Source organism: Xanthomonas sp. GW (genome assembly GCF_014236815.1).
Classification (GTDB): Bacteria; Pseudomonadota; Gammaproteobacteria; order Xanthomonadales; family Xanthomonadaceae; genus Xanthomonas_A.
On the sequence record NZ_CP051189.1, the window covers coordinates 4829274 to 4885662 of the forward strand.

Here is a 56389-nt window from a genome sequence, read left to right on the forward strand (position 1 = left end):
CGCGGCCGCGCTTCTATCCGCGCGTGGCCGACGTACCGCAGGCCTTTCCCGGCGACTTCGTGCCGGATCCGCCGTCGCGCTGAACCCTGCACCAGCGCGCAAAACGAAAAACGGGCCGCATCGCGGCCCGTTTCTACGTCAGAGCGCAGCGCGCGCCTCAGTCGCGGTATTCCTTGCCCAGGCCGTCCTGGAACGTGCGGACCTCTTTTTCGGCGCGGTCGCGATCCCAGCCGTAGCGTTCCTGCAGCTTGCCCGACAGGTATTGCGCGTTGCCGCTGGCCACGTCGAAATCGTCGTCGGTCAGGTCGCCCCACTGGGCCTTGATCTTGCCCTTGAGCTGGGTCCACTTGCCGGAAATGATGTCTTTGTTCATAGCCTCGCTCTCGTTGGATGTCCGCGGCGATTGAACCGCGTGCGCAGCATTGCGCCAGGGCCGTTGCCGATCGATCAATGCACCGTCAACGACACATGAGGGCGCTGAAGCGTTTACCACCAACACCCATCGCGATGGCGAAAAGCGCGCAAAAAAAACGGGCCGGCAAGCCGACCCGTCTTTCGTCACCGAGCGCTGGGCTCAGTTCTTGGCGGCGTCTTCGACCTTCTCGCCGGCGCTCTTCACGTCCTTGCCGGCACCGGCAACCGTGTTGCAGCCCGACAGCAGGCCCACCGAAAACATCGCCAGCAGCATCCACGCAAAAGTACGCTTCATAGGTCTTACTCCTTCTTGGTCATGGGAACGCGACATATGTGCCGCGCTGGGTTACGCATTGGCTAATCGGTCGACGCCAAGTCACTGCGGACGATCGATCAGCACTTGCCGTCGCTGCAATCGTCGGCCTTGGTTTCCACCTTATCGCCGGCCTTCTGCATATCCTTGCCAGCACCGGCCATGGTGTTGCAGCCAGTCAGCATGCCTGCACAGAACAGGGTCAGCATCATCAAGGTGAGCAGTCGCTTCATTGTGGATTCCTCGCAGTGGATCGGGTCTGGGGCGGCGGCGATAGCCGTTGCCGAGCTACCGTCTGGCGGTGAATCTGACTTCACGACTGTGGATTTCACGTGAATGAAGCGTGGCAATATTCAGTTTCGTATCGAAAACCGCCTCAGTCGCGCATCAGCGTGGACTTGCCGAACAGGCTCTCGACCAGGTCCACCGCCAGTTCGGCGGTCAGATTGCGATGGTCCAGCACCGGATTGAGTTCGACGATGTCCAGCGAGCCCATGCGCCCGCTGTCGGCGATCATCTCCATCACTAGCTGCGCTTCGCGGTAGTTCGGCCCGCCGGGCACGGTGGTGCCGACGCCGGGAGCGATGCTGGGATCGAGGAAATCCACGTCGAAGCTGACGTGCAGGTGGGTGTCGGCGTCCAGACCGTCCAGCGCCGCCTCCATGGTCCGCTTCATGCCCATCTCGTCGATGTAGCGCATGTCGTACACGTCGATACGGTGCTGCTTGATCAGCCGCTTCTCGTCCGGATCCACCGAGCGGATGCCGATCTGGCGGACCTGCTCCGGGCGCAGCGCCGGCGCGGTGCCGCCCAGTTCGGTCAGCGCCTGCGGCCCCAGCCCGCACAGGCAGGCCACCGGCATGCCGTGCACATTGCCCGACGGCGTCACCTCGCTGGTATTGAAGTCCGAATGCGCATCCAGCCACAGCACCCGCAGCTTGCGCCCCTGCTCGCGGCAATACCGCGCCACCGCAGTGATCGAGCCGATGCCCAGGCAATGATCGCCGCCGAGCATGATCGGCATGCGCCCGGCACGCAGTTCGGCGTAGCTGGCCTCCATCAGCGCGCGGTTCCAGGCCACCACTTCGTCAAGGTGACGATAGCCGGCGACCGGGGATTGCCACGGATTGCGCGGGCCGTCGAGGTTGCCCAGGTCGCGCACCTCGATGCCGCGATTGGCCAGCGCCTCGTGCAGGCCGGCGATGCGCAGCGCCTCCGGCCCCATGCGCGCACCGCGGTGTCCGGCACCGATGTCGGTGGGAACGCCGATCAGGGACACCGGCAGAAAAGAGGAATTCATGCGGACACGCTCCAGCGAAAAATGTGCGCCAGTCTAGCGAGCCGCTTGCAGCGCGACCCGCCGCGGCGCAGCAGGCGAGCGCCTGCGCTGTGCGCTGGTTGCCGGAAACATACGGGAAGTGCCGAGGCGCGCCTGCACGTGCATGCAGGCAACCGGCATGCGGTTGGCGCAGCGTGGCGCTGGCCTGTGCGATGCAATACGAAAAAGTGGTGCCGCTTGTCCGAATCGAACGGACGACCTACTGATTACAAATCAGTTGCTCTACCGACTGAGCTAAAGCGGCACGAGGACTGCACTACCCGCGCTGCGGGCCGTCGCAGTCTACCTGCTGGCAGGCCGCTGTGGCATATCGCGGCGGCGGCGCTGGACCGCGATCCGCGCCGGCCGCACGCGACCGACGCCGTCGCAGCGCGGCATTCTAGCGCAGCGTGGCGCAGTCCAGCGCACGCTGCCGCTGCGCACCGAGTTGCCGGCGCAGCGCCGTGGCCTGCGCTGCGGAGTCGGTGCGCAGGTCCAGCCACCAGCGCGACTGACCGCTGCCGCCGCTGGGAATCAGATCGACGTTGAAGCCGGCCTTGGCCAGTTCGGCCTTGCGGCGTTCGGCACCTTCGCGGCTGCGGTACTGGCCCAGGGCGATGGCATTGCCGGCGTCGCCCTCGCGGATCGGGTAATAGTCGCGGATGCCCGCCGCGACGATGCGATCGACCGCGGCCTTGACCCCGTCCTCGCCGCCGATGGTCGGCAGCAGCACGCGGAAGCTGGTGGCGTCGCCGTCGCCGACCTCGCGCAGGCGCGGGCGCGGCGCGGCGGTGCGGAGCGCGGCGGCGGCGGTCTCGGCCGCGGCGCGGTCCGGATACGGGCCCAGGCTCAGGCACACCGGGGCGGCGACAGCAGGCTCGGCAGCAGCGGCCGCTGCAACGCTGGGTGCCTTGGGCGGTGGTGACGCGGCGGCGGCGACGGCTGGCGCTGCGGTTGCCGGCACTTCGGTGGTCGCAGGTGCGTCCGCGGCGGGAGCGCTGGCGGCCGGCGCGGTTGCGGCGTGGACGGCAGGGGTCGGTGCCGAAGCCGCCGGTGCCGCAGACGCGGCCTGCGGCACGGCCGTGGACGCCGGCACCAGTTGCAACGTCGCCACCCCAGCCGGCAGCGCCGGCATCGGTGCCGGCGCCGGGGTCTGCGGCTGCGTCGCCCACCACAGCGCGACGCCAAGATTTAGGATGGTCAGGACGACGAGCAGGGCGCGGACGAGCATGCGCGGATTCTACCCGGCGGACCCGGCCGCGGCGTGCGCCTGCGCCCACAGCGCCAGCCCGTCCAGCACCAGCGACGGCCGCTGCTGGGCCGCCGGCAACGCGTGCAGCAACGGCGGGGCGCCGCCGCCGTGCAGCAGCAGCCGCGGCCGCCGCGCCAGCAGTGCCTCGCCCCGCTGCAGGCTGCGTTCGATCAGCGCCAGCGCCGCACCGTCGCAACCGGAGGCCAGCGCATCGGCGGTCTCGGCGGCGAACTCGTGATAGTCGCCGCCCTCGGCCGGCAGTTGCGCCGCACGCTGCTGCAGCGCCTGGCGCATCGTGGTCGGCGACGGTGCGATGCGCCCGCCGTGATGCAGGCCGTCGCGATCGAGCAGGTCCAGGGTCAGCGCGGTGCCGACGCCGACCACCAACACATCACCGTCGCCGTGCGCGGCGAGCAGCGCCAGGAAGCGGTCCACACCGAACTTGTGCGGCTGCGCGTATGCGATGCGCACGCCGGCGCAGACCGCCTCGGTGCGCGCCACCCGCACCTGCGCGAAGCGAGTGCGCAAGGCATCCAGCACGGTGGCGGTCAGTGCCGGCGCGGCGACGCTGGCGACATAGGCGGTGTCGCCGCGCGGCAGCGCCGCCACCGCTGCCGCGTCCATCGCTTCGGCACCGTGCGGCCAGGCCTGCACCGCAGCGGCGCGGCCACGTTCCAGCGCGGCGAACTTGAAACGCGAATTGCCCAGGTCGAACAACCAGTCGCTCATGCCGGCCTCACGCTGACTTCGCCCGCATGCAGCGGGCGCTCGCCATCGGCGAAGGCGACCCGCAGCGCGCCGTCCTCGGCCAGGCCCAGCGCCACACCCTCGCGTGCGACGCCGCCCTCGTCGATGCGGATCGCGCGCCCGGCGAGCAGGTCCAGCGCGGCGTAGCGCGGCAGGAACGGCGCCAGGCCCTGCGCGTCGAACAGCGCCAACGCCGGCAGCAGATGCGACAGCACCGTGGCGGCGATCGCGTTGCGCGAGACGTCGGTGTCGGCGCCGGCCAGCGTGGCCAGGTCGGTCCACGGCTGGCCGATGCTCGCGGCGCTGGCCGCGGGCATGCGCACGTTGAGTCCCAGGCCGATCACCGCGCGCGCCGGCCCGGCGAACTCGCCGCCGCCTTCGACCAGCAGGCCGCCGAGCTTGTGCCCGTCGGCGAGCAGGTCGTTCGGCCATTTCAGCCCGACCGTGGCGAAGCCGGCCGCGCGCAGCGCCTCGGCCACGGCGACGCCGGCGGCCAGGCTCAGCCCGCCCAGCCGCCCCAGCCCGCCGTCGAAGCCGCGCGCCACCGACAGGTACAGATGCGCCGCTAGCGGCGAGGCCCAGACCCGGCCGCGGCGGCCGCGGCCGCCAGTCTGGCGCTCAGCCAGCAGCACCTCGCTGCCGCGCGCCGGCGCCGGCCGCGCCAGCAGGGTGCTGTTGCTGGAGGTCAGGCTCCAGGCGATCTCCAGCCCGGCCAGCTCGTCGCGCGCGGCCGGCGCCAGCGCGGCGCGGATACGCTCGGCCTCGAGCAATTCCAGCGGCCGTGCCAGCCCGTAGCCCTCGCCGGCGCGGCCGTCGATCTCCACCCCGGCCGCGCGCAGGCCCTGGATGCGCTTCCACACCGCAGCCCGGGTCAGCCCGAACGACCGCGCCAGGGCGTCGCCGGAAAGGCGGCCCTGGCTGAGCCGGGCCAGTAGTTCGCGCTCGTCCACGCCGTTTCCATCGCCTCGTTTCAATCCACACGCCCCTGAAGACGTGACTCGGAACGGAAAAGTATGCGGGAAGCGCCGGCCCCGCGCCCAGCGCCGGCCTGCACGGGGTGAAAACCGCGTTAGAATCGGGATTCACCGCCGTTCGCCCTGGATGCCGACGATGCGCCGCTCCCTGCCGTGCCTGATCCTGCTGTTGCTCCCGCTGGCCGCCGTCCACGCGTCCGAAGCGCTGGTGAGCAAGCAGCGCAACGACTGCGTCTACGCCGACAGCACCGACGCGGACGCCGTCCAGGCACGCCCGGCCTCGACGGCGCGCCCGCCCGCCGCGGCGGCCAAGCCGGCGGCACCGAGCGGCGGCGGCAGCGACAGCGACCTGGTGCCGCGCCTGCGCATGCCCAAGTGGCACAGCTTCCTGCCGGGGATGTTCCGCTGATCCCACGCTGGTTGCGCTGGCTGCTGCCGGCGCCTGTTGCGATCGACGATGCGACCTGGCACCTGGTCCGGCAGCGCTGCGCGTGGGTGGCGGCACTGGATGCGCAGCGCGAGCACACATTGCGCGCGCTGGCCACGCACTTCCTGCAGCGCAAGACCATTTCGCCGCTGGACGGGCTGACCCTGGATGCGGCGCAGCGCACCGTGCTGGCCGCGTTGTGCTGCCTGCCGTTGCTGGAGTTCGGTGCCGAGGGCCTGCGCGGCTGGTCGCAAGTGCTGGTGTATCCGGACGCGTTCCGCGTGCAGCGCAGCCATGTCGATGCGGCCGGCGTGCTGCACGAGTGGGAAGACGAGCTGATCGGCGAATCCTGGGACAGCGGCCCGCTGATCCTGTCCTGGGCCGATGTGCAGGCGGACCTGGACGACCCGCATGCCGGCTACTGCGTGGCGGTGCACGAAATGGCGCACAAGCTCGACGTGCTCGACGGCGCACTGGACGGCACGCCGCCGCTGCCGCGCGACTGGCAGCGGCGCTGGGCCGCGGATTTCCAGCGCAGCTACGACGCGTTCTGCAAGCGCGTGGACCGCGGCCGCAGCAGCGAGATCGATGCCTATGCTGCAGAAGCACCGGAAGAATTCTTCGCGGTGGTCAGCGAATACCACTTCTCCGCGCCGGAGCGGCTGCAGCGCGAGATGCCGGACGTGGCTGCGCATCTGACACGGTTCTATGGTCGCTCCCCGTTCGCTGGCGCGTAGGCGCTCGGCGTGAGAGGCGAGCAGGCGGCGATCACGGCATGACGGATGTCTTGCTGCAGGCGCAATTTCAACCGCAATAAATGCAGCGATGATTCCCTGGCTTCGGATGCTGTCGGGACTAAAGTCCCTCCCACAGTGCACCCAGCCGACTGGCCGCAAGTCCCTTGTAGGAGCGGCTTCAGCCGCGACACACGACGTCGGGAACTGCACCGGCTTCGGACACTGTCTGTCGGGGCTGAAGCCCCTCCTACAGGGCACCCAGCCATCTCGTCGCAAGTCCTGTGGGAGCGACTTCAGTCGCTACGAGCGGAGCGGTAGACCTTAATGGAGGCGGAGACAGTCGGGGCTGAAGTCCCTTCTCATGCATCCAGAGTTGGCTGGCCGCAAATCCCTTGTAGGAGCGGCTTCAGCCGCGACAAGCGGAGTCGGAAGCTGCACCGGCTGCGGAAACAGTCTGTCGGGGCTGAAGCCCCTCCTACAGTGCACCCAGCCAGCGTGCCGCAAGCCCCTTGTGGGAGCGACTTCAGTCGCGACGGGCGGAGTGACAGACCTGCGACAATCGGTCGGCGCCAAAAACCCCCACCCACACGGCACCCAGCCGGCGCGCCTCCGCTGTGCAGCAATGCCACAGCGCGCACCTCACACCAGCTGCAGATCCCGCGCATGCGCCTGCGGGAACACTTTCTGCAATTGCGCCGGCGACAGGCCCCACATACGGCTCAGCAGGCCGGCAAATAGGTCGCGGTAGTTGGTCAGCACCGGGTAGTCGCGATCCTGGAACAGCTTGTCCTTGCTCACCGCGACCTGCTCGCCGGCGATGCGGCCGCCGTTGACCGCGCCGCCCATCACCCAGTACGTGGTGCCGTGGCCGTGGTCGGTGCCCTTGTCGCCGTTCTCGCGGAAGGTGCGGCCGAACTCGGACAGCACCACCACCACGGTGTTGCGCCATTCCGGGCCCAGCGCCTCGGCATAGGCGGCCAGGCCTTCGGACAGGTTGCCGAGATTGGTCGCCAGCGGGCCGTCGGTGCTGCCCTGGTTGACGTGCGTGTCCCAGCCGCCGACATCGACGAAGCCGAGCCGGTAGCGCTCGCGCATCAGCGTGGCGATGCGCCGGGTCTCGTCGGCGAAGGTGCGCGCGCTGGCGGCGCCGCGGTTGGCCTGCTGCATTTCGTCCTGCAGCGCCTGCGACACCTGCTGGCGCAGCGCCAGGCCCTCGTGCGCGGCGCTGGCCAGCGGCGTGCCCTGGTACATCTGCGCCAGGATATCGGCCTGGCGCTGGTCGAAGGCCGGGGTGGGATTGCGCTTGAGCGACAGGTTGGGAATGTCGCCGCCGCCCTGGAAGCTCAACGGCAGCGAATCGGTGAAGGCGATCGCCGGGGTGCCGGTGGCCACCTGCGACAGCCGCGCCAGGAAACCGGAGCGGTAGTCGCTGCGTTGCCCGGCCGGCTGCCCGGCCTCGATGCTGTCCTGGGTTTCGAAATGGCTGCGCGACAGGTCGTCGGTGCCGGCGAACGGCACGAACGCCAACTGCTTGTCGTTCCACAGCGGCTGCAAGGTGTCGCGCAGCCGCGGGTTCAATCCCCACTGCGCGTCCAGCGCGATGGCGCTGTTGGGGTTGGCAGGATCCGGCCGTGCGATCGCCAGGGTCGGCCGCGATGCGTAGTAGAAATCGCTGGCGTAGGGAATCAGCAGGTTGTTGCTGTCGTAGCCGCCGCGCAGGAACACCACCAGCAAGCGTGGCGAGGGCGCCGGCGCGGCGAACAGGCGCCCGGCGAACGGCAGGCTGGCCGCCGCGGCGGCGGAGGCGAACAGGAAATGGCGACGGTGCATGCAGGACCTCCGTGATCGCCGGACGCGGCGACAGTCGCCGCGCCCAGCGCTATGAGCCGGGTCAGCGATAGTTGAAGTCGGGCGAGGACAGCAGGAACGCGTTCCACTCCTGCTGCGAGCGCGCCTGCGCCAGCGCCTGGCGGGTGGTCTCGCCAAGTTGCGGCTCGATCGCCTGGTAGTACAGCGGCGTGGTCAGCTGCGGAAACCCGCCGCGCTGTTGTCCGCCGCTGGTGAACAACTGGGTGTTGCCGCCGCCGATCGCGCGCGCGATCTCGAAGCGCTGCGCCATCTGCCCGGAACTGTTCCAGGCGCTGGACTGCAGCGGCCAGCCGTCGGGGGTGATGCGCCCATAGCTCGGCTCGCCCATCTGGCTCAGCCAGCCCAGCAGCGGCTGCGGATTGGCGATGGTCTGCCCGTCGTAGGCCAGACGCAGCGACGACACCAGGAAGCGGTACGGATCCTTGAACTTGTGCGGCGCGCCGGCGGCCATTTCCGGCGCGGTGAACAGCACCTGCAGCACTGCGGCGATATCGCCATCGCTGCGCTGGAAGGTGCGCGCCATCTTCTCCACCAGCGCCGGCGGCGGATCGTCGGCGACGAAATACTCGGCCAGGCGCCGCGACACGAAATGCGCGCACGCCGGCTGGCGCACGATCAGTTGCACCGCACGCTCGACCTCGTCGAAACCGCCGCCGGCGATGCGCTGGCCGAGCAGGGTCTTGTCGCCGGGCTGGTGCCGCGCCGGATTGAATTCGAACGCGCCGCGGCGCAGGTATTGCGCCTGCTGCGGCGGCGGCAGTTTCGGCGGCGCATCGCGGTTGGGCGGGGCGATGCCGACGCCGGTGAGGATCAGCGCCAGTTGCTGCACGTCGTGCTGGCTGTAGCCGCCGTCCACGCCCAGCGTGTGCAGTTCCATCAGTTCACGCGCGTAGTTCTCGTTGACCTTGCCCTTGGCGTTCTGCGCGTTGTCCAGATATTCGAGCATGGCCGGGCTTTGCAGCGTCGCCATCACCAGGTCGGAGAACTTGCCCAGCGCATGCGGGCGGATCGCGTTGTCGGTGTAGTCGGCGACGGTCCAGTGCAGGCGGCCCTTGTCGGCGAACACGCTGAAGTGGTTGAGCCAGAACCACACCATCTGCTCGCGCAGCTGGTCGCGCGAATACACCGCGCGCAGCAGCTGCGCCTGCCGCGCCTGCGCCAGCAGCGCATCAGCGCGCTGCTGCAAGGCCTTCTTCGCCGCGACCTTGGCCTCGCCGTCGGGCATCGCCTTGATGTACTGCTGGCGCGCATCCAGTTGCTTGAGCAGGTCCTGCACCGGCGTATGCAGCGCCTCGTAGCCATCCAGTTGCGTGCGTACCGCCGCAGGCAGGGCGGCGTCGCCGCTGGAGGCCTGCAACTGGTCGCGCAGGAAGCGCTTGCGCCCGTCGTGCTGCAGCTGCGCCACGCTGGCGCTGTCCAGGCCGGTGGTCATCGATTGCAGCCAGCGCGCATCGTCGCGCTCCAGCACCTTCTGGCTGCCGGCGATGGCGCCGACGGTGAACAGCACCAGCAGCAGCGACAGCAGCAGCCGCTGCGTGTTGCGCAACGCGCGGCGCCCATGCACGCGCAGACGCGATACGGGACGATGCCGGGGCTCGGGCATGCGGCGCTCCTTGGGACGGAAAAACCGGCTGTGACGACTCGCGCAGTATCCGCGCCTGCCTGGCGCAGGCGTTAAGCCGATGTCGGAAACCGCCGCGGCGTTTGCGCGGGATTCACCTGCAGCGCACGGTCCGGCTGCTAAGGGCTCGGCTGCTACAGCCCCGGCGGCATGGTCACCAGGAAGCGCGCGCCGCCCAGTTCCTCGGAACGGCTCACCTGCAGCTCACCGCGGTAACCCTTGACCAGGTCCTGCACGATCGCCAGGCCGATGCCGTGGCCATGCACGCGTTCGTCGCCGCGTACCCCGCGCTGCAGGATATGCGCCACTTCCTCCAGCGCGATGCCGGGGCCGTCGTCCTCCACCGAGATCACCAGGCCGGCGCGCCGGCTGCCGGCCGCCGGCGCCGGACGCACGCTCAGCAGCACCCGCCGCCGCGCCCACTTGAAGGCGTTTTCGAGCAGGTTGCCGAGCAGTTCCTGCAGGTCGCCGGGTTCGCCGTGGAAACGCGCGCTCGGCTCGATGTCGAACTCGCACAGCACGCCCTTGGCCGCGTACACCTTTTCCAGCCCGCGCACGATCTCTTCGGCGTTGGGTTCGATCGGCAGCGGCGCGGAGAACAGCTTGTGGCCGCTGGAAGCGGCGCGGCTGAGCTGGTAGGTCACCAGGTTGTTCATGCGCCGCAACTGCGCGTCCAGTTCCTCGCGCAGCTCCGGACCGTCGTTGCCGCTGTCGAGTTGGGTGCGCAATACCGCCAACGGCGTTTTCAGGCTATGCGCCAGGTCGGCCAGGGTGTTGCGCTGGCGGTCCAGGTTCTCGCGCTCGCTCTCGATGAAGGCGTTGATGCTGTCGGTCAGCGGTTCCAGCTCGCGCGGATGGCGGTCGCCCATGCGCACCGCTTCGCCGCGCTGCACCTTGGTCAGTTCGTTGATCACCCGCCGCAGCGGACGCAGGCTCCACTGCAGGATGAAGGCCTGCAGCAGCAGCAGGATCAGGCCGGCGCCGCCGAGGTTGAACCACACCCGGTGGCGGAACACCAACAACTGCGCGCCCAGCGCGCGGGTGTCCTCCATGATGTAGATGGTGACCGGGGTTTCCTTGTCGCGGCGCACGTAGGCCAGGCCGATGCCGTAGCGGTAGACCTCGCCTTCGCTGCCGTCGATCTGGGTCATCGGCCAGGGGCCGTCGAAGGTTTCCTGGCGCGGCTCGAGCATGCCGCCCTTGGGCGGCAACGGGCCCTCGCTGGACATCGAGATCCAGCGCTCGTTGGGCATCACGATCTGCGCGTAAAGGCCGCTGCCGGGCCGGTCGAAATGCGGGTCCGGCGGCGGCTTGTCGTTGTTGATGTACAGCGAGCCGTCGCGCGCCACGTCGACGTTGTTGGCGTAGGCGGTGGCGTAGCTCTTCAGGCGCTCGCGCAGGTTGCTCAGCGCGGTGTCGGCGAAGGCCTGGTCCAGCGCATAGCCGGCCGCGGCCAGGAACGCCACCAGGCTCAGGCTGGCGGCCAGCAACTGGCGCGCCTGCAACGAACGCGGGCGCCAGCGCTTGTACCACTTGGGCCGTGCCGCCACGCTGTCGCGTCCTTCGGTTGCTCGTCGCAGGCGCGTGGGATCAGCCTTCGGTACGCGGGATCGCGAACCGGTAGCCGCGACCGCGCACGGTCTCGATCGGCTTCAGCTCGCCGTCCGGATCCAGCTTCTTGCGCAGGCGGCCGATGAACACTTCCAGCACGTTGGAGTCGCGATCGAAGTCCTGCTGGTAGATGTGCTCGGTGAGGTCGGCCTTGGAGACCAGTTCGCCGGCATGCATCATCAGGTACTCGAGCACCTTGTATTCGTAGCTGGTCAGGTCGACGTTGCTGCCGCTGACGCTGACCGTCTGCGCGGCGAGATCCAATGCCACCGGCCCGCATTCCAGGGTCGGCTTGCTCCAGCCCGCGGCGCGGCGCAGCAGCGCGTTGACCCGCGCCAGCAACTCCTCGACGTGGAACGGCTTGACCAGATAGTCGTCGGCGCCCTGCTTCAGGCCCTCGACTTTGTCCTGCCAGCTGGAACGCGCGGTGAGGATCAGCACCGGGAACTTCTTGCCTTCGTCGCGCAGCGCCTTGATCAGCTCCATGCCCGACATCTTCGGCAAGCCGAGATCGATGATGCCCACGTCGAACGGCACTTCGCGGCCCATGTACAGGCCTTCCTCGCCGTCCTGCGCCGCATCCACCGCGAAGCCTTCGCGCTTCAGGCGAGCAGCCAGGGTCTCTCGCAGCGGAGCTTCGTCTTCGACCAGAAGGATACGCATGAACTCTCCCTAGTTACTTACAGATGGCCGGCGGCCGGGCAGTGTGTATGACAAGCTGAACCAGACTATCCGGGCTCAGGGGTTATCGCCGCGTGGTGGTTCCTGCGCATCGCTGGGACGCGGCACGCGCGGCGGCGCGGAGCGGCCAGGCTGCGGATCGTCCATGTAGCGCACGCGCCCGCGGCCATCCATGTACTTCACCCGGTTGATGTCGCGCCCGTCGAACGGCACGCGCTCGGCGCCGAGGATCTGTCCACCGGTGGACCGCTGCACCCGGCGCACCGCATCGGACAGTGAGCTGCCGTTGTAGTCGCGCGCCCGGGGCGCCTCGCGGGGCGGCGCCATCGGCGGCGCGCCTGGCGGACCAGGCGGACCCGGCTGCTGCGCCCAGCCATGACCAGCCGCCATGAGCGCGAGTGCGATCACGGCAACGGTGCGACGGCGGCGGAGAGTGGGCGAGATCACGAGGTGGCATCCTAACGGACTGATCGGAAACGTTCAAAAGTTGTGAAACCGGATGCCTGGCAGCAGCGCCGCGATTCCGCAAAATCGAGCCAAATTCTTGATTTTTCGGGGTGAATCCGATCTGAACTTTTCCGGCCGCGACCGTCTTCGTTCAGTGAAATGAACTTACTACACCGCACCGGCGGGCGCTTGCTGACGGCCCTTAGCCCCGCCTCGGCAAGGGTCTGCCGTCCCCACTGCGACGGGACTGGCTGCCGCAGGAAGCTGAACAAAGTAACTGAACGCGCATCCAAAAGGGAGCCGCAGCGTCTGTTGGGACGGCTTGCGTTGGGCCCCCAGGAGCGAAGCGCGGATGAATGGCGCCCCGTCCGAGAGTCGCTACGCTGCGACCTGCGGCGCCCCTGCGGTCATAAGCAAAGCCTGTTCCACTAGCGCCCAGTCCGCGCCCGGCCGGTGCGCGCCCTCGCTGAGCACCTGGCGGAACGCGCGGCCGCCGGGCTGGCCGTGGAACAGCCCGAGCAGGTGGCGGGCGATGTGCTTGAGCGCCACGCCATCGGCCAGACGCGCCTCGACATACGGCTGCAGCGCGCGCAGCAGCTCGGCGCGCGGCCTCGGCGTGGCGCCGGTCAGGGCCGCGTCCAGCCGGTGCAGCACGTAGGGATCGTGATAGGCCGCGCGGCCCAGCATCACCCCATCGACCGCGTCCAGCTGCGCGCGCGCCGTGTCCACGTCGGCCAGCCCGCCGTTGAGCACGATCTGCAACTGCGGGCGCTCGCGCTTGAGCCGGTGGGCCCAGTCGTAGCGCAGCGGCGGCACCTCGCGGTTTTCCTTCGGCGACAGGCCCTGCAGCCAGGCGTTGCGCGCATGCACCACGAACAGCCCGCAGCCGGCAGCGGCGACCTGGTCGACGAAAGCCAGGAACACCGCGTAGTCGTCGTCCTGGTCCACCCCCAGCCGGCACTTCACCGTGACCGGGATGTCCACCGCCTGCACCATCGCCGCCACGCACTCGGCGACCAGCGCCGGCTCGCGCATCAGGCAGGCGCCGAAGCGCCCGGCCTGGACCCGGTCGGACGGGCAGCCGCAATTGAGATTGATCTCGTCGTAGCCCCACTCCTGGCCGATCCGCGCCGCCTGCGCCAGCAGCGCCGGATCGCTGCCGCCGAGCTGCAGCGCCAGCGGATGCTCGACCGCATCGAAGCCCAGCAGCCGCGCGCGGTCGCCCAGCACCACCGCGTTGGCGTGCACCATCTCGGTATACAGCCGCGCCGACGGCGCCAGCAGCCGGTGGAACACGCGGCAATGGCGGTCGGTCCAATCCATCATCGGGGCCACGGACAGGCGCAGGGAGGCGGCGTAGCGCGCGGACAGGTCGGAGGTTGGAAGCGGAAGCGTCATCGGGCGCGGCGGTGCTGCGCTGTCGCCTGCTGGCGAAAGCGTCAGATCATTGGCTTTGGGATCAATAGCTTACACGTTCGCCATGAACGCTGCCGGCGAACGTCCGCAGTCCACTTGGCGCTTGACCCGCCGCCGCATCCGGCCTATCGTGCGCTCGCCGAAGGTATCCATCGCTTCATTCGGATGAAGGGATGGATTTAAACGGGAATCCGGTGAAGGCTGGCGCCGCAAGCGCCCGCCCATTCCGGAGCTGCCCCGCAGCGGTGAATGGAAACGACCTCCGTCAATGGCACTGGGCCGGCGCATGCCGGCCTGGGAAGCGACGGACAGTAGGTGCGCAGCCGGCATGGTGCGCTCGTCCATCAGCCCGAATACCGGCCCCGGCCGGAGGACTTGTGCGTCCTCCGATTCGACCTGGCGTCTCCGCGGGGAGGCGGCCGGAAGCCGTGCCGTGGCCCTGCGCCGCGCCGCGCTCTTCCGCCTGCCCGCGTGGCGCCGGTTCGCCCGCGGGGGCGAAGGTCGCTGGCGTGGCGGGCGTCCCGTGCGAACGGGCGGACGGCGCGCGGTTCCTTCGTTCCTCAATGCCTATGAACGCAATGAGGAAACGCAAATGACGATCGTGACCAACCTGGGCTTCCCGCGCATCGGTGCGCGGCGCGAGCTCAAGCGTGCGCTGGAAAGCTACTGGCGCCGCGAAACGGATGAGGCAAGCCTGCAAGACACGGCACGGCAGCTGCGCCAGCGGCATTGGCGGCTGCAGGTCGAGGCCGGGGTGGATCTGCCGCCCAGCAACGACTTCAGCCTGTACGACGCGATGCTCGACACCGCGTTCCTGTTCGATGCGATTCCGCAGCGCTACCGCGCGCTGGCCGATGCCGATCCGCTGGCCGGCTACTTCGCGATGGCGCGCGGCTCGCAGGAGAACGGCCTGGACCTGCACGCGCTGGAAATGACCAAGTGGTTCGACACCAACTACCACTACCTGGTGCCGGAGCTGGCGCGGCGCCAGCACTTCCGCCTGCGCGGCGACAAGCCGCTGGCCGAGTTCCTGGAAGCCAAGGCGCTGGGCATCACCACGCGGCCGGTGCTGATCGGGCCGGTGACCTTCCTGCTGCTGTCCAAGACCGTGGACGGCAGCGACCGCTGGGCGCTGCTGGACAGCCTGCTGCCGGCCTACGCCGAGCTGCTGGAGCAGCTCGACGCGGCCGGCGCCAACTGGGTGCAGATCGACGAGCCGGCACTGGTGCTGGACCTGGACGAGGCCGCGCGCGACGCCTATCGCCGCGCCTATGCGTTCCTGGCGCAGGCGCCGCGGCCGAAGCTGCTGCTGACCACGTATTTCGGCGAACTGGGCGACAACCTGGAACTGGCCGCGGCGCTGCCGGTGGACGGCCTGCATGTGGATCTGGTGCGCGGAGTGGCGCAGTTGGACGCGGTGCTGCAGGCGTTGCCGGCTGGGCGCGTGCTGTCGGCGGGGCTGGTCAACGGCCGCAACGTGTGGCGCACGCCGCTGGACACTGCGCTGACCCTGGCACGCTACGCCGCCGGGCATGTCGGCAGCGAGCGGCTGTGGTTGGCGCCGTCGTGCTCGCTGCTGCACGTGCCGGTGGATCTGGAGCAGGAAAAGGCGCTGGACCGCGAACTGCACGCATGGCTGGCCTTCGCCAAACAGAAGCTGCAGGAATTGCGCACGCTGGCCGATGCGTTGCACGAGCTGCCGCAGGCGCAGGCCGAGCTGGAGCAGGCGCGCGACGCGCTGGCGACGCGGCGTTCCTCCGCGCGCGTGCATCGCCCAGAAGTCGCACGCCGGGTGGCGGCGCTGAGCGAGGATGCCGGGCGCCGGCAGTCGCCGTATCCGCAGCGGCGCGAGGCGCAACAGGCGGCGCTGCGGCTGCCGGCCTACCCGACCACCACGATCGGCTCGTTCCCGCAGACCGCACAGGTGCGGCAGGCGCGCGCGCAGCACAAGGCCGGCAAGCTCGGCGATGCCGAGTACGACGCGTTCCTGGCGGCGGAGACCGAACGCTGCGTGCGCGCGCAGGAGCAACTCGGGCTGGACGTGCTGGTGCACGGCGAGTTCGAGCGCAACGACATGGTCGAATACTTCGGCGAACAGCTCGACGGTTTCGCCTTCACCAAGCATGGCTGGGTGCAGAGCTACGGCTCGCGCTGCGTGAAGCCGCCGATCATCTACGGCGACGTGCAGCGCCCGGCGCCGATGACGCTGCGCTGGACCCAGTACGCGCAGTCGCTGACCGATAAGCCGATGAAGGGCATGCTGACCGGGCCGGTGACGGTGCTGCAGTGGTCGTTCGTGCGCGACGACCAGGAACGCGCGCAGACATGCCGGCAGATCGCGCTGGCGCTGCGCGACGAGGTACGCGACCTGGAAGCGGCCGGCATCGGCGTGATCCAGATCGACGAGCCGGCGATCCGCGAAGGCCTGCCGCTGCGCCGCGCCGACTGGCAGGCGTACCTGGACTGGGCGGTGCAGTGCTTCCGCATCGCCGCGGCCGGGGTGCGCGACGCCACCCAGATCCATACCCACATGTGCTATTCGGAGTTCAACGACATCATCGAGGCGGTGGCGGCGATGGATGCGGACGTGATCTCGATCGAGACCTCGCGCTCGCGGATGGAACTGCTCGACGCGTTCGTGCGCTTCCGCTATCCGAACGCGATCGGCCCGGGCGTGTACGACATCCACTCGCCGCGCGTGCCCAGCACGCAGGAGATGGTGCAACTTTTGGACAAGGCGCGCGCGGTGCTGGATCCGCAGCAGCTGTGGGTCAATCCGGATTGCGGATTGAAGACGCGCGGCTGGCCGGAAACGCGCAGTGCGCTGGAAGCGATGGTGGCCGCGGCGCGGCAGCTGCGCGCGCAGCAGGCGCAAGCGGCGTAAGTAGGCGATGAGCCGACGATACCCGGCGTGCTGCACGCCGGGTATCGCAACGCCAGAATGCATGGCATGCGTGTTCGCGTGCATCGCCGCGCAGCGCCGGGTTCATGCGCCGACGCTGGAAACAGGCTGCCTTGCCCCGCTGCGATGCACGTCGCGGGCGACTGCGACGAATACCCGACATGCTGCAAAGCACCCCCAGCTACAGGCGATCGCGATTCACTCCGTCGTTGGCGCGGCGGCCGCTGGCACATGCGCCGACGCCGCAGCGGCAGCGCCGCCCGCGAACAACAGACTCAGTTGCTGCATGCGGCGATCGCGCCATATCTGCGCCGGCACCGGAACGCCTGCGCGCAATCCTGCCACCAAGGGCGGCACGTCCTGAGGGCCGCCGACCGGCCGGCCGTCGAGCTCCAGCAGCACGTCCATCGGCTTGATCCCGGCCTGCATGGCGACGCTGCCGTCGATCACCTCCACGATCCATGCGCCGCGCGCGGGAGGAAGTCCGGTTGCCAGCGCCACTTCCGCGGTGACCGGCGCGATGCGCACGCCGAGTGTTCTGGGCGCTGCTGCCGCAGCCGCAGTGGGCGCGATCGGCGTGGCAGACGCCGAAGTCGGTGTCGCCGCAGCCACTGCAGCTGCGCGGCCGCTCGGCATCCACGCCACTTCGGCGAACTTGGTGTTGAACCCGCCGAACAGCCTGCGATAGTCGCGACTGGCCTTGCTCGCTTCGGCCTGGGTGTCGTATGCGGTGCAGGTCGTGTCTTCCTCCGGCTGGCCGTGCGCGCGCACGGTCTGCTTGAATTCCTCGGCATACGCCGCGCTCTGCGCATAGACCGCCGTCGGATCGGCGCCGCTCGGCATGGCGAAGATCTGAGTGGCGACGGTGTGCGCCAGGTCGCTGCGATCGGGAATGTCGACCTGGGTCGCGTAGCAGTAGAAATAGCGCGTGATCTGCGCCGGCGGCTTGGCGGCGGCATCCCACGGCGGCGGCGTCCAGTCCACGTCGCGCCAGCTGCCCACCTTCATCAGGTACAGGCGCTTGCTCCATATCGCGCGTTGCTGCTCGCGCTGCGCCAACGCTTCCTCGCGCCCTGGGCCGAGCATGCAGTCCTTGGTCCCCGCCCCGCCGAGGCTGCCCACATGCTGCAGGAAATCACTGGCCAGCTCGTTGCTGCGCCGCAGCCAGCCGCTGGCGTCGTCTTGATAAGCAATCTCGACGACCGGCGAGGCCCAGACCTTGGCCGGCACCCCGCCGGTGTCGGTCACGCTGCAAAACGCGAACGCCGTGCGCGTCGGCGCAGGCGCTTGCGCGAGGGCCGCGACGGGCGCCAGCCCGGCGAAGAAAACGGAGAAAAGCACTGCATTGCGCAGCATCTGGATATCCCCCTGGCTACTCCAGTATTGCCATCGGCATCGCCATGCCGCCCCAGCGCAGACACTAGCCCATTCACGCGGCGGCTGCACTGGATCGCCGCGGCGCATGGCCACGCCGGTGCTGCAGCGCACCGTGGAACTGTCATCTGGGCGGGGTATAACGCAATCACGTCGCGGCGAGGGGGCGCTGCATCCGCTGCGCAGGCGTGCGATCGCGATCGCCGTACTGCCTGGCTTCGCACTGTTCAAGGAGAGAGCCGCCATGCCGACGCTACCGAAGTTGTCCCTGCTGTCCACGCTGCTGCTGTCGCCGTTGCTCGCGCATGCGGCCGATCTGGTTCCCAAACAGTTGGCCGGCCCTCCCGAGGAATTCGCGCAGATGCGCGCGCCGGCGCCGGCCGAGGCCGCGATCCTGTCCAAGAGCGCGTTGCTGCCGGTGGAATTCGCTTCCGCACGCAGCGGCGAGGCAGCGCAATGGCAGGCGACGCTGCCGGTAGAAAACGGCAAGTTGCGCTTCGTGCTGCTGTCCGGCACCCACGACTGGCAACCGCAGTTGCATGCGCCCGGCGCGGCGAACGCGCGCGCCAGCGCCGCCGCGATCGTGCCGAACGCGGTCGCCACCCGCCTGGGCAGCGGCGACACCGCGCTGCCGGCGCGCGAGTACCGCGTGGACAGGGCGGTCAACGGCAGCTGGACGCTGACCTTGCGCGCCGACGGCAGCGCCGCGCAACGCGGCTACCTGTTGATGGAAGGCGATGCGCGCACCCAGCTGGCCTCCTATCCCAGCGATCGCCGGCAGCTGCACAGCGGCCAGCGCATCGGCCTGACCGCGCTGCTCGGCGGCAGCGACAGCCACGGCGCCACCGCGCTCGCCAGCAATGCCGGACGCATCCGCGACGCGCAATTGCGCGTCACCGCGCCCGACGGCACGGTGACCCAGTGGCCGATGGCCGACGACGGCCGCCATGGCGACGGCGCCGCCGGCGACGGCATCTATGCCGGCGATTTCCCGGCGAAGGCGCCGGGCAGCTATCTCGCGCAGGTGGTGGTGCACGGCGAGGACGCGGCCGGCCAGGCCTTCGTGCGCACCAGCGAACACGTGCTGCCGGTGCTCGACACCAGCTTGCGCATCGCCGCCGACGCGGTGAGCGCCAGCGTACAGGACGGCACCCGCCTGGCGCTGCCGATCCCGGTCAGCGCCAGCGGCCAGGCGCCGGCGCATTACCGCGTGCTCGGCGAACTGTGGGGCACCGGTCGCGACGGCAGCGCGGTGCCGGTGGCCTGGCTCGGCGGCATGCTCGCGCCGCACAACGGACGCCTGCCGCTGAGCGTGGACGAACGCTGGATCGTGCGTGCCGGCGCGCGTGCGCCGTTCACGCTGCGCAACCTGCGCATCGAGGACCCGGACCATTTCGTGCCGCTGGCCACGCGCGACACGCTGGCGCTGACCCTGCCGGCACTGCGCCGCAGCAGCGTGGCGCGCGGCGGCGCGATCGACGCCAGCATGCGCATGGGCGAGCGCCCGGCGACGCTGCAGCGCGCGGCGACCGATGCGCAAGCGCAAGCGACCGGCTCGCGCCTGGTGCTGGTGCATGGCTATTGCTCCGGCGGGGTGTGGCCAGCGGCGCAGTTCAGCAACGCCTCGACCTTCCTGGACGCCAACCAGAACCGCAGCAACGACCAGTTCGCGCAACTGCTGGGACAGTTCGGCAGCCAATGGAATTCGTTCGGCACGGTAGCGCACAGCCAGGGCGGCATGGCCGCGCTGCACCTGTACAGCTACTACTGGAGCGGGCTGGACAATGCCAGCGGCGGGCGCGTCATGCAGTCGGTGGGCACGCCCTACCAGGGCACCAACCTGTCCGGCATCCTGGCCACGGTGGGCTCGTGGTTCGGCGTGGGCTGCGGCAGCAACAGCGACATGACCTACGACGGCGCCAAGGCGTGGCTGGCCGGCATCCCGACCTCGGCGCGGGCACTGGTCAACTACTACACCACCTCCTTCGCCAAGACCAACTGGTACACCAACGACTACTGCAACGCGGCCTCGGACCTGGTGCTGGACGATCCGGAAGACGGCGTGGTCGAGCAGGTCAACGCGCAACTGCCGGGCGGGGTCAACCGCGGCCACACCACCGGCCAGTGCCACACCACCGGCATGCGCGATCCGGCGCAATACCTGGACGCCAGCCGCAACGCGACGATGAACGCCAACGCGGCGCGTTGAAGGGCGGGGATTGGAGATTTGGGATTTGGGATTGGTAAAAGCGGCTGCACCGGGCCTGTAGGCTCGGTGCAGCGCCGAGGTCTCCATGCACCGATGCTGCGGCTGGTGCAATTTCGATTCGATGCCGCTTTTTGTAGGAGCGGCTTCAGCCGCGACAGGCATTATTCGAATTGCGAATCGTGAATTGGAACACGCGGAGCCAGCGTCGCGCTCACGCTCTTGATTTTGCCATTCCCGATTCCCGATTCTCCATTCCCGGCCTCACCGAAACACCACAGTGCGATGCCCGTTGAGCAGGATGCGGTGTTCGACATGGCGGCGCACCGCGCGGGCCAGGACTTGCGATTCGGTGTCGCTGCCCAGGCGCACTAGGTCGCGCGGAGTCATCGCGTGGTCCACCCGGGCCACGTCCTGTTCGATGATCGGGCCTTCGTCGAGATCGCCGGTGACGTAGTGCGCGGTGGCGCCGATGATCTTGACCCCACGCGCGTGCGCCTGGTGGTACGGCTGCGCGCCCTTGAAGCTGGGCAGGAAGCTGTGGTGGATGTTGATCGCACGCCCGGCCAGCGCGGCGCACAGCGTCGGCGACAGGATCTGCATGTAGCGCGCCAGCACCACCAGATCGATGCGCTCGCGCTCCACCAGCGCCAGCAACTGCGCTTCCTGTTCGGCGCGGTTGTCGGCACCGACCGGCAGATGGTGGAACGGCACGTCGTAGGAGCGCGCCAGTGCGGCGAAATCGTCGTGATTGGAGGCCACCGCGGCGATGTCCACGCGCAGCTGACGGCTGTGCGCGCGGAACAGCAGATCGTTGAGGCAATGGCCCTGCTTGCTGACCAGCACCAGCAGGCGCGCGCGGCGCCGCGCATCGTGCAGCTGCCAGTCCATCGCGTAGTCGGCGGCGAGCGGCGCCAGTTGCACCTTCACCGCCGCGACGATGCCGTCGGCGGGCACGTCGAAGTGCACGCGCAGGAAGAAGCGACCGCTCTCCTCGTCGCCGAACTGCTGCGCGTCGAGGATGTTGCAGCCGTGCTCGAACAGCAGGCCGCTGACGCGGTAGACGATGCCGGTACGGTCCGGGCAGGACAGGGTCAGGATGTAGTCGGGGCGCATCCGCGCAATGATAGGAGAATTCGGGACTCGGGATGGTGGGCTGCGGATGTTGCCAGGACATTGGCTGTGGGATGCCGCAGCGGCATTGCCGGACGTCTTACCGTCTGTAGGAGCGGCTTCAGCCGCGACGGGCTTTACCGATAGATCCTGTCGCGGCTGAAGCCGCTCCTACAGGGAGTTGCGGCAGGCCAGCGGGGTGCACTGTGGGAGGGACTTCAGTCCCGACGCTTTACCGCCAAGGAAAGTGCATCGCTTCGCCGGTCGCGGCTGAAACCGCCCCCACAGGGGACTTGCGGTGGGCCAGCGGGGTGCACTGTGGGAGGGACTTCAGTCCCGACGCTTTGCCGCGAAGGAAAATGCATCGCTTCGCTCGTCGCGGCTGAAGCCGTTCCTCCGAAGTGCGGCATCCGCATGCTGGCGGCAGGCGGCCTCGCCTGCGCGCCGGGCCGCGCTCACTCCGGACGCAGGCGCAGCGCCAGGCGCCGGTTGACCTTCTCCAGCCGCGCCAGCGAGTCTTCCACCGACATGCCCACCGCCTCGTGGGTGGTGATGTGCGCGCGCAGATGCGCCGGGTCGTCCAGGTCGCCGCGCACCAGGAACACGTTCTCGCCCTGCTCCACTTCGCCCAGCTCGCGGCTCAGCACCACGTGATCGACTTGGTCGAAGCCGTACTCCTTGGCCAGCGGCAGCAGCCGCGCCACCATGCGTTCGCTGATCGCGTCGGGCGCGCGGCCGCAGGCGGCATCCAGCGCGTGCACGCCTTCGCGGATCTGCGCGTACAGCAGATGGTCGGGATGCTCCGGATGCTCGGGACCGAGCACGGCCTCGCGCGCGACGGCGCGCGGCGGCTGGATGGGCGTCATGGCGCCGGGGTCGGACGAATTCGGGCTCATGGCATCCTCCTATGATGCGCTTGCAGGCCGCCGCACCTTAGCGGCAAGCACGCGGCCAGCTCAAGCGCGGCGACGCAGTCTGCACCAAACCGCGACAAGGCCGCCTGAAGATGGCGGCCGCGCGCCGCAGCAGCGAACGCTCAGGCCTGCCCGGCGCGGCGTGCGGCGACCTTGGCCAGCGCCGACCAGTCCAGCTCGCCGTCGCCGTGCGCGATCGCGTCGATGAACTGGTCGCGCAGCACCGCCGCCAGCGGCATCGGCACGTGCCGGGTCTCGCCGGCGTTCAAGGCCAGGCGCACGTCCTTCAGCCCCAGCGTGGTCTTGAAGCCGGCCGGGCTGTAGCGCTGCTCGGCGATCATGCCGCCGTAGTTCTGGTACGCCGGTGCGGCGAACAGGGTGTTGACCAGCATGCCCAGGAAATCGGCCGCGTCCACGCCATGCCCGCGCACCAGCGCCGAGGCTTCGGCCATGGTGCCGATGGCGCTGGCCAGGCACAGATTGGCGGCCAGCTTGACCGCATTGGCCTGCTCCGGCGCCGCGCCGAAATACCAGGTCTTGCGCCCGATCACGTCGAGCAGCGGCTGCACCCGCGCCAACGCCGCGGCGTCGCCGGCGGCGAGCAGGTTGAGCTGGCCGGCGGCGGCCACGTCGCTGCGCCCCAGCACCGGGATCGCCAGGTAGGCCACGCCGCGCTCGGCATGCAAGGCGCTGAGCTCGCGCGCCAGCGCCACCGAGATCGTGGCCATGTTGACGTGCACGCTGCCGGCCGGCAGCGCGTCGAGCGCGCCGCGCTCGAGCAGGGTTTCGCGCACTGCCGTGTCGTCGGCCAGCATCGAGAACAGCACCGGGCCGCGCACCGCGTCGGCCGGCTGCGCGGCCAGCTGCGCGCCGGCCTCGAGCAGCGGCTGCGCCGCGGCCGCGCTGCGGTTCCACACGGTCAACGCATGCCCGGCGCGCAACAGGTTGTGCGCGATGGGCTGGCCCATCGTGCCCAGGCCGAGAAATCCGATGCTCATCGCCAACTCCTTGCACAACTCGTGGTGGATGCCGCGACCTGCGCGGCGCAGCGCGCGCGCATCACGCGTCGAACAGGCCGCGCGCCGAACGCGGTTCGCAACGCAGGTATTGCGGCGACGGCTTCAGCTTCGCGCCCAGCGCGGCGGCGGCATGCCACGGCCAGCGCGGATCGTAGAGGATGCCGCGGGCCAGCGCGATCGCGTCGGCCTGGCCCTCGGCGAGGATCGCCTCGGCGTGCTGCGGCTCGGTGATCAGGCCGACCGCGATCACCGGCATGCGCACCGCGCGATGGATCGCCTCGGCCTGCGGCACCTGGTAGCCGGCCGCCAGCGGAATCTGCTGGCGGCGGTCGAGGCCGCCGCTGGACACGTGCAGGTAGTCGCAGCCCTGCGCCTGCAGCGCCTGTGCCAGCGCGACGCTCTGCGCCACGTCCCAGCCGCCCTCGACCCAGTCGGTGGCGGAAAGGCGCACGCCCACCGCGACCGACGCCGACACCGCCGCGCGCACCGCGGCATGCACGCGCAGCAGCAGGCGCATGCGGTTCTCCAGGCTGCCGCCGTAGGCGTCGTCGCGCTGGTTGCTCAGCGGCGACAGGAACTGGTGCAGCAGATAGCCGTGCGCGGCATGCAGTTCGATCAGCTCGAACCCCAGCCGTTCGGCGCGCTGCGCCGAGGCGACGAAGGCCGCGACGACGGCATCGATGCCGGCCAGGTCCAGCGCCTGCGGCGGCGTGCCGTGTTCGGCGAAGGCCAGCGCCGACGGCGCCACGGTCTGCCAGCCGTTCGGCTGCCCCGGCGCGATCGCGCCGCCGCCATCCCACGGCTTGTTCGTGGATGCCTTGCGCCCGGCATGCGCGAGCTGGATCCCCAGCGGCATCGGCGACCAGCGCCGCACCGAGGCCAGCACGCCGCGCAGCGCCGCTTCGGTGGCGTCGTCCCACAGGCCCAGGTCGGCGTAGCTGATGCGCCCGCGCGGCTCCACCGCGGTGGCTTCCAGGATCAGCAAGCCGGCGCCGGACTGCGCCAACTGGCCGAGGTGGATGGTGTGCCAGTCGCTGGCCTGGCCTTGCTCGGCCGAGTACTGGCACATCGGCGCGATGACGATGCGATTGGACAACGACAGCGGCCCCAGGGCGAGGGGCGAGAAGAGATGGCTCAAGGTGGCGTTCCGTGGGGACGCCCGCTGCACCGCGGGCAAGCTGCCATTGCACTCCTGCCGGCGCCGCCGATCAACCACTGCCGATGGATCAGTTCGTGCGCGGATTCGGAACGCGCCGCGCCGGAGCCGCCAGGGCGTGTCATCGATTCCCGAGCAGGTCGCGTTGGGTCTGTCAGGTCGCCAGCCGGTGCTGCGGGGCGCAGCGCCTGACTGGCGGTCAGGTCAAGCCGCGCGGTGCCGGCTGGCGGCCTGACAGGCCCAACCCGTAGGGCCACTGTTGCGCGTGCACACTGCCGTGCCAGCGCTGACGGGAACACGTATGCGCGGGGTGGCGCGAGCTGCTCGGGGATTGATGACACGCCCTAGGCGGCCGCACGCGGCAGCAGGAACGCCAGCGCCTGCGCGCAGGGCTGCGCCAGCTTCAGGCTCAGCAGGTCGTCGCCGCGGGTGCGGCCCAGGTTGACCGCGGCGATCGGCAATCCCGCCTTCGCCGCGGCCTGCACGAAGCGGAAGCCGGAATACACCATCAGCGACGACCCCAGCACCAGCATCGCATCGGCCTGCTGCAGGTGCGCGAAGGCGGCGGCCACGCGCTCGCGCGGCACGTTCTCGCCGAAGAACACCACGTCCGGCTTCAGCACGCCGCCGCATTGCGTGCAGGCCGGCACCGCGAAGGCAGCGAAGTCCACGTCCTCCAGGTCGGCGTCGCCGTCTGGCGCCTGCCCGGCCTGCAGCGTCGCCCAGTGCGGGTTGTGCTGCAGCAACTGTTGCTGGAAGTCCTCGCGCGGCAGGCGCCGCTCGCAGCCCATGCAGCGGACCACGTCCAGGCGCCCGTGCAGGTCGATCACCGCTGCGCTGCCGGCGGCCTGGTGCAGGCGGTCCACGTTCTGGGTCAGCAGCAGTTCGACCTGGCCGCGCGCTTCCAGCTGCGCCAGCGCCGCATGCGTAGCGTTGGGCCGGGCGTGGCCGAAGCGCGGCCAGCCGACCAGGCTGCGCGCCCAGTAGCGCTGCCGCGTGGCCAGCTCGCCCATGAACGCCTGGTAGGTGACCGGCTGCGCGCGCTTCCAGTCGCCGGCGGCATCGCGGTAGTCGGGAATGCCCGAATCGGTGCTGCAGCCGGCACCGGTCAGCACGAACAGGCGCCGGTGGCGCGCGACGAACGCCTGCAGCGCTGCGTCCGCGGCGGCCGCTGCAGGCATGGGCAGGGCGTGATCCGGCAATGTCTGGTGCATCGTGCGGTGTCCTTGGGCGGTTGCGTTGCTGCGGCGTGGACGTACGCTGCGCCAGCGACGCGATGGATTCAATCTTGGGCTCGCCGCGCGGCAACGCAAGCGTCCGTACGCCAGCGTGCCGGCTTCGCACTGCCGCATCTGCCGCATGAAGACGGCGCACGCGGCGCACGGCGCCGAATCCGCGTGCAGCCCCAGCACGCCGCGCATTGAAAGCGCTGCAGAAACTGGCTACTGTCGAACACCGGCAAGATGCATCGGCTGCGCGCAGCCTCGTTGCCGCACGATGCCTCCGGCAGGAATGCCGCCCATCCCGATTCCGCGTCGTGAGCAGATTTTCCGATCCGATAGGCCAGCCGATCGTCGCCACCGCCACCGCCCCGCTGCGGGTGGCGCTGCTGGAGGACGACGACGTGCTGCGCGACCGGGTCCTGCTGCCCGGGTTGCAGCGGCACGGTTTCGAGGTCACGCCGCTGCGCACTGCGCAGGCGCTGTGGGCGGCGCTGGATGACCACCGCTTCGACCTGATCGTGCTCGATATCGGCCTGCCGGACAGCGACGGCTTCACCCTGACCGAGCAGTTGCAGGCGCAGCGCCCGGGGCTGGGCATCGTCATCCTGAGCGGGCGCGGCGAGCAGCCGGATCTGGTGCGCGGCCTGACCCAGGGCGCGGACTCCTACCTGATCAAACCGGTGCAGATCGAGATCCTGGCCGCCACGTTGTTCAGCGTGGCGCGGCGCATGTCGCGTCCGCCGTCCTCGGCACCCAACGTGGCCGAGGAATGGCAGCTGCAGGACGATGGCTGGTGCCTGTTCTCGCCCGAGGGACAGGCGGTGGCGTTGACCGGCTCCGAGCGCAAGGTGGTGCAGAGCCTGTGGAGCGCGCGCGGACGGCTGGTCACCCGCGACGCGTTGATCGGCATGCTCGGCGGCAACCTCGGCCTGGAGGTCGACCCGCATCGCCTGGATGCGCTGCTGCACCGGCTACGGCTCAAGGTGCAGGAGCGTACCGGCGTCGCGCTGCCGCTGAAGGCGGTGCGTGGCGAGGGTTACCTGTTCATGCCGCAGGAACGCTGAGCGCCGCCAGCGGCAGGCGCAGCACGAAGCAGGTGCCCGCGCCCGGCGCGCTGCGCACCTCCAGGCTGCCTTGCGCCTCCTGCGCCATTTCGAAGGCGACCGCCAGCCCCAACCCGGTGCCTTGACCGGCCGGCTTGGTGGTGAAGAACGGCTCGAACGCCTGCCGCTGCACGTCCGCACTCATGCCCACGCCGGTATCGGCGATCTCGACGCGGGCGCAGGCGCCATCGCGGCGCAGGCAGATCGAGAAACTGCCGCCGTCGGGCATGGCATCGCGCGCATTGGCGGCGAAATTGAGCAAGGTCAGGTCGAGCCGGCTGCGGTCCAGGAACAGCGGCAGCGGTTCCGGCGCCACGTCCAGATGCAGGCGCACGGTCGGCCCGAACAGTTGCCGCAGCATCGGCTGGATGCCGTGCAGCGCCTCGCCGGCGTCGAAGCGCTCGGGTACGCTCACTTCGCGCCGGCTGAAGCTCAGCAGTTTGCGGCTGATCGCCACGCCGCGCTGCGCGGCCAGCGCCACGCCGTCCAGCGCGTCGGCCAGCGCCAGCGCATCGCGCGGCGGATCGAAATCCAGTTCGTGCACGCAGTGGCGCTGCTCGGCATAGCCGAGGATCGCGCTGAGGACATTGTTGAAGTCGTGCGACACGCCGCTGGCCAGTTGCCCGACCAGCTCGATCTTCTGCAGATGCAGCAAGCGCTGTTGCGCCTGCGCGCGCTCGCGCATCTCCACCCGCAGCCGCGCGGCGCTGCGCCGCGCACGCCACAGGCTCTCGCGCAACGCGGCCACGGTGCGATCGAGCACCAGGGTGATCATCAGGTAGCTCAGCGCCAGCGACGGCAGGTTCTGGAACGGGCTGCGCGTGCCGCGCGGATCGCGCCCCCACGGGCTCTCCATGCCCGCCCAGAAGATCAGCGTGATGCACAGGTACACCACCCACAGCGCGCGCCGCCCGATCACCAGGGCGGCCAGGGTCAACATCATCATCGGGAAGGGATCGAAGGCCTGCACCTGGTAACCGAAGGCCAGGTTGGCGGCCACCGCCGAACACAGCACCACGGCGATGAACGCGGCGGCGGCCTGTTGCAGCAGGCCGCGGCGGATCATCCACACCCCGGCCCAGGCGGCCACCGACATCGCCGCGTCGGTGCCTACGTCCACCGCCAGCTGGCCGGCGGTCATCTGGATCTGCGGCGCGGTCAGCAGGTGGTAGAGCTTGTTGAGCGGGATCTCGCAGCCGAGGAACAGGAACAGCACCTGCAGCGCAGGCGCGTTGCGGCGATCGACCGGATCGGCGATGGGGACACGCCGCAGCCATCTCCAATGCCGGCGCCACAGCCGGACCAGCAGATTTTGTGGCATGCGTCCCACCCAGACTCCCATGTCGGTGAGTCTACCGTGAGGTTGAGGTGAATTTACCGGCATTGAAGGCGGCCGGGGCTTACCGCCTTAATCGGGGCTAAACCCATTGCCGGGACCATCGTCCCAGCGCTTCCATGGAACCGCTCATGCCCGTTAAGCACACGCTCGTTCGCTCGCGCCGCACACGCCCTTCGTCCACTCTGTCGCACGCTCCTTACAGCCTGCTGACGGTCGCGTTGCTGCTGGCGGCGGCGCCGTTGGCCGCCAGCGCGGCCGATGCGCCCGCGGCCGTCACGCCTGCCGCCCAGCCAGCCACGACCACGGCAGCAGCGAACAGCGGCGATGCGCAGCCCGCCGACGACGCGGATCCCTCCGCGCCGGTGCAGCCCGGCAGCCAGAACACCACGGGTTACTTCATGGCCGAGGGCCTGAACGACGGCAGCGACTTCGCCACCGCCGCCGGCCTGCGCGCCGTGGCGATGGGCGCACGCGCCGACGCGTCCGGCGCCTTCGCCATCGCCATCGGCCACCACAGCGTGGCCTCCGACGCCGCCGCCATCGCGATGGGCGACGGTGCGGTGGCCAGCGGCACCTCGGCGATCGCGATCGGCGGCAGCTTCTTCGGCAGCACCTACGGCGATTCGGCCGGCGCGCTGAGCACCGGCTTCGGTGCGCTGGCGCTCGGCACCGCCGCCACCGCCAGCGCCGCCAACGCCAGCGCGCTGGGCTGGAACACCAGCGCCAGCGGCGCCAGCGCCACGGCGATCGGCGCCACGTCCGCGGCCACCGCCGACTACGCCACCGCCGCCGGCAGCTCCGCGGTTGCCGCGGCCGAACAGGCCAGCGCCTTCGGCTATGCCGCCAACGCCAGCGGCGTCGGCGCGATCGCCAACGGCGGCTACAGCGTGGCCTCGGGCTTCTTCGGGGTGGCCATGGGCTACGGCGCCATGGCCACCGGTGCCGGCGGCATCGCCATCGGCGACAGCTCCTCCTCGTCCGGCCAGCAGAGCGTGGCGATCGGCGCCAGCAACGCCGGCATCCCGACCCAGTCCAACGGCCTGGGCGCGGTGACCATCGGCGCCGGCAGCTGGGCGCTGTCCGACTACGGCACCGCGCTGGGCTTCGACAGCCATGCCGACGCGACCTACAGCCTGGCGCTGGGCGCCCAATCGGTGGCCACCAGCAACAATGCCGCCGCGATCGGCGCGCAGGCCTTCGCCGATGGCGAGGACGCCAGCGCCTTCGGCGCTATCGCCAGCGCCAACGCGGCCGGTGCGACCGCGCTCGGCAGCGGCGCCACCGCGCTGACCGCCGGCAGCGTCGCACTGGGCTACAACAGCGCCGCGACCGGCGCCAACAGCGTGGCGATCGGCGCCGGCGCGGTCGCCGACCGCGACAACACGGTGGCCTTCGGCAGCGATGGCGCGCTGCGCCAGCTGACCTATGTCGCCGCCGGTACCGCCGACACCGATGCGGTCAACGTGCTGCAGCTGCGCAGCATCGCCACCGCGCTCGGCGCGGGCAGCGTGGTCGGCAACGACGGCACGCTCAGCGGCAGCGCCTACCTGATCCAGGGCAAGACCTACGGCAGCGTCGGTACCGCGCTGTCGGCACTGGATGGTGCACTGTCGACGCTAGACTCCCGCGTCGGCAGCCTTGCCCAGAGCGGCGGCGGCGGCGGCGTGGCCATCGGCAGCGGCAGCAGCGGCGGACCCAGCGTCGGCGCCGGCACCAATGCCGTGGCGGTCGGCGCCGAGGCCACCGCCAACGGCCACAACGGCACCGCGATGGGCGCCAATGCCCTCGCCTACGGTCCCAACGACACCGCGCTGGGCGGCAACGCGCGGGTCAATGCCGACGGCAGCACCGCGGTCGGCGCCAACGCCAGCATCAGCGCCAACGCCACCAACGCGGTGGCGGTCGGCGAAAGCGCCACCGTCACCGCCGCCTCTGGCACCGCGTTGGGCCAGGGCGCTTCGGTTTCGGCCGACAACGCCGTGGCGCTGGGCCGCGGCTCCAGCGCCACCCGCGCCAATACGGTCTCGGTGGGCAGCGCCGGCAACGAGCGCCAGATCAGCAACGTGGCGGCCGGCAGCGCCGCCACCGATGCGGCCAATGTCGGCCAGATGCAGGCCGGCGACAGCGCCACGCTGCGCAGCGCCAATGCCTACACCGACAGCCGCATGGCCGGCTGGGACGACAACCTGACCAAGCTGCGCAGCGACACCGACCATCGCTTTCAGGACATGGACCGGCGCATCGACCGGATGGGCGCGGTCAGCGCGGCCTATGCCGGCATGGCAACGAACACCTCCGGCCTGGCCGGCGCCAATCGGGTCGGCGTCGGTGTCGGCTCGCAGGGCGGCGAGAACGCGTTGGCGGTGGGCTACCAGCGCGCGATCGGCAACCGCGCCAGCGTCTCGCTCGGCGGCGCCTTCTCCGGCAACGAGAAGAGCGTCTCCGCCGGTGCCGGCTTCAGTTGGTGATGCCACGCCTCGCCGCACTGCCGCCGCCTCCTTCCGACCTTCCGTAGAGATCCAGACATGACCGACATTTCCTCGTTTCCCCGCACCCTGCTGGCGCTGTCGCTGGGCGTGGCACTGGCCTCCAGCGCGCACGCGCAGTCAGTCCCGCGCTTCTCCGTTCTGGAGACCGCCGCGCCCGGCCAGTCCAAGCTCTACGACGGCCTGATCGTCACCTACCGCGACGGCAGCAGCGAGCGCCGCGATGCGAACGCCGCCGCCGTCAAGCTGAAGCAGATCATGGCCGCGCCGAGCGCCGCCAACATGTGGTCGAGCACCTACCGGCAGAGCGCGCCGGCGCTGAGCCGGGTGCGCCGGCTCGGGATCGGCGCCGATCTGGTCCGGCCCGACCGCCGCCTGAGCCAGTCGCAGCTGGAGACGCTGATGGTCAGCCTCAAGGCCGATCCGGCGGTGGCGCACGTGGAGCCGAACCTGCTGCTCAAGCCGGTGCGCAGCACCGCGCAGGCCAGCGCCACGGCCGTCGCCGCGCCCAACGATCCAGGCTACGTGGTGCAGTGGCACCTGCGCACGCCGGACGGCCACCTGGAAACGCTGGCGCCGGACACCACCGGCTACGCCAATCGCGGCGGCATCGACCTGCTGCCGGCCTGGCAGTACGGGACCGGCCAGGGCGTGGTGGTGGCGGTGATCGACACCGGCATCACCGCGCACCCGGATCTGGACACCTCGCTGGCCAGCGCCGGCTACGACTTCATCAGCGACGCGCTGGTGTCGGGCCGGGCCAGCAACGGGCGCGCGGCCGGCGGCTGGGACACCGGCGACTGGACCACCGACGACAAGTACCTGGCGGCCAACGGCGGCTGCGCGCAGCCGGGCGAGCAGAGCGACAGCAGTTGGCATGGCACCCACGTGGCGGGCACCATCGCCATGCGCACCAACAACGGCGTGGGCATGGTCGGCATCGCCCCGGACGCCAGGATCCTGCCGATCCGCGCGCTCGGCCACTGCGGCGGCACCACCGCCGACATCGCCGACGCCATCGTCTGGGCATCGGGCGGCCACATCGACGGCGTGCCGGACAATGCGAACCCGGCCGAGGTCATCAACATGAGCCTGGGCGGCGGCGGATCCTGCGAGCAGGATGCGGTCACCGCCAACGCCATCGCCAGCGCGATCGGGCGCGGCAGCGTGGTGGTGGTGGCCGCCGGCAACAGCAACGCCGACGCCGCAGGATTCAGCCCGGCCAGTTGCCCGGGCGTGATCAACGTGGCCGCCACCGGCATCACCGGCGGCCGTGCCTACTATTCCAACTACGGCAACAGCATCACCCTGTCGGCACCAGGCGGCGGCGTCTATCCCAACGATGCGGCCAGCGGCTCCGGCTCGGTCCGCACCGGCCTGATCTGGTCCACCCTCAACAACGGCACGCACGGCCCCGATCAATCGATCTATGCCGGCTATGCCGGTACTTCGATGGCGTCGCCGCACGTCGCCGGCGTGGTCGCGCTGGCGATCAGTGCCGCGCTCAACGCCAATCGCCCGGTGCCGTCGCCGACGCAGATGCGCGACATCCTGGCCCAGACCTCCAATCAGTTCCCGGTCAAGCCGGTGCTGCCACTGGGTGTCGGCATCCTCAACGCGGCCAAGGCCGTGGCGCGTGCCGCAGGCGCCGATGGCGGCGGCGAGGAAGGCAAGGCCATCAACGTCGACCGCGGCACGCTGGGCAAGCTGTCCGCCACGGCCGGCCAGGGCCAGTTGTACCGCCTGGACGTGCCGCTCAACGCGCGCAACCTGCAGATCCGCACACTGGGCGGCAGCGGCCAGCTCAAGCTCTACGTGCGTGCCACGCGCGCGCCCAGCGCGGACGGCAGCGATGCCGACTACACCTCGGTGCGCAACGGCACCACGCAGAACGTGCAGACGGCGCTGCCGGCGACCGGCAGCTACTTCATCCGCGCGCTCGGCGGCAACGGCGGCTATGCCAACGTGACCCTGTCGGTGAGCTACTCGGTGCAGTGACACCGATGAAGCCGGGAATGGGGAAACGGGAATCGGGAATCGAAAAGCACGGGCAATCGCCTTTGCTCTGTTCTACCGATTCCCTATTCCCCACTCCCCATTCCCCATCCGCTATTCGCCGCGCGGCGGATGCGGACCGAAGCGGCCATACGGACGGCTGTCGTCGGCGCCACGGCGCAAGACCTGCGCGGCCACCAGGGCGATGCCCAGCAACAACAGGCAGCAGCCTGCCAGCGCGTTCCAGCCGCCGTGCTGCCAGGCCGCGCCGCTGAGCGAACCGATCAGGCTGGCGCCGCTGTAATAGGCGAGCAGGTACAGCGACGCGGCATGGCCCTTGTTGCGCCCGCCGAGGCGGCCGACCCAGGCGCTGGCCGCCGAGTGCGCGATGAAGAAGCCGATGGTCAGCAGCACGATGCCGGCGATGACCACCGCCAGCACGTGCGCGATGGTCAGCGCCACGCCGAGCGCCGCCACCGCGATGCCGGCCAGCACCACCGGGCCGCGGCCGAAGCGGTCCGACGCGGCGCCGGCCACCGACGAAGACACGATGCCGAACACGTAGGCGCTGAAGATCATGCCGAGCTGACTCTGGCTGAGCCCGAATTCCGGCCCGCCCAGGCGGAAGCCGGCGTAGTTGTAGACGCTGACGAACACGCCCATCGCCAGGAACGGGATCGCGAACAGCCACGGCAGATAGCGGTCGCGTAGATGCCCGCCCCAGGCCTGCAGGTGGAAGCGCAGGTTGATGCCGCGGCGGCGCACGAAATGCCGCGAAGGTGGCAGCAGCAGCACGAAGCCGACCGCGGCCAGCAGGTCGATGGCCGAGACCGCCGCCAGCGCGGTGCGCCAGTCGAAATGATCGGTGAGCACGCTCATGCCGATGCGCCCGACCATGCCGCCGAATGCGTTGCCGGCCACGTACAGACCGGTGGCCGCGCCGAGCTTGGACGCCGGCACTTCCTCGGCCAGATACACCATCGCCACCGCCGGCACCCCGCCCAGGGCGACGCCGGACAGCGCGCGCACCACGACCAGCGCGCCCCAGTGAGGGAGACATGCAGCGACCAGATTGAGCACTGCCGCCAACGCGATCGACACGAACATCAGCCCGCGCCGGCCCAGATTCTCCGACACCGCGCCGGCGCAGAAGATCGCGATCGCCAGGCCGCCGGTGGCCAGCGACAGCGGCAGCGAACTGGTCGCCGCGTCGACTCCGAATTCGCGCGCGAACGCCGGCAGCAACGGCTGCACGCTGTACAGCAGCGAGAAGGTGGCGAAGCCGGCCAGGAACAGGGCAAGGCGGATGCGCAACAGCGGCGCATCGTCCACGGCCTGCAGCGGCGGGCATTGGCTGGAAGGGGTCACGGCGACACGGCAACGAACGAGGGCAGGGCAGTATTTGCCTGCGCCGATCCGGTGTCCAATATATGATCCAGGCATTCTCCATATCTTCTGGATATGACATGGAACTGCGCCACCTGCGCTATTTCCTGGCCGTGGCCGAGGCCGGCCACTTCACCCGCGCCGCGGCGCAGCTGGGCATCCAGCAGCCGCCGCTGAGCCAGCAGATCCGCGCGCTGGAACAGGAACTGGGCACGCCGCTGTTCGTGCGCACCCCGCGCGGCGCGGACCTCACCGAGGCCGGCCGCGCGTTCCGGGTCGAGGCCAAGCGCGTGCTCGCCGACCTGGCACGCGCCGGCGACGCCGCCCGCCGTGCCGCGCGCGGCGAGAGCGGCGTGCTGCGGCTGGGCTTCACCGCCTCGGCCGCGTTCAACCCGATCGTGCCGACGCTGGTGCGCAACTTCCGCCGTGCCTGGCCGGCGGTGGCGCTGGCGCTGGAGGAAACCAACACCGCCGGCCTGCTCGCCGCGCTGGTGCAAGGGCGCCTGGATGCGGCCTTCATCCGCTACAGCGTGGTCACGCCGCCCGAACTGCAGTTGCTGAAGTTTCCCGACGAGCCGATGAAGATCGCGGTGCCGGCCGCGCACCGCCTGGCCAAGCGCCGGCGCGCGCCGCTATCGGCGCTGGCCGGCGAACCGTTCATCCTGTTCCCGCGCAGCTTCGGCACCAGCCTGTACGACGAGATCCTCGAGGCCTGCCGCCAATCCGGCTTCGAATTGCAGATCAAGCAGGAAGCGCCGCAGATGTCGTCGATCGTGAACCTGGTCGCCGCCGAACTCGGCGTCTCGGTGGTGCCGGCCTCGACGACCCAGGTGCAGTTGCCCGGCGTGCGCTACTTGGACATCGAAGGCCGCGTCCCGATGGCGCGGCTGGCGCTGGCGGCGCTGCCGGCCACCGCGCAGGCGCTGCCGGTGGTACGCCATCTGTGGCAGCTGGCGCAGGGACATGCGGCGGGAAAGCGCGGGTAGCGGCGGATTCCGCTCCACCTGTAGGAGCGGCTTCAGCCGCGACAGGACCTGCGGGTAGGAATCTGTCGCGGCTGAAGCCGCTCCTACAGGGAAGCGTAGGCGCACTGCCTCATTGCGACACCACCTGCCATCCGGCCGCATCGCGCAACACCTGCCCGCCGCGCACGCCTTCGACGACCACCCGCACGCCCTGCGCGAACGGCAGCTGGCGCTGCTCCGGGAACCAGCGCCGCTGCGCATCGACCACGATCAACAGGCCTTCGTGATCGCCGAGCGGCGCGAACGCGTCGGATACCGGCACGAACGGCGGCAGTCCCATCCGCTCCTGCGCCGCTGCGGCGACCGCCGGCACCTGCGCAGTGGGCAATCCGATCTCGCTGATGCACAGCAGCTCGGCCGCGGAGAACGCGCCGTCGGCGATGGCGTGCGCCGGCAACGGCTTGCGCGCGATCAGTTCCAGTACCGCGCCATCGGGCCCGGCGAAATACACCGACTGCGATTGCCACGCCGCGTCGAGCGCGAAGCGCGATTCGCCCAACGGATCGCGCAGCAACGGCACGCACCGGGACAGCCATGCACAGGCGGCGTCGAAGCGGGCTGCGGGGATGTTGAACGCCAGATGCGCGCTGCCGACCGCAGCGTTGGCGGCCACCAGATCGAGCAGGCTCCAGCCGATGCGCACCTGCGTGGCCGCGACAGGGAGTTGCAGGACGTCGCGATAGAAGGCGGCGCTGGCCGCAGGATCGCTGGCGGGCAGGCTCAGGTGGGTGATGCGCATGGTGGCTCCTTGTGCGGGAGCCGCTATTGGACGACCTCAAGTGTAGTTGAGGTCAAGCACGGCGCGCAGCGTGCGGGATGTTCACGCGGACGTGCTCCTGTAGGAGCGGCTTCAGCCGCGACAGGACCTCCGGGTAGAACCTGTCGCGGCTGAAGCCGCTCCTACAGAGGCGAAGCGAGCGAGCGCGCTCAACCCAGGTGCGCGCGCACCGCTTCGTCGATCTTCGCCGGCGGCACGAAGCCCGGCACCCGCGCCACTTCCTCGCCCTGGCGGAACAGCATCAGCGTCGGCGTCTGGCGCAGGCCCTGCGCGCGGAAGAACTCCTCGCCCACGTCTTCCATCTTCACCTTCAGTAAGGTCACGCCCTGCGCGCTGTCGCCCTCGGCGAAGCGCTCCAGCGACTTGTCGAGCATGCGGCAGCCGGGGCAGTTGTCCTTGTTGAAATCGGCCAGCACGCGCGGATGCGCGGCGATGGCGTCGGCGAACTGTTCGGCGGTGGCGACGGTGATGGTGGTGAACATGGAGCGGGACCTTGTCTGATGTCGGAAGAAGCCCGGCGTGGGAAGTTGCGACGCCGGCGATGCCAGAAAAACGAATGGACGAAATGCAGCGTCAACCGCTGCCGTGCAGCGGCAACGCCATTGAGGCGAACCCGGACGCGCTGGCGGACGCGAATTCGGCAGCAGCCACCTCGGCCACAGGCGCGGCGCCGGCCGGCAGCGCGCGCGCGGTGCGCAGCGCCAGCACCTGCGCGCACCAGGCGTCGATCGCGGCGTTGTCGCGGTCGCCGTGCGGCATCTGCTCGATCTCCAGCAACGGGTAGGCGCTGCCGAAGAAACGCGCGATGCGCTTGACCGCGCCGCAGTAGTACTCCAGCCCCCACTGCGTCTCGCCGGTGCCGAACGCGGCGACCTCCACATCCTTGCCCGCCGCCTCGACCAGTTCGGAGATGTAGCGCTTCATCTCCGCCGGCGTGCGCCCGGCGTTGTCGCTCCAGCTGCCGAGCAGGTGCAGGTCGAAGTCCGCCGCGCGCGCGGCATCGCCGAGCGCGCCGTGCAGGGTCTGCAGGTCGGTATGGATCCAGGTCACCTGGTGCCCGGCCGCCTCGCACTGCGCATGCACGCGGCGGGCAACGTCGCGGGTGTTGCCGCTGAGCGAAGCGTAGGCGAGCAGGATATGCATGAGGCGGAGATTCGTGATTAGGGATTAGGGATTCGTAAAAGCTAGGTTCGACGGTGCTGTTGCGAATCCCGAATGCCCAATCCCAAATCCCGGCCCTTCAAAGATCGTCGAAGCCGTTGTCCGAGTTGGTCTTCTTGTAGCTGGCGTTGCGCATCTCGAAGAAGTCGGTCTTGGTCTCGGTGAAATTGTCCGCGTAGGCCTTGATCCACGGCATCACGTTGTCGCTGGCGTCGGTGTACAGCTTCTCGATGCCGAGCATGCCGGACATCTTGTTGGCGCGGTACTTCACGTACTGGATCATCTCGTCCACGTCGATGCCCTCGATGCCGTCCAGCACTTCGGCCGACCACTCGGTCTCCAGCCGGATCGCGTGCTCGAACGCCTGGTGCACGTAGTCGGTCAGCTCGTTGGTCTGCAGCTCGGCGTTCTCGCCGATGATGGCGCGGATCAGCTCGCTGATGAACTTGGTATGCGCCAGTTCGTCGCGGTTGATGAAGCTGATGATCTTGCCGGTGCCGGTCATGCGGTTCTGCCGCACCAGGTTGTAGAAATACGCGAATCCGGAATAGAAGTTGATGCCTTCCAGGATCGAGGACTGGATCAGCGAACGCAGCAGGGTCTCTGCGGTCTTGTCGCGCATGAAGTCGTCGTAGGCCTGCATGATCGGCTGGTTGCGCGCGATGATGGTCGGGTGCGTGCGCGCGATCTCGAACACGCGGTTCTGGTCGGCCAGCCCGGCGATGGAGGCCAGCACGTAGGAATAGCTCTCGTTGTGGATCACTTCCTGCTGGCCGATGATCGCCGCGTTGGCGTGCGCGGCCGGGTCGGTGATGTATTCGGCGACGTTGTAGATGAAGCGCGTCTGCGGCGAATCCAGCGTGGCCAGCAGGCCGATGATCGAGTCGTAGGCGTTCTTCTCGCGCGCCGACAGTTCGCCGTACTGCTTGGCGTCGCCCTTCATGTCCACCTCGTCGGGGATCCAGAAGTTGGTCGACAGCTCCTTGTACGCGCGATAGAACGACGGGTACGGGATGTCGTTCCAGTTGAGGATGCCGCTGGTGGTGCCGTTGATGATCCCGGTGGAACGGTTGGGATGCATCGGTTCGAGGATTTTGATGCGGTCGAGCGCGATGGCCATGGTCGGATTCGGTAGTGGGGTGAAGCGCGCCGGCAAGCGGCGCGGCGATGCGGGAGCGGCGCACGCGCGCATGGCGTTCCCAGGGGGAAGCCATGCGCGCGCAGGCGCCGCTACGCGGTGGCGATCAGCTCGAGCACCACTCGCATTCGCTGATGTCGATGTCGTTGGAGCGCACGTAGTAGGTGGTCTTCAGGCCTTCCTTCCACGCGGTCATGTGCAGGTCGAGCAGGGTGCTGGCGCGGATGGTGCTGGGCACGTAGAAGTTGAAGCTGATCGACTGGTCGACGTGGCGCTGGCGGCGCGCGTTCTGGCGCACGCTGGCGAACTGGTCGACCCGGTAGGCGCCCTTCTCGTAGTACGGATAGGTGTCCACGGTCAGGCCCGGGGCCACCACCGGACGGCGGAAGTCCTTCTTCTCTTCGTAGTAGAACGCGCTGTAGATCGGATCGATCGAGGCGGTGGAGCCGGCGATCTGCGCGGTGCTCATGTTCGGCGCCACCGCGATCATCCACGCGTTGCGCACACCGTTGATGCTGACCTGCGCTGCGAGCTCCTGCCACTCGGCGCTGTCGTAGCCGCGCTTGCTGAAGTACTCGCCGTTCTGCCAATCGCTACCCTTGAACACCTTGTACGCGCCCTTCTCCTTGGCCAGCGCCAGGCTCGCCTGGATGGTCAGGTAGTTGATGCGCTCGTACAGCTCGTCGCAGTAGTCCTCGGCCTGCCTGGAGTTCCACTCGATGCCCTTCTGCGCCAGCAGGTGGTGCCAGCCGAAGGTGCCCAGGCCGATCGCGCGGTACTTCTGGTTGGTGATCGTGGCCTGCGGTACCGGCAGGTCGTTGAGGTCGATGACGTTGTCGAGCATGCGCACCTGCACCCGGATCAGCCGCTCCAGCACGTCCGGCGACAGCAGGTCCGGCTGCGCGGTGACCGCGCGGCCCAGGTTCACCGAGGACAGGTTGCACACGACGAAGTCGCCGGCCTGCTTGGTGGTCACGATCTGGTCGCCGCTGATCATCTCCTGGATGACCCGGGTCGGGCTCATGTTCTGCAGGATCTCGGTGCACAGGTTGCTGGAATAGACCATGCCCTGGTGCTTGTTCGGGTTCATGCGATTGACTTCGTCGCGATAGAACATGAACGGGTTGCCGGTCTCCAGCTGGCTGACCATGATCCGCTTGAGCATGTCGATGGCCTTGACCACCTTGCGGCCGATGCGCTCGTCGGCGACCACTTCCTCGTACTTGGCGCGGAACGTGCCTTCGCCGCGCTTCTCGTCGAAGAAGTCCTGCAGGTACCAGCCCTTGACCTCCTTCACCTCGTGCGGGTCGAACAGGTACCACTCGCCGCGGCGCTCCACCGCTTCCATGAAGATGTCCGGCACGCACACCGCGGTGAACACGTCGTGCGCGCGCAGGCGCTGGTCGCCGTTGTTCAGGCGCAGGTCCAAGAACGCCTCGATGTCGCGGTGCCAGATGTCCAGGTACACGGCGATGGCGCCCTTGCGCTGGCCGAGCTGGTCCACCGACACGGCGGTGTTGTTGAGCTGCTTGATCCACGGCACCACGCCGCCGCTGGAATTCTTGACCCCGCGGATCGCCGAGCCGGACGAACGCACGTAGCCCAGGTAGGCGCCGACGCCGCCGCCGTGCTTGGACACGCGCGCCACGTCGGTGTTGGAGTCATAGATGCCCTGCAGGCTGTCGTCCACGGTGTCGATGAAGCAGCTCGACAGCTGCCCGCCGATCTTGCCGGCGTTGGCCAGCGTGGGCGTGGCTACGGTCATGAACAGGTTGGACAGCGCCCAGTAGGCCTCGCCGACCAGCTGCATGCGTCGCTCGCGTGGCTTTTCATCCTGCATCAGGTACAGCGCGATGGTCAGCCAGCGCTCCTGCGGCAGCTCGTAGACCTTGCGCGAGTTGTCGGTGGCCAGGTAGCGCGTGGCCAGCAGGTACAGGCCGTTGTAGGCGAACAGCTTGTCGCGCTCCGGGTCGATCATCTTGCCGGCTTCGGCGAGTTCGTCCTTGGAGTAGTTCTTGAGGATGTCGATCGAGTACACGCCGCGGTCGGCCAGGCTTTCCTGCAAGCCGACGTAGGAGCCGTACTTCTCGCCGGCATCGTAGAAGCGGTTCTTGCTGGCGCGCTTGTACAGGCGGTGCAGGTACAGGCGCGCGGCGAAGTACTCCCACTCCGGCGTGGCGATGTCCACGCGCGACTCGGCCTCGCGGATCAGGTAGTCGACCATCTCGTCGGCCGACAGGCTTTCCTTCTTCTCGACGAAGGCGAACGCCTTGCGCTCGTAGTCGGCCACGTCCAACTGCGGGAACTCGGCATGGATCCGGTCCAGGGTGCGCTGCAGGCGCGAACGGTCGAAGGCCATGCGGCGGTTGCCGCCGTCCTTGACGATCCAGGTCACGGCGCGCTGGTCGTTGCTCGGCTCGCTGGCGGCCGCATCGGGCTGCGCGGCAGCGGCGGAGGCGGCAGGCGTGGGATCGACATCGGCGGTGTCGAGGGGGGCTGCGGCCGGCAGGCTGTGGGTCTGGCTCATGAAGGTCTCCAAGCGTGGTGCACCTGGCTGCCCGACCCTCGCAGGCAACGCTCCGACCGGATCAGCAGGGTGGAGACGCGGTGTCGCAGAGACCGCGACGGCGCAGGCGCGAGCCTGCGGGCGGTCAACGCTTCACCGACCATCTCCCCCCGGAGATTCAACGGTCGGCGCCGCGCTGTGTGCATCGCGCGGCTGTCGGCAGGTCTTCGGGCTTATGGGCGACGGCCGATGGCCGGTTTCCTAGCCCGTCGCTTCCCAAGGCAGGGCGCCTCAGTGCGGGTGACGGGTTCGTTCCCAATTACCGCTGCGGGGCAGCGCCGGCCTGAGCGCTCGCGCGCCGCACCGGCTTCCCTTTTGATCCCGCAGCCTGGTGGCTGCTGGAACCGACCACCACAAGATAGTGGGGTCCCCGGGCGTCGTCAACGCTAAATGTAGTCATAAATTCGAAAAGCCAAGCGGGACAACCGTTTGCCGTGGCGACGCCGCAAATCCCCGCAGCGGGGCGCCGAATCGGGCCTGGAAACGGCTGGAGCGCCCATGCCGCAAGGGCCTCGGCGAGCCCGCCGGCGGCAGCCCGTGCATGGCGGTGCGCGCCGATCTGCGCCAACTGCGCGGAGCGCGGGTACCGCCACGCCGGGGGGCGGACGAACGGCAACCACGCGCGGCTCGCGCCCATGGAGCGCGAGCGGCGCCGGCCGCTGCGGGGGCTCGGATTACAGCCCCCGCGCCGGCTCAGCGCTCGCGCTGCCCGGCCTGCTGCTTGGCCTGCTGCACGGCCGCGCGCAGTTCGTCCGCCGACAGTTGGCCGTCGTGGTTGCGGTCCAGCGCGTCGAAACGCTTGGCGATGCGCGGCAGCGACGCGTCGGCTTCGCTGCGGCTGATCAGGCCATCGCCGTTGGCGTCGGCGGTCTCGAGCTTTTGCTGCAGTTTCTGCTTCTGTGCGGCGCTCGGCGCGGTCTGTGCGGCGGCGGTGCCGGCCAACAACAGGCTACACAGCAGCCCATGGGCAATGGCGGTCTTCATGGCGATTCTCGAATAAAGGATGGACGGAAAATGGCGACGTGGGCGATCGCGCCCGCGGTGGACTGGCCGCCGCGGGCGCGTGATCGCCATGCCCGGGGCAGCCGGCTACGGACGGCAGGCAACGACCTCGCCGGCGGCGTTGCTGCAGGTGCCGGTGTGGCTGACGCTGCCGTCGGCCAGCGTGGTCGAGCCCTGGTAGCTGCCGCCATTGGCGCCGGTAGCGCTGGTCTGGCGGCTGCCGGCGACGCTGCCATCGGCGCTCTTGGCGATGCTGCCGCTGCTGCTGGCGCTGCCGCCGTTGGCAGTGGTGAAGCTGGCGCTGCCCTGGCGGCCGGCGCTGCCGTCGGCGTTGCGGTAGAAGCTGCCCTGGCGCGTGGCGGAGCCGCCGTTGGCGCCGCTGGCGGTCGCGCCGCTGCTGCCCGCCGCGTTGCCCTGGCCATCGGCCTGCCATTGCCGCGCACGCGTGCGGCTGCCGTGGGCGCCGCTGGCGCTGGCGTTCACCGCGGCACTGCGGGCACCGTCCACGTGGCTGGCGGTGCGGGTACGGGTGCGTTCGCGCGCCTGCGCCTCGGGCGCCGCCAGGGCGGTCAGGCCGCCCATGGCCAGGGCGAGCAGCAGCAGCGAGTTGCGTAGCGAGAGGGTCATCGTCGTTCTCCGTGGAGCAGCGCGGGCGCTGCGGTGGAGACACGGTAGGCCGCGCGCAGGCGCAAGGTGTTGCGTTCTGGCCAGCGGATGTTTCCGCCGGCGGCGTCGGAAACATCCGCTTACACAATCCGGGCGGCGGGCGTTGCCCGGCGACCGTGGCGCAGCCGATAGTGGCGGTCATGAACGACGCCCCTGCCCGCCTGCTCCTGGTCGACGACGACGAACGTCTGCGCGAACTGCTGCGCCGCTATCTGGAAAGCCAGGACTTTTCGGTGAAGGCGGTGGCCGACGGCGCCCAGTTGCAGCAGGCGCTGGCGCGCGGCCACTACGACCTGGTGGTGCTGGACCTGATGCTGCCCGGCGAGAACGGCCTGGAGATCTGCCGGCGCCTGCGCGGCCAGGGCGACACCACGCCGATCGTGATGCTCACCGCCAAGGGCGACGAGATCGACCGCATCGTCGGCCTGGAGATCGGCGCCGACGACTACCTGCCCAAGCCGGTCAACCCGCGCGAGCTGCTGGCGCGGATCCGCGCGGTGCTGCGCCGCACCGGACCGGCCGGCGCCGGCGCGCCGCAGCCGGACGGCGGCGAGATCGGCTTCGGCCGCTTCCGCCTGCACCTGGGCCGGCGCGAACTCAGCCGCGACGGACAGCCGCTGAAGCTGACCACCGCCGAATTCGCGGTGCTGTCGGTACTGCTGCGGCATCCGCAGCAGCCGCTCAGCCGCGACCGCCTGATGAGCCTGGCGCATGGCCGCGAACACGACGCCTTCGCGCGCAGCATCGACGTCACCGTGGCGCGATTGCGCAAGCTGCTCGAAGACGACGCGCGCACGCCGCGGCTGATCCAGACCGTGTGGGGCATCGGCTACGTCTACGTGCCGCCGCAGGCCGCGCCATGAGCCGCATCCGCCGCACCGGCGATGGCTGGCCGCGCAGCCTGTTCGGGCAGCTGGCGCTGGTGATCGCGCTGGTGCTGGCCGGCGCCGGCCTGATGGCGCTGCTGCTCGGCCGCGAACTGGCGCTGCGTCCTGCCGCGCAACAGCTGCTGCGCACGCTGGACGGATTCGCCAATGTCGCCGAGGCGCTGCAGCGCTCGCCATCGGCCGCGGCGTTGGAGCCGGCCCTGCGCGAGGCCGGGCTGCAGGTCCGGCACGATCCGCCGCCGGCCGCCAAGCGCGCCGGCGTGCTGGCCGACGAAGTGCAACGGCGCGCCGCCGGTCAGCTCGGCCCGGGCCGCGAACTGCGCCGCGGCGAAGACGGTGCGATGTGGCTCAAGCTGGCCACGCCCGATCCGCTGTGGGTGGCGTTCTCCGGCGAACGCCGCGGCCATGGCGTGCGCCGCTTCTCGGTGGCGTTGCTGGCCGCCTGCGCGCTGCTGGTCTGGCTGGCCGCGGCGTATTTCGCACGGCGCCTGGTGCTGCCACTGCGGCAGCTGGCCCTGGCGGCGCCGCATATCGTGCGTGGCGACGGCGCCGTGCCGATCGCCGGCGGCGGCCCGCGCGAGGTGAACGACCTGGCGCACGCCCTGGCCGATGCCAGCGCCGACGTCCGCAACGCCGCAGCCGAGCGTAGCTTGCTGCTGGCTGGCATCTCGCACGACGTGCGCACGCCGCTGACCCGCCTGCAATACGCGCTCGCGTTGCTGCCGCAGGTGGAACCGGAGCTGCGCGACGGCATGGAGCGCGACATCGGCGAGATCGACGCGATCCTGGCGCAGTTCATCGCCTATGCCCGCGATGGCCGCGACGAGGCCAGCGCGCCGCTGGACCTGGCCGAACTGTGCCGGCATGCGCTGGGCGCGACGCGCGCGGCCTGGGAGGTCGAACTGCCGGAGCAGGCGCCGCTGTACGCCAAGCCGATGGCGCTGCAGCGCGCGCTCGGCAACCTGATCGGCAATGCCGAGCGCCACGGCGCCGCACCGTTCCAGTTGCGCCTGGCGCGGGACGGCGACGGCTGGCGCATCGAGGTGCGCGACCACGGGCCCGGGCTGGATCCGGCACTGGCCGCAAGCGCGCAGCAACCCTTCGTGCACGGCGGCCAAGGCGGCAGCGGATTGGGCCTGGCGATCGTAGAGCGCGTCGCCCGCCAGCACCACGGCGAACTGCGCCTGGACAATGTCGCCCCGCACGGGCTGCGCGCGACGCTGCGGGTGCGCGAGGCATGAGCGCCGGCGTAGTGGCGACGCCGGCCGCCATGCGTGCCGCATCAGCCGCTGCCGCGGCGTGCGCCGCGCGCGTCGCAATCGCATCGGTAACGTATCGCGCCACCCTCCCCGCCCACGCCTGCGCCCTCCAAGGACTCCGCCCATGACCTCGCTCGCCCGCATCTTGCTTGGTGTGACCCTGCTGTTGACCGCGCTGCACGCCGCAGCGCTGCATGCGCAGGATGGCCGCCTGCGCGAACGGCTTCGCGAGCGGCTGGCGCAGTCCGCTGCAGCGCCGCGCGCGCCACTGCCCGAGGGAGCGCGCATGCTGCGCGATGTCGCCTACGGCGCCGATCCAGCGCAACGTTTCGATGTCTACCTGCCCGCCAATGCCCGCAACGCGCCACTGATTGTGATGGTGCACGGCGGCGGCTGGGCGAACGGCGACAAGGACAACCCCGGCGTCGCCGCCAACAAGGTCGCGCACTGGTTGCCGCAGGGCTACGCGCTGGTCTCGGTGAACTACCGCCTGCTGCCGCAGGCCACGCCGCTGCAGCAGGCCGGCGATGTCGCCCTCGCGGTGGCCAAGGTGCAGGCGCTGGCCGCAGGCTGGGGCGCCGATGGCGCGAGGATGGTGTTGATGGGGCACTCGGCCGGCGCGCACCTGGTGGCGCTGCTGGACCTGTCGCCGACGTTGCTGGCGCAGGCCGGCGCGCACGCGCCGCTAGCCACCGTGGCCTTGGACAGCGCCGCGATGGACGTAGAACAGGTGATGCAGGCGCGGCACCTGCCGCTGTACGACCGCGCCTTCGGCAGCCAGCGCAGCGACTGGATCGCCGCCTCGCCGTATCACCAGATGGGCAGCGCCGCGCCGCCGCTGCTGGCGGTGTGTTCCAGCCGCCGCGCCGACGCCTGCGCGCAGGCCCGGCACCTGGCCGACAAGGCGACGGCGCGGCGGATTCGCGTCGAGGTGTTGCCGCAGGACCGCAGCCACGCCGAGATCAACCACGACCTGGGCCTGCCCTCGGCCTATACCGACGCGGTGGACGCGTTCCTGCGTTCGTTGCGCTGACTGCTTGCCGGCGCGGATCGCCTGCGCCTGGCCTCAGCCCGCCGGCCAGCGCTGCAACAACAGCGGCAAGGCCACCGCTGCGCTGTCGCGCCAGTGCAGGTCGGCGCGCGAGGACAGGCCGCTGGGCTCGGGATTGATTTCGACCACGTAGGCGCCGCGCTCCTTAGCGCGTAGCGGCAGCCCGGCCGCCGGATAGACCAGGCCGGAACTGCCGATCACCAGCACCAGGTCGGCCGCATCGGCAGCGCTCTCGGCACGCGCCCAGTCGGCGGCCGGCAGCGCCTCGCCGAACCACACCACACCTGGGCGCACGGCGCCGCCGCAGGCCGCGCACACCGGCGGCGACAGGCGCTGGGTCGGCGCCTGTACGTCGATCGGCGGCAGCAGGCCGTGCCAGGTCTGCCCGCAGTCGCCGCAGCGCAACGCCGACAGGCGCCCATGCACATGCGCGGCGACCTCGCTGCCGGCGCGCTGGTGCAGGTCGTCCACGTTCTGGGTCGCCAGGGTGGCGCTCTTCAGTCCGGCCAGGCGCACCAGCGCGTGGTGTCCGGCGTGCGGTTGCGCCTGGGCGACGATCGCCATGCGCCAGCGGTACCAACCCCAGACCAGCGCGGGGTCCGCGCGCCACGCCTCCTCGGTGGCCAGCTGCTGCGGATCGAAGCGCGCCCACAGGCTGTCGTCCTGTCCACGGAAGGTCGGCACGCCGCTCTCGGCGGACATGCCCGCGCCGGTGAGGACCAGCAGGCGGCGCGCGCCCTGGATGAAGGCGGCAACGGTATCGGCGTTGTAGGCGGAGCTGAGCATGGCGCACGTAAAGTGATGGTCTTCGCACTATTACATTGACCCAGTTCCATCTCAATCTGCAGCACAGCAATGCCGCCGTGGCTGTGCGTGCGGCAAAAGTCTCGTACGAAGGCGATGCGATCGCTGTCGCCAGACCGCCGGGCCACTGCCGTCGGCGCTGTCATCGTCATCGCGTGAGACGTTGCTGTTGCTCTGGCTGGTGCTCTGGCTGTTGCTGTTGCTTTTGCTTTGCTGTTGCTCTGGCTCTGGCTCTGGCTCTGGCTCTGGCTGTGGCTGTTGCTGTTGCTTTTGCTTTGCTGTTGCTCTGGCTCTGGCTCTGGCTGTGGCTGTGGCTGTGGCTTTTGACCTACCGGTTCCCTTCCGAAGCGGCGGCCATGGCGGGGAAAAACCCGAAGGGCGGCGCACAAGGATGTGCGCCGTTCGCGGCAGGGGCAGGATGCCCCTTCCGCGAATCCCCGTTATGGACGCGGACCCGGAGCGCGCAGCGCGGAGGGCGCTAGGCAGGGCGCGCTTTCTTTTGGTTACTTTTCTTTGCGCGAGCAAAGAAAAGTGACTCGCCGCAAGGCGAAAGCTTTGCCCTTGCCTTGGTTCTGGCATTGAGATTTTGAAGCTTTGGAGCTTGGAGCTTTGGAGCTTTGGAGCTTCAAGCTTTAAAGCTTGAAGCTTTGAAGCAAGAGCAACAGCTTCCGCTAGCGCGGGTCACTTTTCTTTGCTTGTGCAAAGAAAAGTAACCAAAAGAAAACACACCCCGCAGCGCGCCCTCCGCGCTACGCGCTCCGGGTCCGCAGCCCCAACGGGCATTTTTCGATGGCACATCCATGTGCCAACGAAAAACGTCGCGCATCCTGCGCGCCGCCCTTCGGGTATTCGCCCGCCGGGTCTGCCGCGCTGAGGGGACCCGGTAGATCAAAAGCAAAGCAAAGACGACAGCAAAAGCGGAAGCAGAAGCAACAACGGAGCTGGCAGCTACGGTCGGTGGGATGGCCAACGATCGCCGCGCGTTCAAAGCAGAGCGATCGCGCTCGCTCACATCCGGAATACCCCGAACCGGATCGTGGCCGGTCCGTTCAGCGCTGCCGGCAACCCAATTCCAGTAACCGCTACGTTTGCACCGGATCGATAGCGACGTCGTCGCAAAACCGCACGCTCGCGTAGTACGGATGACCCCGTTGTTCGAATTGTTCGCGGATCGGCGTCTTGAAGGTCGTCTCGTTCTCGGCAGACCAACTACCGCCCTTGCTCTCGATGGCGGCGTAGCGCATGCGCCGTCATGGCTCGGGCCACCGCCGTATCGCAGACAGCAAAAAACCCCGCCGCGCAGTCGCGCGACAGGGTCTTCGGACAAGCCGCATCGATCAGTCGAGGACGACCAGATTCACGTCGATGTTGCCGCGGGTCGCGTTGGAGTACGGGCAGACCTGGTGCGCCTTGTCGACCAGCGCCTGCAGCTCCTCGCGCGGCATGCCCGGCACCGCGATGCGCAGCTCCACCGCGATACCGAAGCCGCCCGGGATCTGGCCGATGCCGACGCTGCCTTCGATGCTGACCTCGCCCGGCAACTTCTGCTTGTCCTGCGCCGCGACCGCCTTCATCGCGCCGATGAAGCAGGCCGAATAGCCGGCTGCGAACAGCTGCTCCGGATTGGTGCCGTCGCCGCCGGCGCCGCCGAGCTCGCGCGGAGTGGACAGCTTCACGTCCAGCGCCTTGTCGGAGGACACGGCGCGGCCTTCACGGCCGCCGGTCGCGGTGGCGTGGGCGGTGTAGAGGATCTTTTCGGGTGAGGCCATGGTGGTTGCTCCTGGTGAGGCGCGTCGCGCCGGTTGATTGACAGCTATTTAATAGCACACTACTTAATTAACGAAACGTCATGCTCCGATGTCGGCTGCGTGGCGACGGCATCAGCCGCCGCCCAGGTTGCCGCGCAAGGTTTCCAGTTGCTGCTTGAGTTGGCGCAGGTCCTGCAGCGAGCACGCCGCCGCGCAGAACACCTGCTCGGGCACCGCGCCGGCCTTGTTGCGCAACGCGCGGCCGGCCGCGGTCAGGCGCACCACGACCTGGCGTTCGTCGTCGGCCGAGCGTTCGCGCGTGACCAGGCCGCTGGCCTGCAGGCGCTTCAGCAGCGGCGTCAGCGTGGCCGAATCCAGGAATAGGCGCTCGCCGATCGCTCCAACCGTGCGCGCATCCCCTTCCCACAGCACCAGCATCACCAGGTACTGCGGATAGGTCAGGTCCAGCGTCTTCAGCAGGCCGCGGTAGAGCTTGTGCATCGCCAGGTTGGCCGAGTACAGCGCGAAGCACAGCTGCTGATCCAGTTGCAGCGCCGCGTCGCGGCTGGGGATCTCGGCAGGGGTGCGCTTCTTCGGCATGGATGCAATTTACATAGCGCGCTATTTAATTGCAAGCACTTTTCCAAATCGAACCGGTCGGCATATACGCCATTTCGCTCGTTGCGGCCGTCGCGTCGGCCCAGACCGGAATACGGCGCCTGCCGGCCGCATTGCTCCGTTCGTCGCGGCTGAAGCCGCTCCTACAGTGCACCCAGTCAGCCAGCCGCAGTTTCTGTAGGAGCGGCTTCAGCCGCGACGAACGAAGCGACATGTGTTCCGTGTACACGACACTTCCGGGCCGATACTCCGCGGCAAAGCGCAATCCGACCTCGCCAGAGCATGTCGGCCCACACATCACCCTCAGGCGCGGTGTGCGGTAGCCAGGTACTCGGCGCTCTGCATCTCGATCAGGCGCGAGGCGGTGCGCTCGAACGCGCCGGCCAGGCGCTCGCCGCTGTACAGCTGCGGCGGCGGATCCTGCGCGGTGCAGACCAGGTTGACCTGGCGGTCGTACAGTTCGTCGATCAGGTTGACGAAACGCCGCGCCGCGTCTTCGTTCATGCGGTCGAAGTGCGGGATGCCGCCGAGCAGCACGGTGTTGAATTCGCGTGCGATCTCGATGTAGTCGGCCGGTCCGCGCGGGCCTTCGCACAGCGCGGCGAAATCGAACCAGGCGATGCTCTTGCCGCGGCCGCGCACCGGGATCTTGCGCGCCTCGATGACGATGTTGCCGCTGCGTGCGGCTTCATTCCCGCTGAGTTCGCCCCAGCGTCCGTCCAGCCACGCGTCTGACTGCGCGTCCAACGGCGCGCGGTACACCGGCGAGCGGGTCAGCGCACGCATGCGGTAGTCCTCGGTGCCTTCGGCGTACAGCTCCACGCAGTACTTCTGCAGCAGCGCGATCGCCGGCAGGAAGCTCTCGCGCTGCAGGCCGTTGAGGTACAGGTTCTGCGGCGCGGTGTTGGAGGTGGTGACCAAGGTCACGCCCTCGGCGAACAGGCGCTCCAGCAACCGCGCCAGCAACATCGCATCGCCGATGTCGGTGACGAAGAATTCGTCCAGCACCAGCACGCGCAATTGCGTGCGCCATTCCTGCGCGATCTTGGCCAGCGGATCGCTCTGCCCGGCGTGTTCGCGCAGGCGCTCGTGCACGCCGCGCATGAAACGGTGGAAGTGGGTACGGTACTTCTGCTCGATGGGCAGGCCGTCGTAGAACAGATCGACCAGGAAGGTCTTGCCGCGGCCTACGCCGCCCCAGAAATACAGGCCGCGCACCGGCTCGGGCTTCTTCCAGAACGCAGCCAGGCGATCCAGCCAGCCGTCCTGGTCGCTGTCCACGATCGCGGCGTGGATGCGGTCCAGTTCGGCCAGCGCGGCGTGCTGCGCCGGGTCGTCGCGCCAGTCGCCGCGCGCCACGCCGGCGGCGTAGCGTTGCGAAGGCGTGGCGGCGGCGCTCATCGGCGCGCGCCCGCGCAGCGCCCTGCCTGCGGCCATGCGGCCGCCTGACCACGCTCCGCGCTCACGCCTGTTTCGCCGGCAGCCATGCCTTGACCCCGTGCTGCAAGGCGCCGCGCAGGTCGATCAGCTTGCGGTGGAAGAAATGGCTGGTGTCGGGCATGCGCACCAGTTCGGGCTGCTGCTCCAGCGTCTCCAGCCAATCGTAGACGGCCTGCGGATCGACGATCTCGTCGGCGTCGCCCTGGATCACCAGCCACTGCGGCGGCGGTTCCACGCCGGCGAAGTCCCAGCGCCCGGCCGGCGGCGCGATCGACACCAGCGCCTGCGGCTGCAGCGCGGCGCTGGCGCGCAACGACACGTAGGCGCCGAAGCTGAAACCGGCCAGCCACAGCGCATCGTGCGGGCGTTGCGCGCGCACCCACGCCGCCACCGCGGCCAGGTCCTGTTGTTCGCCGTCGCCATGGTCGAAGCTGCCGGCGGAGGCGCCGACGCTGCGGAAGTTGAAACGCACCACGTGCACGCCGAGTTCGCGCAGCGCGCGCGCGACCATCGTCACCACCTTGTTGTGCATGGTGCCGCCCTCGGTGGACAGCGGGTGGCAGACGATCGCGGTGACCGGCAAGGCGGCCGTCTCGGCATCGGGCAGATCGACCGCGGCCTCGAGCTGGCCGGCGGGGCCGTCCAGCGTCAACGCGCCGGATTCGGTAGGGAAAGCGGGAGAGGTCATTCGCTCATAATAGCGGGGCTGGGTGCAGGCCACATGCAGGCCAGGCGCACGCAGCGTTCTCTTCCCCGACCGGATCCCTTGCGCGTGGCGTTCGTTCTTCTGAGTGTGATGTGCAGCGTGCTGGTCTCCGCATTGCTGAAGCTGGCGCCGCAGCGGCGCATCGACCTGGCCCAGGCGGTGACCTGGAACTACCTGGCGGCGGCGTTGCTGTGCGCGGCGCTGCTGCATCCGCCCTTGGCCACGCTGCGCAGCGCGCAGGCGCCGTGGGCGGCGCTGCTCGGGCTGGCGCTGCTGCTGCCGGCGCTGTTCCTGGTGCTGGGCCGCGCGGTGGCGCTGGCCGGCATCGTGCGCACCGACGCGGCGCAGCGGTTGTCGCTGCTGCTGTCGCTGGCGGCCGCCTTCGCGCTGTTCGGCGAGCGCGCCAACGGCTACAAACTGGCCGGGCTGGCGCTGGGCCTGCTGGCCATCGCCGGCATCGTGCACCGGCCCGGACCGACGCCGGCCGGCGCTGCGCGCGCCGCGCCCTGGCTGCTGCTGGTGTGGGCCGGCTTCGCTGCGATCGACGTGCTGCTCAAACGCATCGCCCAGGCAGGCACGCCGTTCGCCGCCTCGCTGCTGGTCGCCTTCGCGATCGCCTTCGTGCTGCTGCTCGGCGTGCAACTGTGGCGGCACCTGCGCGGCAGCGTGCCGCTGGCCTGGCGCAACGCGGGCGCCGGCCTGCTGCTGGGCACGCTCAACTTCGGCAACATCGCGTTCTACGTGCGCGCGCACCAGGCGCTGCCGGACAGCCCCGCGATGGTGTTCGCGGCGATGAACCTGGGCGTGATCGTGCTGGGCGCGCTGCTCGGCGTGCTGGCCTTCGGCGAGAAGACCAGCGCCTGGAACCGTATGGGTCTGTTGGCGGCGCTGCTGGCGATCGTGCTGATCGCGGTTGGTGCGCGCGGTTAGCAGTGGTATGTGCGTCCATGGGTTCTGTAGCGGCTGAAGCCTCTCCTACAGTGCACCCATCCGGCGCCCGGCCCCCTGTAGGAGCGGCTTCAGCCGCGACAAACGAAGCGCGGGGACCTGCGTGTGGGGATGGTTCTTAGCCAATGAACAGCAAGCGAACCAGAAACGCCGACAGCCCCAGCAATCCCTCAGCGCCGCCACACCGGGAACGGATCGGCCAGCGCCTGCCAGGCCGCCGGCCCGCGCCCCAGTTCCGCGTCGTCGAGCAGGCAGGCGTCGAGTTCGGCGCGCACCCGCGCCTCGTCCAGGTCGACGCCGATCACCGCCAGCTCCTGGCGGCGGTCGCCCCACAGCGGGTGCCACAGCGCGCGCAGCGCCGCGTATTCGCGCGCATCGCCCACCTCATCGGCACGCGGCGGCGGCGCGCTCCAGCACGCGCTGTGCTGCCGCTGCCAGCCCAACTCGGTGTAGGGCAGCGGTCGTGGCGGCAGCGGCAGCGGCGTGTCCAGCAAGCCTTGCTCCACACGTTCGCGCGCGGCGTACCAGAAGCCGGCGGCATTGGTCTGGGTGGCCGCGCCGGCGATCGACAGTTCGCCGACCCAGTCCATGCGGCTGGCCAGCCAGAAAAAGCCCTTGCTGCGGACCACGTCGCGCAGGCCGTTCTGCGCCAGCCGCGCGAAACGCAACGGATGGAATGGGCGCTGCGCGCGGTAGACGAAGCTGCCGATGCCGAACTGCTCGGTTTCCGGCGCGTGCTCGCCGCGCAATGCCTGCATCCAGCCCGGCGCCAGCTGCGCGCGCACGAAATCGAAACGGCCGGTATCCAGCACCAGGTCCAATGGCACGTCGCCGTGGCTGGCTTCGACGATGCGCGCCTCGCGATTGAGCGCGCGCAGCACCGCGCGCGTGCGCGCCACCGTGCCCGCGGTGGCCAGATCGCATTTGCCGATCACGATCACGTCGGCGAATTCGATCTGCTCCACCAGCAGGTTGACCAGGCCGCGATCGTCATCGTCGCCGGCCTGCAGGCCACGTTCGGCCAGGCGTTCGGCAGAGCCGAAATCGCGCAGGAAACTCACTCCATCGACCACGGTGAGCATTGTGTCCAGCCGCGCCACGTCGGCCAGGCTGCGGCCGTGTTCGTCGCGCACCGCAAACGTGGCGGCGACCGGCATCGGCTCGGAGATGCCGGTGGATTCGATCAACAGGTAATCGTAGCGGCCGCTGTCGGCCAGGCGCTGCACTTCCTGGCGCAGGTCCTCGCGCAGCGTGCAGCAGATGCAGCCGTTGCTGAACTCGACCAGGGTTTCCTCGGTGCGGCTGAGCGCGGCGCCGCCGTCGCGGATCAGCGCCGCGTCGATGTTGATCTCGCTCATGTCGTTGACGATCACCGCCACGCGGCGGCCGTCGCGATTGCGCAGCACGCGGTTGAGCAAGGTGGTCTTGCCGGCGCCGAGGAAGCCGGACAGGACGGTGACGGGGAGGCGGCGGTCGAGCACGGCGGGCGTTGGCATGGCGGCTTGGACGTGGCGGGAGAAATGTTACTATATAACACTTCAATGCCGGAATCGCCGCCCATGAAATCCCTGCCCCAGCCGTTCTTCGATGCCTCCGCCGTACTCCTGTCCGGGCTATGCCTGCTGCATTGCCTGGCGCTGCCGCTGCTGGCCGCGGCCCTGCCGCTGTTCGGCGCGTGGGCGCAGGCCGAGTGGGTGCATGGGCTGTTCGTGGCGATCGCGCTGCCGCTGGCCGGGCTGGCGCTATGGCGCGCGCAGCGGCAGCGCCCGCTGCCGTGGCCGCTGTGGACGATGGCCGTGCTGGGTCTGTGCGGCCTGCTGGCCGGCGCGATCGGATTTCCCAGCGCGCAGGCCGAAACCCCTGTCACCGTGGCCGGCAGCCTGCTGCTGGCGAGCGCGCACCTGTGGAACTGGCGGCGCAATGGGCATCGGCATGGGTAGCGGGGATTCGTAATTCGGGATTGGGGATTCGCAAAAGCTGGGATTCGCGATCTGGAAGACCGCGGCTCTCCTTGCGCATCAGGACACCGATCAGCAGCGCCATCCGCTATTCCGAGCGGCGAATTAAACGCAACCGCGCTCGGCGCAGATCGCGGCCCTCCGCTTCAACGAATCCCAATCCCAAATCCCAAATCCCGGCTCTCAAAGCTCAAAGCCGAGCAGCAGCGGGTCGTGATCGGAGCTGCGCCACGGGCCCGGCAGGTTGCGTTCGCGGTAGCCGTCGGCGTCGGGCGAATCGGCGTTGACGTGCCATTCGGCGGCGCCGCGCAGCAGCGGTGCCAGTGCCGGACTCAGCAGGGCGTGGTCCAGGCGGCCGCTCAGGCCCCTGTAGATGAAGCTGTAGGGCTGTTCGACGTGCGCCTGCGCCAGCGCATCGCCCCAGCCGGCGTCGCGCAGCAGGCGCAGCGGGTCTTCCATGGCGTAGGCGTTGAAGTCGCCGAGCAGCACGCTGGTGGTGCTGCCGCTGCCGGTGGGATCGGTACGCAGCCACGCATCCAGGCGCCGCGCCGATTCGGTGCGGGTGGCGTTCCAGCAGCCCTGGCCGTCGCCGCGGTCGGCATCGTCGGCGGCCGCGTCGCCGCAGCCCTTGGACTTGAAGTGATTGGCCACGACCACGAACGGCTGCCCGTTGCCGCGCCGGAACGCCTGCGCCAGCGGCACCCGGCTGTGCGCGGCGAACGGGCCGCCTTCCAGCACCGCCGGCTTGCCGACCGGGCTGACCCGCGAGGCGCGGTAGATCAGGCCGACCCGGATCGGGTTGTCGCCCGGGCCGCGCCCGGCGTCGACGAAACGCCAGTCGCCGCCATCGCCGGCATTGAGCGCGGTCACCAGCGTGGCGATCGCCGAGGTCGGCCCGTAGCCGTCGTTCTCCAGTTCCATCAGCGCGGCGACGTCGGCCTGCAGCGGACGGATGGTGGCGACCAGCTTGGCCAGCTGCGCCTGGAATTCGGCGGCAGTGCGCGCGCCGCGCAGGGTCGGGAAGCCGCCGCCGCGGCCGTCGCCATTGAAGAAGTTCTCCAGGTTGAACGCGGCCACGCGCAGCGTGCCGGCGACCTGCGGCGGCGCCGGTGCCGGCGGCGGAGTCAGTTGCAACGGCGCGGTCGGATACAGCCGCGCCGCGCCCTCGACCACGCCGCCGACGATGCCTTCCACACCCTGCAGCGTGGTGCCGGCGCGCGGCGCTACGGCGGCTTCGCCGCTGCCCAGGTAGGCAGGCAGGCTGTCGGGCGCATGCGCGCCGGCTTCGCCCAGCAGCAGCAAACGCCGCGCGTTGTCGGCGTTCGCCGCGGCCAGTTCGGCGCTGCCCGGCGCGGCGATTTCGGAGGGTTGCCACAGGCGTCCGCCGAAGGCGACGCCGAGTTCGCCGGCCTTGGCCAGCGCATCGGTATCGACCACGGTCAGCGGCGCATCGATGCGCACGCGCATGCCGGCCAGCGCCGACCAGTCGGCCGGTGCGGCGTCGAGCACCTGCAGCGGCAGCGGCTGCGCGCGCGCCAGCACGGTGTGCCCGGCGGCGCGCACGCTGCGCCCGGCGAACGGCGTGCCGGCCGACGCCAGGCTGGCCGCGCGCCGCGGCGCCAGTTCGCCCCAGACCCGCACCCGGTCGCCCGGGACCAGCGTGGCGTCGGCATCACCCTGCACCAGCAGCGCGTCGGCGGTGAGCGGATCGCCATCGCCGGCGTCCTGCACCAGATAGGCGTCGCCGCCGGCCTGCACGCGCGCGGTGACCACGCCTTCGAACACCACGCCCTGTGCGCCGTCGGCCGGCCGCAGCTGCCCGATCGGGAGGGTCTGCGGCGGCGTCAACGCAAGTGCGGCAGGCGCGGCGGCCACAAGCAGCAACGACAACATCGGGGGCAACAGGCGCATACGATCACTCTCCTTAGCTCGCCGGCACACGCCGGCATCGAATACGAACGCGCCGCCCGGAGGCGGCGCTGGAAAAACCCGCAGGCTGCGGGGTTACTTCAGGTTCGACAGCATCCAATCGACCGTGGCGTGGATCTGCGCCTCGCTGAGCGCCGGATTGCCGCCCTTGGGCGGCATGATCCCGCCATCGGGGCCGGTGTAGCCCTCGATCGCGTGCTTGTACAGCGTGTCCTTGCCTTGCGCGATGCGCGCATCCCAGTGCGCATGGTCCAGGGTCGGCGCCTTGCCGACACCAGTGGTGTGGCAGGCGGTGCACAGGTTATTGAAGATCACCTTGCCGTCGGTGGTGCCGCCGTAGGCGACCTGCGCCGAGGCCTTGGCCAGCGCCGCCGCCTGCGCGGCGGCCTGCGCCGCAGCGCCGGTACTGCCGGCATACACCGCGCCCGCCGGCGCGATGCGTTCCTCGGTGCGCTTGAGCGCCACCGGCGACACCTCGGGCGGGATCGCCCGCTGCAAATAGGCCGCGAACGCGATCAGACCGAGGGTGATGACGGCCAACAGGCCGATCACCATCGAGAACCGCTTGAGAAATTCGAGGTCGTAATTCCGCACATCACACCCCTTTGGCACGTGGTGACCGGACCACCGCTACGCGGCCGAGTATAGCCAGCGTTTGCCGC

50 protein-coding genes, 1 tRNA gene, 1 pseudogene and 2 riboswitches (1 of these 54 running past the window's edge) are annotated in these 56389 nt (G+C 69.7%); of the genes and pseudogenes, 14 read left to right on the top strand and 38 right to left on the bottom strand.

Translation table 11 applies throughout. The features are described 5' to 3' along the window. On the top strand, positions 1-83 hold the final stretch of the coding sequence (locus HEP73_RS20890; RefSeq protein WP_255423589.1) for a hypothetical protein. Its footprint begins 691 nt before the window's first position; 83 of the gene's 774 nt are visible here — the last part of the coding sequence; its start codon lies off the left edge, out of view; its stop codon occupies positions 81-83. A 74-nt stretch (positions 84-157) separates the two neighbouring features. On the opposite strand, the gene HEP73_RS20895 is transcribed toward HEP73_RS20890, so the two are convergent. The 8 genes from HEP73_RS20895 to birA form a co-directional block, all read right to left on the bottom strand. Then, positions 158-373 (bottom strand): CsbD family protein, encoded by a 216-nt coding sequence (locus HEP73_RS20895; RefSeq protein WP_145703764.1) that lies wholly within the window; start codon positions 371-373, stop codon positions 158-160. Between the two features lie 201 nt (positions 374-574). Beyond that, entirely contained in the window at positions 575-709 is a 135-nt protein-coding gene (locus HEP73_RS20900) for an entericidin A/B family lipoprotein (protein WP_003469322.1), read from the bottom strand. A 98-nt stretch (positions 710-807) separates the two neighbouring features. Continuing rightward, complete coding sequence (locus HEP73_RS20905; RefSeq protein WP_185814371.1) at positions 808-960, bottom strand: entericidin A/B family lipoprotein; 153 nt, start codon at positions 958-960, stop codon at positions 808-810. A gap of 143 nt (positions 961-1103) precedes the next feature. Further along, a complete protein-coding gene (rocF, locus tag HEP73_RS20910) occupies positions 1104-2027 on the bottom strand; it encodes an arginase (RefSeq protein ID WP_185821402.1) in 924 nt (307 codons plus the stop codon). Between the two features lie 207 nt (positions 2028-2234). Beyond that, positions 2235-2310 (bottom strand) — tRNA-Thr (locus tag HEP73_RS20915). Positions 2311-2445: 135 nt separating this feature from the next. Beyond that, a complete protein-coding gene (locus HEP73_RS20920; protein ID WP_185821403.1) occupies positions 2446-3276 on the bottom strand; it encodes an SPOR domain-containing protein in 831 nt (276 codons plus the stop codon). A gap of 9 nt (positions 3277-3285) precedes the next feature. Further along, entirely contained in the window at positions 3286-4026 is a 741-nt protein-coding gene (locus tag HEP73_RS20925) for a type III pantothenate kinase (RefSeq protein WP_185821404.1), read from the bottom strand. Further along, complete coding sequence (birA, locus tag HEP73_RS20930; RefSeq protein ID WP_255423590.1) at positions 4023-4994, bottom strand: bifunctional biotin--[acetyl-CoA-carboxylase] ligase/biotin operon repressor BirA; 972 nt, start codon at positions 4992-4994, stop codon at positions 4023-4025. Before birA ends, HEP73_RS20925 begins: the two co-directional genes overlap by 4 nt. Positions 4995-5154: 160 nt before the next feature. Between birA and HEP73_RS20935 the strand changes: the two genes are divergently transcribed. Both HEP73_RS20935 and HEP73_RS20940 read left to right on the top strand, forming a co-directional pair. Then, entirely contained in the window at positions 5155-5427 is a 273-nt protein-coding gene (locus tag HEP73_RS20935; RefSeq protein ID WP_185821406.1) for a hypothetical protein, read from the top strand. Then, positions 5394-6182, top strand: a complete 789-nt coding sequence (locus tag HEP73_RS20940) for a M90 family metallopeptidase (RefSeq protein WP_185821407.1) — start codon at positions 5394-5396, stop codon at positions 6180-6182. The genes HEP73_RS20935 and HEP73_RS20940 overlap by 34 nt, the downstream gene beginning before the upstream one ends. A gap of 639 nt (positions 6183-6821) precedes the next feature. On the opposite strand, the gene HEP73_RS20945 is transcribed toward HEP73_RS20940, so the two are convergent. From HEP73_RS20945 to dusA, 6 genes are all read right to left on the bottom strand, one after another. After that, positions 6822-8012, bottom strand: a complete 1191-nt coding sequence (locus HEP73_RS20945) for a DUF1501 domain-containing protein (RefSeq protein WP_185821408.1) — start codon at positions 8010-8012, stop codon at positions 6822-6824. A gap of 61 nt (positions 8013-8073) precedes the next feature. Beyond that, the gene (locus HEP73_RS20950) at positions 8074-9654 is read right to left on the bottom strand and encodes a DUF1800 domain-containing protein (protein WP_185821409.1); all 1581 of its coding nucleotides are present in this window, start codon (positions 9652-9654) and stop codon (positions 8074-8076) included. 152 nt (positions 9655-9806) lie between these two features. Then, on the bottom strand, positions 9807-11177 hold the full coding sequence (locus HEP73_RS20955) for an ATP-binding protein (RefSeq protein ID WP_185823531.1): 1371 nt from the start codon (positions 11175-11177) through the stop codon (positions 9807-9809). A gap of 85 nt (positions 11178-11262) precedes the next feature. Next, positions 11263-11946, bottom strand: coding sequence for a response regulator transcription factor (locus HEP73_RS20960; protein WP_003469280.1), 684 nt, complete (start codon positions 11944-11946; stop codon positions 11263-11265). A gap of 75 nt (positions 11947-12021) precedes the next feature. Further along, positions 12022-12354: a hypothetical protein gene (locus HEP73_RS20965; RefSeq protein ID WP_185823532.1), complete on the bottom strand. Its 333-nt coding sequence runs from the start codon at positions 12352-12354 to the stop codon at positions 12022-12024. Positions 12355-12789: 435 nt separating this feature from the next. Beyond that, a complete protein-coding gene (gene dusA / locus HEP73_RS20970) occupies positions 12790-13809 on the bottom strand; it encodes a tRNA dihydrouridine(20/20a) synthase DusA (protein WP_185821410.1) in 1020 nt (339 codons plus the stop codon). Positions 13810-13952: 143 nt separating this feature from the next. Further along, a riboswitch (cobalamin riboswitch) is annotated at positions 13953-14206 on the top strand. A gap of 213 nt (positions 14207-14419) precedes the next feature. Between dusA and metE the strand changes: the two genes are divergently transcribed. Then, a complete protein-coding gene (gene metE / locus HEP73_RS20975) occupies positions 14420-16711 on the top strand; it encodes a 5-methyltetrahydropteroyltriglutamate--homocysteine S-methyltransferase (protein ID WP_185821411.1) in 2292 nt (763 codons plus the stop codon). 216 nt (positions 16712-16927) lie between these two features. On the opposite strand, the gene HEP73_RS20980 is transcribed toward metE, so the two are convergent. Further along, on the bottom strand, positions 16928-18193 hold the full coding sequence (locus tag HEP73_RS20980; RefSeq protein WP_255423817.1) for a S1C family serine protease: 1266 nt from the start codon (positions 18191-18193) through the stop codon (positions 16928-16930). 154 nt (positions 18194-18347) lie between these two features. Here HEP73_RS20980 and HEP73_RS20985 point away from each other — a divergent pair, with 154 nt between their 5' ends. Further along, positions 18348-20312 carry a choice-of-anchor X domain-containing protein gene (locus tag HEP73_RS20985; RefSeq protein WP_185821413.1) on the top strand — a complete coding sequence of 655 codons (1965 nt, stop codon included), beginning with the start codon at positions 18348-18350 and terminating at the stop codon, positions 20310-20312. Between the two features lie 261 nt (positions 20313-20573). Here the strand turns inward: HEP73_RS20985 and purU are convergent, their stop codons facing one another. The 5 genes from purU to HEP73_RS21010 all read right to left on the bottom strand — a co-directional run bounded on the left by purU (position 20574) and on the right by HEP73_RS21010 (position 25725). Further along, entirely contained in the window at positions 20574-21425 is an 852-nt protein-coding gene (purU, locus tag HEP73_RS20990) for a formyltetrahydrofolate deformylase (protein WP_185814403.1), read from the bottom strand. A 452-nt stretch (positions 21426-21877) separates the two neighbouring features. Then, entirely contained in the window at positions 21878-22288 is a 411-nt protein-coding gene (locus tag HEP73_RS20995; protein WP_185823533.1) for an XVIPCD domain-containing protein, read from the bottom strand. 170 nt (positions 22289-22458) lie between these two features. Beyond that, positions 22459-23334: an NAD(P)-dependent oxidoreductase gene (locus HEP73_RS21000; RefSeq protein WP_185821414.1), complete on the bottom strand. Its 876-nt coding sequence runs from the start codon at positions 23332-23334 to the stop codon at positions 22459-22461. A 61-nt stretch (positions 23335-23395) separates the two neighbouring features. Further along, a complete protein-coding gene (locus HEP73_RS21005) occupies positions 23396-24493 on the bottom strand; it encodes an NADH:flavin oxidoreductase/NADH oxidase (RefSeq protein WP_185821415.1) in 1098 nt (365 codons plus the stop codon). Between the two features lie 362 nt (positions 24494-24855). Continuing rightward, positions 24856-25725, bottom strand: coding sequence for an NAD-dependent protein deacetylase (locus HEP73_RS21010; protein WP_185821416.1), 870 nt, complete (start codon positions 25723-25725; stop codon positions 24856-24858). A 323-nt stretch (positions 25726-26048) separates the two neighbouring features. Here HEP73_RS21010 and HEP73_RS21015 point away from each other — a divergent pair, with 323 nt between their 5' ends. Beyond that, positions 26049-26798 carry a response regulator transcription factor gene (locus HEP73_RS21015; protein WP_185821417.1) on the top strand — a complete coding sequence of 250 codons (750 nt, stop codon included), beginning with the start codon at positions 26049-26051 and terminating at the stop codon, positions 26796-26798. Here HEP73_RS21015 and HEP73_RS21020 read toward each other — a convergent pair. Then, a complete protein-coding gene (locus tag HEP73_RS21020) occupies positions 26779-28158 on the bottom strand; it encodes a sensor histidine kinase (protein WP_185821418.1) in 1380 nt (459 codons plus the stop codon). The genes HEP73_RS21015 and HEP73_RS21020 overlap by 20 nt on opposite strands. 146 nt (positions 28159-28304) lie before the next feature. Between HEP73_RS21020 and HEP73_RS21025 the strand changes: the two genes are divergently transcribed. Continuing rightward, positions 28305-30644, top strand: a complete 2340-nt coding sequence (locus tag HEP73_RS21025; protein WP_255423592.1) for a YadA family autotransporter adhesin — start codon at positions 28305-28307, stop codon at positions 30642-30644. 57 nt (positions 30645-30701) lie between these two features. Beyond that, entirely contained in the window at positions 30702-32660 is a 1959-nt protein-coding gene (locus HEP73_RS21030) for a S8 family peptidase (protein ID WP_185821419.1), read from the top strand. A 111-nt stretch (positions 32661-32771) separates the two neighbouring features. Here HEP73_RS21030 and HEP73_RS21035 read toward each other — a convergent pair whose 3' ends face one another. Beyond that, a complete protein-coding gene (locus tag HEP73_RS21035; protein ID WP_185821420.1) occupies positions 32772-34025 on the bottom strand; it encodes an MFS transporter in 1254 nt (417 codons plus the stop codon). Between the two features lie 98 nt (positions 34026-34123). Between HEP73_RS21035 and HEP73_RS21040 the strand changes: the two genes are divergently transcribed. Then, positions 34124-35029 (top strand): LysR family transcriptional regulator, encoded by a 906-nt coding sequence (locus HEP73_RS21040; RefSeq protein WP_185821421.1) that lies wholly within the window; start codon positions 34124-34126, stop codon positions 35027-35029. Positions 35030-35138: 109 nt separating this feature from the next. On the opposite strand, the gene HEP73_RS21045 is transcribed toward HEP73_RS21040, so the two are convergent. The 7 genes from HEP73_RS21045 to HEP73_RS21075 form a co-directional block, all read right to left on the bottom strand. Next, positions 35139-35807 (bottom strand): VOC family protein, encoded by a 669-nt coding sequence (locus HEP73_RS21045; RefSeq protein WP_185821422.1) that lies wholly within the window; start codon positions 35805-35807, stop codon positions 35139-35141. Positions 35808-35995: 188 nt separating this feature from the next. Then, the gene (locus HEP73_RS21050; protein ID WP_185814413.1) at positions 35996-36328 is read right to left on the bottom strand and encodes a thioredoxin family protein; all 333 of its coding nucleotides are present in this window, start codon (positions 36326-36328) and stop codon (positions 35996-35998) included. Between the two features lie 91 nt (positions 36329-36419). After that, a complete protein-coding gene (locus HEP73_RS21055; protein WP_185821423.1) occupies positions 36420-36989 on the bottom strand; it encodes a flavodoxin in 570 nt (189 codons plus the stop codon). A 97-nt stretch (positions 36990-37086) separates the two neighbouring features. Further along, on the bottom strand, positions 37087-38127 hold the full coding sequence (locus HEP73_RS21060; protein WP_185814415.1) for a ribonucleotide-diphosphate reductase subunit beta: 1041 nt from the start codon (positions 38125-38127) through the stop codon (positions 37087-37089). 124 nt (positions 38128-38251) lie between these two features. After that, positions 38252-40672, bottom strand: coding sequence for a ribonucleoside-diphosphate reductase subunit alpha (locus tag HEP73_RS21065; protein WP_185821424.1), 2421 nt, complete (start codon positions 40670-40672; stop codon positions 38252-38254). 180 nt (positions 40673-40852) lie between these two features. Then, a riboswitch (cobalamin riboswitch) is annotated at positions 40853-41075 on the bottom strand. Positions 41076-41404: 329 nt separating this feature from the next. Further along, the gene (locus tag HEP73_RS21070) at positions 41405-41695 is read right to left on the bottom strand and encodes an EF-hand domain-containing protein (RefSeq protein ID WP_221899364.1); all 291 of its coding nucleotides are present in this window, start codon (positions 41693-41695) and stop codon (positions 41405-41407) included. A 105-nt stretch (positions 41696-41800) separates the two neighbouring features. Further along, positions 41801-42340, bottom strand: coding sequence for a hypothetical protein (locus HEP73_RS21075; protein WP_185821426.1), 540 nt, complete (start codon positions 42338-42340; stop codon positions 41801-41803). 179 nt (positions 42341-42519) lie between these two features. Between HEP73_RS21075 and ompR the strand changes: the two genes are divergently transcribed. The 3 genes from ompR to HEP73_RS21090 all read left to right on the top strand — a co-directional run bounded on the left by ompR (position 42520) and on the right by HEP73_RS21090 (position 45558). Beyond that, entirely contained in the window at positions 42520-43242 is a 723-nt protein-coding gene (gene ompR / locus HEP73_RS21080; RefSeq protein ID WP_185821427.1) for an osmolarity response regulator transcription factor OmpR, read from the top strand. Continuing rightward, the gene (locus HEP73_RS21085) at positions 43239-44507 is read left to right on the top strand and encodes an ATP-binding protein (protein ID WP_185821428.1); all 1269 of its coding nucleotides are present in this window, start codon (positions 43239-43241) and stop codon (positions 44505-44507) included. The genes ompR and HEP73_RS21085 overlap by 4 nt, the downstream gene beginning before the upstream one ends. Before the next feature lie 142 nt (positions 44508-44649). Beyond that, positions 44650-45558, top strand: coding sequence for an alpha/beta hydrolase (locus tag HEP73_RS21090; RefSeq protein WP_185821429.1), 909 nt, complete (start codon positions 44650-44652; stop codon positions 45556-45558). 33 nt (positions 45559-45591) lie between these two features. On the opposite strand, the gene HEP73_RS21095 is transcribed toward HEP73_RS21090, so the two are convergent. From HEP73_RS21095 to HEP73_RS21120, 6 genes and pseudogenes are all read right to left on the bottom strand, one after another. After that, positions 45592-46362 carry an SIR2 family NAD-dependent protein deacylase gene (locus HEP73_RS21095; protein WP_185821430.1) on the bottom strand — a complete coding sequence of 257 codons (771 nt, stop codon included), beginning with the start codon at positions 46360-46362 and terminating at the stop codon, positions 45592-45594. Between the two features lie 1026 nt (positions 46363-47388). Continuing rightward, positions 47389-47624, bottom strand: a pseudogene (locus HEP73_RS21100) (methylcrotonoyl-CoA carboxylase); the annotation flags it as partial. Positions 47625-47717: 93 nt separating this feature from the next. After that, the gene (locus HEP73_RS21105; RefSeq protein WP_145703847.1) at positions 47718-48149 is read right to left on the bottom strand and encodes an organic hydroperoxide resistance protein; all 432 of its coding nucleotides are present in this window, start codon (positions 48147-48149) and stop codon (positions 47718-47720) included. A 111-nt stretch (positions 48150-48260) separates the two neighbouring features. After that, positions 48261-48728: a MarR family winged helix-turn-helix transcriptional regulator gene (locus tag HEP73_RS21110; RefSeq protein WP_185821432.1), complete on the bottom strand. Its 468-nt coding sequence runs from the start codon at positions 48726-48728 to the stop codon at positions 48261-48263. Between the two features lie 321 nt (positions 48729-49049). After that, the gene (gene zapE, locus HEP73_RS21115; RefSeq protein ID WP_185823535.1) at positions 49050-50147 is read right to left on the bottom strand and encodes a cell division protein ZapE; all 1098 of its coding nucleotides are present in this window, start codon (positions 50145-50147) and stop codon (positions 49050-49052) included. 61 nt (positions 50148-50208) lie between these two features. Beyond that, positions 50209-50874, bottom strand: a complete 666-nt coding sequence (locus tag HEP73_RS21120) for an alpha/beta hydrolase (RefSeq protein WP_185821433.1) — start codon at positions 50872-50874, stop codon at positions 50209-50211. 33 nt (positions 50875-50907) lie between these two features. Here HEP73_RS21120 and HEP73_RS21125 point away from each other — a divergent pair, with 33 nt between their 5' ends. After that, entirely contained in the window at positions 50908-51822 is a 915-nt protein-coding gene (locus HEP73_RS21125; RefSeq protein WP_458309637.1) for an EamA family transporter, read from the top strand. A gap of 188 nt (positions 51823-52010) precedes the next feature. Here HEP73_RS21125 and HEP73_RS21130 read toward each other — a convergent pair whose 3' ends face one another. After that, positions 52011-53336 carry a GTP-binding protein gene (locus HEP73_RS21130; protein ID WP_185821435.1) on the bottom strand — a complete coding sequence of 442 codons (1326 nt, stop codon included), beginning with the start codon at positions 53334-53336 and terminating at the stop codon, positions 52011-52013. A 63-nt stretch (positions 53337-53399) separates the two neighbouring features. Here HEP73_RS21130 and HEP73_RS21135 point away from each other — a divergent pair, with 63 nt between their 5' ends. After that, positions 53400-53780 carry a MerC domain-containing protein gene (locus tag HEP73_RS21135; RefSeq protein WP_185821436.1) on the top strand — a complete coding sequence of 127 codons (381 nt, stop codon included), beginning with the start codon at positions 53400-53402 and terminating at the stop codon, positions 53778-53780. Positions 53781-53981: 201 nt separating this feature from the next. Here the strand turns inward: HEP73_RS21135 and HEP73_RS21140 are convergent, their stop codons facing one another. Further along, entirely contained in the window at positions 53982-55709 is a 1728-nt protein-coding gene (locus HEP73_RS21140) for an ExeM/NucH family extracellular endonuclease (RefSeq protein WP_185821437.1), read from the bottom strand. Between the two features lie 93 nt (positions 55710-55802). After that, complete coding sequence (locus tag HEP73_RS21145) at positions 55803-56321, bottom strand: c-type cytochrome (RefSeq protein WP_185821438.1); 519 nt, start codon at positions 56319-56321, stop codon at positions 55803-55805. Positions 56322-56389: the final 68 nt, after the last annotated feature.

Coding starts and splice junctions, on each gene's coding strand:
- HEP73_RS20895 (WP_145703764.1), bottom strand. CDS start 373: ATGAACAAAGACATCATTTCCGGCAAGTGGACCCAGCTCAAGGGCAAG.
- HEP73_RS20900 (WP_003469322.1), bottom strand. CDS start 709: ATGAAGCGTACTTTTGCGTGGATGCTGCTGGCGATGTTTTCGGTGGGC.
- HEP73_RS20905 (WP_185814371.1), bottom strand. CDS start 960: ATGAAGCGACTGCTCACCTTGATGATGCTGACCCTGTTCTGTGCAGGC.
- rocF (WP_185821402.1), bottom strand. CDS start 2,027: ATGAATTCCTCTTTTCTGCCGGTGTCCCTGATCGGCGTTCCCACCGAC.
- HEP73_RS20920 (WP_185821403.1), bottom strand. CDS start 3,276: ATGCTCGTCCGCGCCCTGCTCGTCGTCCTGACCATCCTAAATCTTGGC.
- HEP73_RS20925 (WP_185821404.1), bottom strand. CDS start 4,026: ATGAGCGACTGGTTGTTCGACCTGGGCAATTCGCGTTTCAAGTTCGCC.
- HEP73_RS20935 (WP_185821406.1), top strand. CDS start 5,155: ATGCGCCGCTCCCTGCCGTGCCTGATCCTGCTGTTGCTCCCGCTGGCC.
- HEP73_RS20945 (WP_185821408.1), bottom strand. CDS start 8,012: ATGCACCGTCGCCATTTCCTGTTCGCCTCCGCCGCCGCGGCGGCCAGC.
- HEP73_RS20950 (WP_185821409.1), bottom strand. CDS start 9,654: ATGCCCGAGCCCCGGCATCGTCCCGTATCGCGTCTGCGCGTGCATGGG.
- HEP73_RS20960 (WP_003469280.1), bottom strand. CDS start 11,946: ATGCGTATCCTTCTGGTCGAAGACGAAGCTCCGCTGCGAGAGACCCTG.
- HEP73_RS20965 (WP_185823532.1), bottom strand. CDS start 12,354: ATGGCGGCTGGTCATGGCTGGGCGCAGCAGCCGGGTCCGCCTGGTCCG.
- dusA (WP_185821410.1), bottom strand. CDS start 13,809: ATGACGCTTCCGCTTCCAACCTCCGACCTGTCCGCGCGCTACGCCGCC.
- metE (WP_185821411.1), top strand. CDS start 14,420: ATGACGATCGTGACCAACCTGGGCTTCCCGCGCATCGGTGCGCGGCGC.
- HEP73_RS20980 (WP_255423817.1), bottom strand. CDS start 18,193: ATGCGCCGCGGCGATCCAGTGCAGCCGCCGCGTGAATGGGCTAGTGTC.
- HEP73_RS20985 (WP_185821413.1), top strand. CDS start 18,348: ATGCCGACGCTACCGAAGTTGTCCCTGCTGTCCACGCTGCTGCTGTCG.
- purU (WP_185814403.1), bottom strand. CDS start 21,425: ATGCGCCCCGACTACATCCTGACCCTGTCCTGCCCGGACCGTACCGGC.
- HEP73_RS20995 (WP_185823533.1), bottom strand. CDS start 22,288: ATGACGCCCATCCAGCCGCCGCGCGCCGTCGCGCGCGAGGCCGTGCTC.
- HEP73_RS21000 (WP_185821414.1), bottom strand. CDS start 23,334: ATGAGCATCGGATTTCTCGGCCTGGGCACGATGGGCCAGCCCATCGCG.
- HEP73_RS21010 (WP_185821416.1), bottom strand. CDS start 25,725: ATGCACCAGACATTGCCGGATCACGCCCTGCCCATGCCTGCAGCGGCC.
- HEP73_RS21020 (WP_185821418.1), bottom strand. CDS start 28,158: ATGCCACAAAATCTGCTGGTCCGGCTGTGGCGCCGGCATTGGAGATGG.
- HEP73_RS21025 (WP_255423592.1), top strand. CDS start 28,305: ATGCCCGTTAAGCACACGCTCGTTCGCTCGCGCCGCACACGCCCTTCG.
- HEP73_RS21030 (WP_185821419.1), top strand. CDS start 30,702: ATGACCGACATTTCCTCGTTTCCCCGCACCCTGCTGGCGCTGTCGCTG.
- HEP73_RS21040 (WP_185821421.1), top strand. CDS start 34,124: ATGGAACTGCGCCACCTGCGCTATTTCCTGGCCGTGGCCGAGGCCGGC.
- HEP73_RS21045 (WP_185821422.1), bottom strand. CDS start 35,807: ATGCGCATCACCCACCTGAGCCTGCCCGCCAGCGATCCTGCGGCCAGC.
- HEP73_RS21050 (WP_185814413.1), bottom strand. CDS start 36,328: ATGTTCACCACCATCACCGTCGCCACCGCCGAACAGTTCGCCGACGCC.
- HEP73_RS21055 (WP_185821423.1), bottom strand. CDS start 36,989: ATGCATATCCTGCTCGCCTACGCTTCGCTCAGCGGCAACACCCGCGAC.
- HEP73_RS21060 (WP_185814415.1), bottom strand. CDS start 38,127: ATGGCCATCGCGCTCGACCGCATCAAAATCCTCGAACCGATGCATCCC.
- HEP73_RS21065 (WP_185821424.1), bottom strand. CDS start 40,672: ATGAGCCAGACCCACAGCCTGCCGGCCGCAGCCCCCCTCGACACCGCC.
- HEP73_RS21070 (WP_221899364.1), bottom strand. CDS start 41,695: ATGAAGACCGCCATTGCCCATGGGCTGCTGTGTAGCCTGTTGTTGGCC.
- HEP73_RS21075 (WP_185821426.1), bottom strand. CDS start 42,340: ATGACCCTCTCGCTACGCAACTCGCTGCTGCTGCTCGCCCTGGCCATG.
- ompR (WP_185821427.1), top strand. CDS start 42,520: ATGAACGACGCCCCTGCCCGCCTGCTCCTGGTCGACGACGACGAACGT.
- HEP73_RS21085 (WP_185821428.1), top strand. CDS start 43,239: ATGAGCCGCATCCGCCGCACCGGCGATGGCTGGCCGCGCAGCCTGTTC.
- HEP73_RS21090 (WP_185821429.1), top strand. CDS start 44,650: ATGACCTCGCTCGCCCGCATCTTGCTTGGTGTGACCCTGCTGTTGACC.
- HEP73_RS21095 (WP_185821430.1), bottom strand. CDS start 46,362: ATGCTCAGCTCCGCCTACAACGCCGATACCGTTGCCGCCTTCATCCAG.
- HEP73_RS21105 (WP_145703847.1), bottom strand. CDS start 48,149: ATGGCCTCACCCGAAAAGATCCTCTACACCGCCCACGCCACCGCGACC.
- HEP73_RS21110 (WP_185821432.1), bottom strand. CDS start 48,728: ATGCCGAAGAAGCGCACCCCTGCCGAGATCCCCAGCCGCGACGCGGCG.
- zapE (WP_185823535.1), bottom strand. CDS start 50,147: ATGAGCGCCGCCGCCACGCCTTCGCAACGCTACGCCGCCGGCGTGGCG.
- HEP73_RS21120 (WP_185821433.1), bottom strand. CDS start 50,874: ATGACCTCTCCCGCTTTCCCTACCGAATCCGGCGCGTTGACGCTGGAC.
- HEP73_RS21125 (WP_458309637.1), top strand. CDS start 50,908: ATGCAGGCCAGGCGCACGCAGCGTTCTCTTCCCCGACCGGATCCCTTG.
- HEP73_RS21130 (WP_185821435.1), bottom strand. CDS start 53,336: ATGCCAACGCCCGCCGTGCTCGACCGCCGCCTCCCCGTCACCGTCCTG.
- HEP73_RS21135 (WP_185821436.1), top strand. CDS start 53,400: ATGAAATCCCTGCCCCAGCCGTTCTTCGATGCCTCCGCCGTACTCCTG.
- HEP73_RS21140 (WP_185821437.1), bottom strand. CDS start 55,709: ATGCGCCTGTTGCCCCCGATGTTGTCGTTGCTGCTTGTGGCCGCCGCG.